General features: G+C 62.5%; 53 protein-coding genes and 1 pseudogene (1 of these 54 running past the window's edge). 17 read left to right on the forward strand and 37 right to left on the reverse strand.

Annotated features, from left to right (window positions below):
- A pseudogene (locus tag AC1DLO_RS20975) lies at nucleotides 1–152 on the forward strand (lipoyl synthase); the annotation flags it as partial.
- An 89-nt stretch (nucleotides 153–241) separates the two neighbouring features.
- Nucleotides 242–1,006 carry a DUF4191 domain-containing protein gene (locus AC1DLO_RS20980; protein ID WP_184739037.1) on the forward strand — a complete coding sequence of 255 codons (765 nt, stop codon included), beginning with the start codon at nucleotides 242–244 and terminating at the stop codon, nucleotides 1,004–1,006.
- 84 nt (nucleotides 1,007–1,090) lie between these two features.
- Here AC1DLO_RS20980 and AC1DLO_RS20985 read toward each other — a convergent pair whose 3' ends face one another.
- Complete coding sequence (locus AC1DLO_RS20985; protein WP_461836253.1) at nucleotides 1,091–1,528, reverse strand: RDD family protein; 438 nt, start codon at nucleotides 1,526–1,528, stop codon at nucleotides 1,091–1,093.
- A gap of 319 nt (nucleotides 1,529–1,847) precedes the next feature.
- On the opposite strand from AC1DLO_RS20985, the gene glnA (AC1DLO_RS20990) reads away from it, so the two are divergent.
- Nucleotides 1,848–3,272 (forward strand): type I glutamate--ammonia ligase, encoded by a 1,425-nt coding sequence (gene glnA, locus AC1DLO_RS20990; RefSeq protein WP_476891039.1) that lies wholly within the window; start codon nucleotides 1,848–1,850, stop codon nucleotides 3,270–3,272.
- A 169-nt stretch (nucleotides 3,273–3,441) separates the two neighbouring features.
- On the opposite strand, the gene AC1DLO_RS20995 is transcribed toward glnA (AC1DLO_RS20990), so the two are convergent.
- The gene (locus AC1DLO_RS20995; protein WP_184739034.1) at nucleotides 3,442–3,606 is read right to left on the reverse strand and encodes a hypothetical protein; all 165 of its coding nucleotides are present in this window, start codon (nucleotides 3,604–3,606) and stop codon (nucleotides 3,442–3,444) included.
- 221 nt (nucleotides 3,607–3,827) lie between these two features.
- Here AC1DLO_RS20995 and AC1DLO_RS21000 point away from each other — a divergent pair, with 221 nt between their 5' ends.
- Complete coding sequence (locus AC1DLO_RS21000) at nucleotides 3,828–4,088, forward strand: hypothetical protein (protein WP_184739033.1); 261 nt, start codon at nucleotides 3,828–3,830, stop codon at nucleotides 4,086–4,088.
- A gap of 7 nt (nucleotides 4,089–4,095) precedes the next feature.
- Here AC1DLO_RS21000 and AC1DLO_RS21005 read toward each other — a convergent pair whose 3' ends face one another.
- The 3 genes from AC1DLO_RS21005 to glnA (AC1DLO_RS21015) are packed head-to-tail and all read right to left on the reverse strand — an operon-like array spanning nucleotide 4,096 to nucleotide 9,029.
- Complete coding sequence (locus AC1DLO_RS21005) at nucleotides 4,096–4,617, reverse strand: GNAT family N-acetyltransferase (RefSeq protein ID WP_476891040.1); 522 nt, start codon at nucleotides 4,615–4,617, stop codon at nucleotides 4,096–4,098.
- A 50-nt stretch (nucleotides 4,618–4,667) separates the two neighbouring features.
- A complete protein-coding gene (locus tag AC1DLO_RS21010; RefSeq protein ID WP_476891041.1) occupies nucleotides 4,668–7,679 on the reverse strand; it encodes a bifunctional [glutamine synthetase] adenylyltransferase/[glutamine synthetase]-adenylyl-L-tyrosine phosphorylase in 3,012 nt (1,003 codons plus the stop codon).
- 9 nt (nucleotides 7,680–7,688) lie between these two features.
- Nucleotides 7,689–9,029 (reverse strand): type I glutamate--ammonia ligase, encoded by a 1,341-nt coding sequence (glnA, locus tag AC1DLO_RS21015; protein WP_184739029.1) that lies wholly within the window; start codon nucleotides 9,027–9,029, stop codon nucleotides 7,689–7,691.
- A 190-nt stretch (nucleotides 9,030–9,219) separates the two neighbouring features.
- Between glnA (AC1DLO_RS21015) and panB the strand changes: the two genes are divergently transcribed.
- Complete coding sequence (gene panB, locus AC1DLO_RS21020) at nucleotides 9,220–10,131, forward strand: 3-methyl-2-oxobutanoate hydroxymethyltransferase (protein WP_476891042.1); 912 nt, start codon at nucleotides 9,220–9,222, stop codon at nucleotides 10,129–10,131.
- 24 nt (nucleotides 10,132–10,155) lie between these two features.
- Here panB and AC1DLO_RS21025 read toward each other — a convergent pair whose 3' ends face one another.
- Entirely contained in the window at nucleotides 10,156–10,320 is a 165-nt protein-coding gene (locus AC1DLO_RS21025; RefSeq protein WP_184739025.1) for an SPOR domain-containing protein, read from the reverse strand.
- Between the two features lie 115 nt (nucleotides 10,321–10,435).
- On the opposite strand from AC1DLO_RS21025, the gene map reads away from it, so the two are divergent.
- The 3 genes from map to AC1DLO_RS21040 all read left to right on the forward strand — a co-directional run bounded on the left by map (nucleotide 10,436) and on the right by AC1DLO_RS21040 (nucleotide 12,965).
- A complete protein-coding gene (gene map / locus AC1DLO_RS21030; RefSeq protein ID WP_184739023.1) occupies nucleotides 10,436–11,314 on the forward strand; it encodes a type I methionyl aminopeptidase in 879 nt (292 codons plus the stop codon).
- A gap of 72 nt (nucleotides 11,315–11,386) precedes the next feature.
- The gene (gene ppgK, locus AC1DLO_RS21035; RefSeq protein WP_184739398.1) at nucleotides 11,387–12,190 is read left to right on the forward strand and encodes a polyphosphate--glucose phosphotransferase; all 804 of its coding nucleotides are present in this window, start codon (nucleotides 11,387–11,389) and stop codon (nucleotides 12,188–12,190) included.
- 16 nt (nucleotides 12,191–12,206) lie between these two features.
- Nucleotides 12,207–12,965 (forward strand): SDR family oxidoreductase, encoded by a 759-nt coding sequence (locus AC1DLO_RS21040; protein WP_476891105.1) that lies wholly within the window; start codon nucleotides 12,207–12,209, stop codon nucleotides 12,963–12,965.
- 48 nt (nucleotides 12,966–13,013) lie between these two features.
- Here the strand turns inward: AC1DLO_RS21040 and nrdR are convergent, their stop codons facing one another.
- The 3 genes from nrdR to AC1DLO_RS21055 form a co-directional block, all read right to left on the reverse strand.
- On the reverse strand, nucleotides 13,014–13,526 hold the full coding sequence (nrdR, locus tag AC1DLO_RS21045) for a transcriptional regulator NrdR (protein WP_476891043.1): 513 nt from the start codon (nucleotides 13,524–13,526) through the stop codon (nucleotides 13,014–13,016).
- 168 nt (nucleotides 13,527–13,694) lie between these two features.
- The gene (gene hisD / locus AC1DLO_RS21050) at nucleotides 13,695–15,068 is read right to left on the reverse strand and encodes a histidinol dehydrogenase (RefSeq protein ID WP_476891044.1); all 1,374 of its coding nucleotides are present in this window, start codon (nucleotides 15,066–15,068) and stop codon (nucleotides 13,695–13,697) included.
- A 9-nt stretch (nucleotides 15,069–15,077) separates the two neighbouring features.
- Nucleotides 15,078–15,623 (reverse strand): hypothetical protein, encoded by a 546-nt coding sequence (locus tag AC1DLO_RS21055; protein WP_476891045.1) that lies wholly within the window; start codon nucleotides 15,621–15,623, stop codon nucleotides 15,078–15,080.
- Nucleotides 15,624–15,740: 117 nt separating this feature from the next.
- Here AC1DLO_RS21055 and AC1DLO_RS21060 point away from each other — a divergent pair, with 117 nt between their 5' ends.
- A complete protein-coding gene (locus AC1DLO_RS21060; RefSeq protein WP_184739017.1) occupies nucleotides 15,741–16,241 on the forward strand; it encodes a flavin reductase family protein in 501 nt (166 codons plus the stop codon).
- Between the two features lie 70 nt (nucleotides 16,242–16,311).
- Here AC1DLO_RS21060 and dnaE read toward each other — a convergent pair whose 3' ends face one another.
- The 23 genes from dnaE to dinB form a co-directional block, all read right to left on the reverse strand.
- On the reverse strand, nucleotides 16,312–19,869 hold the full coding sequence (gene dnaE / locus AC1DLO_RS21065) for a DNA polymerase III subunit alpha (protein ID WP_476891046.1): 3,558 nt from the start codon (nucleotides 19,867–19,869) through the stop codon (nucleotides 16,312–16,314).
- Between the two features lie 47 nt (nucleotides 19,870–19,916).
- Nucleotides 19,917–20,861 carry an RluA family pseudouridine synthase gene (locus AC1DLO_RS21070; protein ID WP_476891047.1) on the reverse strand — a complete coding sequence of 315 codons (945 nt, stop codon included), beginning with the start codon at nucleotides 20,859–20,861 and terminating at the stop codon, nucleotides 19,917–19,919.
- The gene (gene lspA / locus AC1DLO_RS21075) at nucleotides 20,854–21,465 is read right to left on the reverse strand and encodes a signal peptidase II (protein WP_476891048.1); all 612 of its coding nucleotides are present in this window, start codon (nucleotides 21,463–21,465) and stop codon (nucleotides 20,854–20,856) included. Before lspA ends, AC1DLO_RS21070 begins: the two co-directional genes overlap by 8 nt.
- Before the next feature lie 93 nt (nucleotides 21,466–21,558).
- Nucleotides 21,559–22,251 (reverse strand): DivIVA domain-containing protein, encoded by a 693-nt coding sequence (locus AC1DLO_RS21080; protein WP_184739008.1) that lies wholly within the window; start codon nucleotides 22,249–22,251, stop codon nucleotides 21,559–21,561.
- A 163-nt stretch (nucleotides 22,252–22,414) separates the two neighbouring features.
- Complete coding sequence (locus tag AC1DLO_RS21085; protein ID WP_184739006.1) at nucleotides 22,415–22,702, reverse strand: YggT family protein; 288 nt, start codon at nucleotides 22,700–22,702, stop codon at nucleotides 22,415–22,417.
- A 103-nt stretch (nucleotides 22,703–22,805) separates the two neighbouring features.
- Nucleotides 22,806–23,336 carry a cell division protein SepF gene (locus AC1DLO_RS21090; RefSeq protein ID WP_184739004.1) on the reverse strand — a complete coding sequence of 177 codons (531 nt, stop codon included), beginning with the start codon at nucleotides 23,334–23,336 and terminating at the stop codon, nucleotides 22,806–22,808.
- An 88-nt stretch (nucleotides 23,337–23,424) separates the two neighbouring features.
- Nucleotides 23,425–24,174 (reverse strand): YggS family pyridoxal phosphate-dependent enzyme, encoded by a 750-nt coding sequence (locus tag AC1DLO_RS21095; RefSeq protein ID WP_476914597.1) that lies wholly within the window; start codon nucleotides 24,172–24,174, stop codon nucleotides 23,425–23,427.
- Complete coding sequence (locus tag AC1DLO_RS21100) at nucleotides 24,171–24,881, reverse strand: purine nucleoside phosphorylase YfiH/LACC1 family protein (protein ID WP_476891050.1); 711 nt, start codon at nucleotides 24,879–24,881, stop codon at nucleotides 24,171–24,173. The genes AC1DLO_RS21095 and AC1DLO_RS21100 overlap by 4 nt, the downstream gene beginning before the upstream one ends.
- Before the next feature lie 38 nt (nucleotides 24,882–24,919).
- Nucleotides 24,920–26,152, reverse strand: coding sequence for a cell division protein FtsZ (ftsZ, locus tag AC1DLO_RS21105; RefSeq protein WP_476891051.1), 1,233 nt, complete (start codon nucleotides 26,150–26,152; stop codon nucleotides 24,920–24,922).
- A gap of 216 nt (nucleotides 26,153–26,368) precedes the next feature.
- Nucleotides 26,369–27,208, reverse strand: a complete 840-nt coding sequence (locus AC1DLO_RS21110; protein ID WP_476891052.1) for a cell division protein FtsQ/DivIB — start codon at nucleotides 27,206–27,208, stop codon at nucleotides 26,369–26,371.
- A complete protein-coding gene (gene murC / locus AC1DLO_RS21115) occupies nucleotides 27,201–28,574 on the reverse strand; it encodes a UDP-N-acetylmuramate--L-alanine ligase (RefSeq protein ID WP_476891053.1) in 1,374 nt (457 codons plus the stop codon). The genes AC1DLO_RS21110 and murC overlap by 8 nt, the downstream gene beginning before the upstream one ends.
- Nucleotides 28,571–29,677, reverse strand: a complete 1,107-nt coding sequence (gene murG / locus AC1DLO_RS21120) for an undecaprenyldiphospho-muramoylpentapeptide beta-N-acetylglucosaminyltransferase (RefSeq protein ID WP_476891054.1) — start codon at nucleotides 29,675–29,677, stop codon at nucleotides 28,571–28,573. The genes murC and murG overlap by 4 nt, the downstream gene beginning before the upstream one ends.
- A gap of 6 nt (nucleotides 29,678–29,683) precedes the next feature.
- On the reverse strand, nucleotides 29,684–30,991 hold the full coding sequence (gene ftsW, locus AC1DLO_RS21125) for a putative lipid II flippase FtsW (protein ID WP_476891055.1): 1,308 nt from the start codon (nucleotides 30,989–30,991) through the stop codon (nucleotides 29,684–29,686).
- 2 nt (nucleotides 30,992–30,993) lie between these two features.
- Nucleotides 30,994–32,595, reverse strand: coding sequence for a UDP-N-acetylmuramoyl-L-alanine--D-glutamate ligase (gene murD / locus AC1DLO_RS21130; protein WP_476891056.1), 1,602 nt, complete (start codon nucleotides 32,593–32,595; stop codon nucleotides 30,994–30,996).
- Nucleotides 32,577–33,686, reverse strand: coding sequence for a phospho-N-acetylmuramoyl-pentapeptide-transferase (mraY, locus tag AC1DLO_RS21135; protein ID WP_476891057.1), 1,110 nt, complete (start codon nucleotides 33,684–33,686; stop codon nucleotides 32,577–32,579). Before mraY ends, murD begins: the two co-directional genes overlap by 19 nt.
- Nucleotides 33,683–35,173 carry a UDP-N-acetylmuramoyl-tripeptide--D-alanyl-D-alanine ligase gene (locus AC1DLO_RS21140; RefSeq protein ID WP_476891058.1) on the reverse strand — a complete coding sequence of 497 codons (1,491 nt, stop codon included), beginning with the start codon at nucleotides 35,171–35,173 and terminating at the stop codon, nucleotides 33,683–33,685. The genes mraY and AC1DLO_RS21140 overlap by 4 nt, the downstream gene beginning before the upstream one ends.
- A gap of 6 nt (nucleotides 35,174–35,179) precedes the next feature.
- Nucleotides 35,180–36,820, reverse strand: a complete 1,641-nt coding sequence (locus AC1DLO_RS21145) for a UDP-N-acetylmuramoyl-L-alanyl-D-glutamate--2,6-diaminopimelate ligase (protein ID WP_476891059.1) — start codon at nucleotides 36,818–36,820, stop codon at nucleotides 35,180–35,182.
- A gap of 122 nt (nucleotides 36,821–36,942) precedes the next feature.
- Complete coding sequence (locus AC1DLO_RS21150; protein ID WP_476891060.1) at nucleotides 36,943–38,739, reverse strand: peptidoglycan D,D-transpeptidase FtsI family protein; 1,797 nt, start codon at nucleotides 38,737–38,739, stop codon at nucleotides 36,943–36,945.
- 54 nt (nucleotides 38,740–38,793) lie between these two features.
- Nucleotides 38,794–39,456 (reverse strand): cell division protein FtsL, encoded by a 663-nt coding sequence (gene ftsL, locus AC1DLO_RS21155; protein ID WP_184738978.1) that lies wholly within the window; start codon nucleotides 39,454–39,456, stop codon nucleotides 38,794–38,796.
- A complete protein-coding gene (gene rsmH / locus AC1DLO_RS21160) occupies nucleotides 39,453–40,451 on the reverse strand; it encodes a 16S rRNA (cytosine(1402)-N(4))-methyltransferase RsmH (RefSeq protein ID WP_476891061.1) in 999 nt (332 codons plus the stop codon). The genes ftsL and rsmH overlap by 4 nt, the downstream gene beginning before the upstream one ends.
- A gap of 183 nt (nucleotides 40,452–40,634) precedes the next feature.
- A complete protein-coding gene (mraZ, locus tag AC1DLO_RS21165; protein ID WP_184738974.1) occupies nucleotides 40,635–41,066 on the reverse strand; it encodes a division/cell wall cluster transcriptional repressor MraZ in 432 nt (143 codons plus the stop codon).
- Nucleotides 41,067–41,448: 382 nt separating this feature from the next.
- Nucleotides 41,449–41,811 carry a DUF3040 domain-containing protein gene (locus AC1DLO_RS21170; protein WP_184738972.1) on the reverse strand — a complete coding sequence of 121 codons (363 nt, stop codon included), beginning with the start codon at nucleotides 41,809–41,811 and terminating at the stop codon, nucleotides 41,449–41,451.
- Nucleotides 41,812–42,046: 235 nt separating this feature from the next.
- Nucleotides 42,047–43,303, reverse strand: coding sequence for a DNA polymerase IV (dinB, locus tag AC1DLO_RS21175; protein ID WP_476891062.1), 1,257 nt, complete (start codon nucleotides 43,301–43,303; stop codon nucleotides 42,047–42,049).
- A gap of 344 nt (nucleotides 43,304–43,647) precedes the next feature.
- On the opposite strand from dinB, the gene AC1DLO_RS21180 reads away from it, so the two are divergent.
- A complete protein-coding gene (locus AC1DLO_RS21180) occupies nucleotides 43,648–43,935 on the forward strand; it encodes a hypothetical protein (RefSeq protein ID WP_476891063.1) in 288 nt (95 codons plus the stop codon).
- Nucleotides 43,932–45,023, forward strand: a complete 1,092-nt coding sequence (locus tag AC1DLO_RS21185; protein WP_476891064.1) for a polyprenyl synthetase family protein — start codon at nucleotides 43,932–43,934, stop codon at nucleotides 45,021–45,023. The genes AC1DLO_RS21180 and AC1DLO_RS21185 overlap by 4 nt, the downstream gene beginning before the upstream one ends.
- Nucleotides 45,024–45,066: 43 nt before the next feature.
- Here AC1DLO_RS21185 and AC1DLO_RS21190 read toward each other — a convergent pair whose 3' ends face one another.
- The gene (locus AC1DLO_RS21190) at nucleotides 45,067–45,435 is read right to left on the reverse strand and encodes an Rv2175c family DNA-binding protein (protein ID WP_476914598.1); all 369 of its coding nucleotides are present in this window, start codon (nucleotides 45,433–45,435) and stop codon (nucleotides 45,067–45,069) included.
- A gap of 235 nt (nucleotides 45,436–45,670) precedes the next feature.
- On the opposite strand from AC1DLO_RS21190, the gene AC1DLO_RS21195 reads away from it, so the two are divergent.
- A complete protein-coding gene (locus tag AC1DLO_RS21195; protein WP_476891066.1) occupies nucleotides 45,671–47,023 on the forward strand; it encodes a lytic transglycosylase in 1,353 nt (450 codons plus the stop codon).
- A gap of 72 nt (nucleotides 47,024–47,095) precedes the next feature.
- Complete coding sequence (gene pknB / locus AC1DLO_RS21200; protein WP_476891067.1) at nucleotides 47,096–49,168, forward strand: Stk1 family PASTA domain-containing Ser/Thr kinase; 2,073 nt, start codon at nucleotides 47,096–47,098, stop codon at nucleotides 49,166–49,168.
- A gap of 86 nt (nucleotides 49,169–49,254) precedes the next feature.
- Here pknB and AC1DLO_RS21205 read toward each other — a convergent pair whose 3' ends face one another.
- Nucleotides 49,255–50,670 (reverse strand): class II 3-deoxy-7-phosphoheptulonate synthase, encoded by a 1,416-nt coding sequence (locus AC1DLO_RS21205; RefSeq protein ID WP_476891068.1) that lies wholly within the window; start codon nucleotides 50,668–50,670, stop codon nucleotides 49,255–49,257.
- A 66-nt stretch (nucleotides 50,671–50,736) separates the two neighbouring features.
- Complete coding sequence (locus tag AC1DLO_RS21210) at nucleotides 50,737–51,462, reverse strand: lysophospholipid acyltransferase family protein (protein ID WP_476891069.1); 726 nt, start codon at nucleotides 51,460–51,462, stop codon at nucleotides 50,737–50,739.
- Between the two features lie 111 nt (nucleotides 51,463–51,573).
- Here AC1DLO_RS21210 and AC1DLO_RS21215 point away from each other — a divergent pair, with 111 nt between their 5' ends.
- The 3 genes from AC1DLO_RS21215 to AC1DLO_RS21225 are packed head-to-tail and all read left to right on the forward strand — an operon-like array spanning nucleotide 51,574 to nucleotide 53,718.
- A complete protein-coding gene (locus AC1DLO_RS21215) occupies nucleotides 51,574–52,362 on the forward strand; it encodes an alpha/beta hydrolase (RefSeq protein WP_476891070.1) in 789 nt (262 codons plus the stop codon).
- Complete coding sequence (locus AC1DLO_RS21220; RefSeq protein ID WP_476891071.1) at nucleotides 52,359–53,174, forward strand: alpha/beta hydrolase; 816 nt, start codon at nucleotides 52,359–52,361, stop codon at nucleotides 53,172–53,174. Before AC1DLO_RS21215 ends, AC1DLO_RS21220 begins: the two co-directional genes overlap by 4 nt.
- The gene (locus AC1DLO_RS21225; protein WP_476891072.1) at nucleotides 53,167–53,718 is read left to right on the forward strand and encodes a hypothetical protein; all 552 of its coding nucleotides are present in this window, start codon (nucleotides 53,167–53,169) and stop codon (nucleotides 53,716–53,718) included. Before AC1DLO_RS21220 ends, AC1DLO_RS21225 begins: the two co-directional genes overlap by 8 nt.
- A 41-nt stretch (nucleotides 53,719–53,759) precedes the next feature.
- On the opposite strand, the gene AC1DLO_RS21230 is transcribed toward AC1DLO_RS21225, so the two are convergent.
- Nucleotides 53,760–54,875 (reverse strand): ROK family glucokinase, encoded by a 1,116-nt coding sequence (locus AC1DLO_RS21230; RefSeq protein WP_476891073.1) that lies wholly within the window; start codon nucleotides 54,873–54,875, stop codon nucleotides 53,760–53,762.
- 207 nt (nucleotides 54,876–55,082) lie between these two features.
- Between AC1DLO_RS21230 and AC1DLO_RS21235 the strand changes: the two genes are divergently transcribed.
- Complete coding sequence (locus AC1DLO_RS21235; protein ID WP_476891074.1) at nucleotides 55,083–56,894, forward strand: AMP-dependent synthetase/ligase; 1,812 nt, start codon at nucleotides 55,083–55,085, stop codon at nucleotides 56,892–56,894.
- 98 nt (nucleotides 56,895–56,992) lie between these two features.
- Here AC1DLO_RS21235 and AC1DLO_RS21240 read toward each other — a convergent pair whose 3' ends face one another.
- Nucleotides 56,993–57,671: the end of a pyruvate carboxylase gene (locus AC1DLO_RS21240; protein WP_476891075.1), read on the reverse strand. The gene runs 2,717 nt beyond the window's last position; 679 of the gene's 3,396 nt are visible here — the last part of the coding sequence; the start codon falls outside the window, past its right edge; its stop codon occupies nucleotides 56,993–56,995.

The following is a 57,671-nucleotide window of genomic DNA, read 5'->3' on the forward strand; positions in this document are numbered from 1 at the left end:
GCTCCTCCTACCGCGCCGGACGCCTCTGGGCCACCGCGATGCGCAAGAAAGGCCGCGACATCCCCGCCCACCTGGCCCACATCGCCGAGGGCATCCAGGACTCCGGCACCACCCGCCAGGAAGCCAGCACCCTCCTCGCACACCACGCTTAGCACTCCAGCAAAAGCACGGTCAAAGGACCGGACCCCGGACAAATCCGGCGTCCGGTCCTTTGGTATAAATCACGTAGAATTAAGGCACTATGGCGAAATCCCCTGATTCCAGCAACTCGACAACATCGGCTGCCGACGCTCCCAAGCGCGGCTTGTTTTCCCGCAAGCCCAAGGAAGCCAAGGCCAAGAAGCCGAGCCAGCTGAAGCAGATCGGCGAGGTCTTCAAGATGACTCGCCGCAATGACCCCATCGTTGTGTGGCTCATGCTTCTGGCGTTCCTCGGTGTCGTTGCTGTCAGCCTCATCGTGGGTCTCCTCCTGAACAACTGGGTCACGGGCCTGATCATCGGCATCCCACTGGGCCTGCTGGCAGCTGTCTTCATCCTCTCGCGCCGCGCGGAACGGGCGGCCTTTGCGCAGATCGAGAACCAGCCTGGAGCCTCAGGTGCGGCTCTGGGAACCCTGCGCCGCGGCTGGATCACGGAGGACCAGCCGGTCGCGGTCAACCCCCGCACCCAGGACGCGGTCTTCCGTGCCATCGGCCGTCCCGGCGTCGTGCTGGTGACCGAAGGACCTTCGCACCGCGTCAAGCCGCTGGCTGACGCCGAGCGCAAGAAGCTCTCACGCATTCTCCCGAACGTGACGATCCACGTGATCGAAAGCGGCCGTGGCGAGGGCCAGGTGCCCATCAGCCAGATCGCAAAGACCATGAACAAGTACAAGAACGAGCTCACCAAGGTCGAGGTCAACGCCGTCAGCAAGCGGATCTCCTCGCTCGGCAACCGTCTGCCGATCCCGAAGGGCATCGACCCGTACAAGGCTCGCCCGGACCGCAAGGCAGCCCGCGGACGCTAAGACTACATACAAGAGACCCGCCCGGTTCATGGATGGATAATCCAGGAACCGGGCGGTTCTTTTGTCTGCTTATCTGCGGAAAAGTTACATCCGGATGAGAATCGTGTTCATGGCTTTGTCGTGGAGTCCGCGCTGGTCGGGATCAAAGACAACCGCGGGAATCACGAGGCACAACAGAAGGGTCCTTACCAACGCGGCCAGCGGGCCTGCCGGCGCGCCACCAAGGCGCACCACGTGGATGCCCGCAACACGGTGTCCAATGCTGTAGCCGAGCGTGCCGATGAGAAGGATCTGTTCCACCGCAAAGACTGCAAGCGTTGCCCACTGGTTGCCACCGAAGGCGAAGTTGCTGATCGCCAAGGCAATGACCCAGTCGATGCAGATCGCCAGGATGCGACGGCCGGCCCGGGCGATGGAGCCGGGACCGGACTCTGGCAATCCGAGCCGTTCTCCCGGGTACTTGGAGATTCCGGACGTATCCGGCCCTGTGAGCCATGAACCAATGTCTTTTCGATCAACCACACGTCAAGCTTACGGCTTCACCATCGGATGCCCGACGACGGGCGGTGGGGCCCGGTGGAGTGTTCACTGTGTTCACAAGGAAACAGACACACGGAGGAAAGACATAGACTGGCACTGCAGTAGACCAGTAGCGTTTACACGGCAGGCAGTTCTGTAACCTGCACGAAACAATACTGACACCGCGGGGAAATCCCCTTTCCCTAGGGTTGGAGAAGTTGCTAGCCGCCGATGCAGGGACACTTTTTTGTTTCCCTGCCTTCGGTTTGCGCTGGATCAGACGGCCTGAAGGCCTGTTACCTGTTATGCGATAGGAGCATAGATGTTCAAGACTGCGGACGAAGTCCTCAAGTTCATCAAAGACGAAGACGTAAAGTTCGTCGATATCCGCTTCACCGATCTTCCGGGCGTCCAGCAGCACTTCAATGTGCCGGCGAAGAGCGTCGACGCTGACTTCTTTGTCAACGGTCAGCTCTTTGACGGATCTTCCATCCGCGGTTTCCAGGGCATCGCCGAGTCCGACATGCAGCTCATCCCGGACGTCACCACGGCCTTCATCGACGCCTTCCGCGTCGAGAAGACCCTCGCGCTGAACTTCTCCATCGTGAACCCCCGCACGGGAGACCCGTACCACCGCGACCCGCGCGGCGTTGCCGAAAAGGCAGAAGCCTACCTTGCCTCCACTGGCATTGCGGACACGGCATTCTTTGCTCCCGAAGCTGAGTTCTACGTCTTCGACAACGTTCAGTTCGAATCCTCCCCGCAGGGTTCCTTCTACAAGGTCGACTCGATTGAAGCCCCTTGGAACACGAGCCGCGAAGAAGAAGGCGGAAACCTCGGTTACAAGACCCCCTTCAAGGGCGGCTACTTCCCGGTATCCCCGGTTGACCACCAGGCTGACCTCCGCGACGCCATGTGCCTCGCCCTGGACGAGGCAGGCCTCGAAGTCGAGCGCTCGCACCACGAAGTCGGCGCCGCAGGTCAGGCTGAGATCAACTACAAGTTCACCACGCTGGTGCACGCTGCCGACGACCTGCAGAAGTTCAAGTACGTCATCAAGAACACCGCGTGGGAGTACGGCAAGTCCGTAACCTTCATGCCGAAGCCGATTTTCGGTGACAATGGCTCGGGTATGCACTGCCACCAGTCCCTCTGGAGCAACGGTGACCCGCTGTTCTACGACGAGAAGGGCTACGCCGGCCTCTCCGACACCGCACGCTGGTACATCGGCGGCCTGCTGAAGCACTCCTCTGCTGTGCTCGCCTTCACCAACCCGACGGTCAACTCCTACCGCCGACTGGTCAAGGGCTTCGAAGCTCCGGTCAACATGGTCTACTCGCAGGGCAACCGCTCCGCCGGCATCCGCATCCCGATCACGGGCTCCAACCCGAAGGCCAAGCGCATCGAGTTCCGCGCTCCGGACGCCGCCTCCAACCCGTACCTGGCGTTCGCTGCACAGCTCATGGCTGGCATCGACGGCATCCGCAACCGCATCGAGCCCCCGGCTCCGATCGACAAGGACCTGTACGAACTGCCTGCCGAGGAAGCCAAGGACATCCCCAAGGCTCCGGGCTCCCTTGAGGAAGCACTCGAGGCCCTGCGCGAGGACAACGAGTTCCTGCAGGCCGGCGGCGTGTTCACCCAGGACCTGATCGACACCTGGATCGAGTACAAGTACGAGAACGAGATCCGTCCGCTGTCGCTGCGCCCGAACCCGTACGAGTTCGAGCTCTACTACGGCGTCTAAGTAACACCGCAGGAAGCATAAGAAGGGGTCATGGGCAAGCGCCCATGACCCCTTCTCCGTTTAACTCCTGGGGGCGAAAATCGCACAAAAAAGAACGGCTGTGTCTTCGAAGACACAGCCGTCCTTTTGTAAAGGCCTCGAATTCCCGGGGTCGGACCCCCAATTTTCCCTACACCCGCCGACGCCCGCTAATCAACCGGAAGAGGAAGACGACGATCGCCAAGACGATCAGTATCGGGGCGATCCAGAGAAGGAACCCCAGGGCCTTTACCGTGCCGCCAATGATAAAGAAAACGATCGCGATGACCGCGACGATTCCGAGGATGACATTCATGATGTACCTTCCGTTTCAGTCGTAAACATTCTGATGATTGCCTTTATCGCTGTGCAAACCTCAGCAACCTTACTGTAAGCATGCTTATTATTCTAATCCGCACCCGCGGAAGCCTGTCGCCGCAGTGGACGCCGTGGTACGTTCAGCGTGATCAGGATGCTTAGAAGCGAGTCCTCATCCCTTCCGGCTCCTGACGCAACTTCTGAAAGCGGAGGCATACGATGACAACCTTGATGATCTTCCATGAGGTCGACGACGTTGAGCACTGGCTCAGCTCACCAAAACGTGAAGAAATCTTCGGACCCATGGGCATTACGGTTCGAACGTTCGCAGACCCCGCAAAGACCAACCGTGTCGGACTGATCGTCGAAGTCCCGGACATGGAAACATTCCAGCGAATGATGGAGTCCGAAGTTGCGGCCGAGGCCATGAAATTCGACGGCGTGCGCCCGGAGACAATCCTGACGCTCGTCGAGTCCTAGATACCGCCTAACGGCTGAACTCCCGGTACATCGTCCATTGCGGACCGGAGGAACCACCCAGGTACCTGCCGCTCTCGATAAAGCCCGCTTTCTCATAGGCCGCGCGGGCTGCCGGATTGCGCTCATTGACGGAGAGTACGACGCCGGCCTGGCCGCCACCCAGCCTCGCCGTCAGCTTCAGCCCTTCCCGGGCAGCGGCGGCGGCGGCCTGGGAACCCAAGCCTTTCCCTTGGTGCCGCCGGTCGATCAGGAATCCTCGCAAGAGCCAGGCGGAATCGTCGTCAGGCCATCCTGCCAGGGTCGCGGCACCGGCTTGCAACGTGAAAACTCCGACGGCGGCACCGGCCTCTTCGATCACATACGGCAGGCGGGTTTCGTCCTCCAAGCCCCTGAGCATCATCGTGAAAGGGTCCCCGACAAAGTCCTCCTGCCCGGCTGCCAGTTCCATATCCGCGACGTCGCCGAGCTTGATGGCGCGGGCATCCTCGTCGAGGTTCTTCAAGGGAATGATCCACACCGTTTCAAGCATCCTTCGAGCTTAGCGGTCCACGCGCTGCGTCCTGTGGCTCGAACGGCAAATCACTGGCCGTAGAAATCCTTTTCAAACACCGCGCGGGTCCGCCGGCTCAGGCGCAGGTAGTCCTCTTCGAACACTGCAGCTTGGCCGGGGGCATAGCCGCACCAGCGGGCAACTGCCTCCAGGTCCCGCCGGGAGGCAGGCAAGAGGTCAGAGGCGCGCCCGGTGCAGATCACATTTGCCGATCGGATACGGCTCGCGAGCCTCCACGCTTCGCGCAGCAACACGACGTCGCTCTTGTCGATCAAGCCCAACGGCTCAATGGCGTCAAGCGCCTGCAGCGTGGAGGTGGTCCGGAGCTGCGGATGTTCGCCCGCGTGTTGGAGCTGCAACAACTGCACAAGCCACTCGACGTCGCTAAGTCCGCCCCTGCCGAGTTTCACGTGCCTCGCCGGATCTGCCCCCCTGGGGAGCCGCTCGGACTCGACGCGGGCCTTGACCCGTCGGATCTCCCGCAGATCCGTTTCAGCGAGTGTCTTAGGGTAGCGGATGGGGTTGATGAGCCGGAGGAATTCTGCCGCCAATTCGTCGTTGCCAGCCATGGGTTGGGCCCGCAGAAGCGCCTGCGCCTCCCAGATAAGGGACCACCGGCGGTAGTACTCCGCGTAAGACTCCAGTGAACGGACCATGGCACCGCTCTTCCCCTCGGGGCGAAGATCGGCGTCAACGGCTAGGACACGCTCGGCGAGGATGGCCGGTTTGAGGGGTTGGGTCAGGAGGGTGGAAATATGCCCCACAATGGCGAGGGCCTGCTGCTGCGCTTCCGATTCACCTGCCCCAGGAAGGGCGCGATGAACGTACATGACGTCTGCATCCGAGCCGTACCCGATCTCGCGTCCGCCTTGCCTGCCCATGGCAACCACCAGGACCTGCGTTTTGAGGGGGCCCTCGGAGGCCACGATAGCTTCAGCGACGTGCAGGGCGCCTAGAACTGCTGCCCGGTCGGCGTCGGCCAATGCCGTGCCCACTGCATCCTGCTCGAGGAGGCCGGAGCTGTCCGCGATGGCAATACGGAGGATCTCCCGGCGTCGGATGAGCCTGATGAGCCGCATGGCATTTTCGGGATCGGCATGGCGTGACATCTTGGATTGGATTTCCTGCCACTGGGCTTCGAAGCTCAGGGGCATGAGTTCCTTGTCGGCACCGAGCCAGGCAACGGATTCCGGGGAAACTTCCAGGAGGTCCGCGATCAGCCGTGAGTTGGAGAGCACGTGGCAAAGCCGCTCGGCCGCCGCCTGCGAGTCCCGGAGCATTCCGAGATACCAGTGGGTGGTTCCGAGGGCTTCGCTGACACGACGGAAGGCGAGCAGTCCGGCGTCGGGGTCTACTCCTTCGGCGAGCCAGCCGAGAAGGATGGGAAGCAGCTGCCGCTGAAGAGCGGCGCGTCGGCTGACCCCGGCTGTGAGGGCCTCAATATGGCGCATGGCCCCTTGCGGGTCGCGGTAGCCGAGTGCTGCTAGCCGACCCTGCGCAGCTTCCGGAGTGAGCCGGGCGTCTTCGCTGCTCAGCTTTGCGGCAGTATTGAGCAGGGGCCGATAGAAGATCCGATCGTGCAGTTCCCGGACGGATCGCTTGGTCTTCTGCCAGGTTTCAATCAGGGCGTCAGGATGTGGCCTGCCAGTGGCAAACGGCCCCAGGACGGCCTTGGCGAGGAATCGCAGGGAGTCCTGGCTGGTGGGCATGAGGTGGGTGCGGCGCATCTGGAACAGCTGGATCCGGTGCTCAAGGACCCGCAGATAGCGGTAGGCGGCGTCAAAAGCGGCGGCGTCGACGCGGCCAATGTAGCCGCCTGCGGACAGAGCGGAGATTGCCGACGTCGTATCCCGGCAACGGAGCGTTTCATCAGACTTTCCGTGGACGAGTTGCAGGAGCTGCACCGTGAACTCGACGTCGCGGAGGCCGCCTGGACCCAGCTTGATCTGGCGTTGTTCTTCCGCGGGAGCAATGTTGTTGGTGACCCTGCGGCGCATCGCCTGCACGGATTCCACGAAGCCTTCCCTGCCGGCCGAGGCCCACACGAGCGGCTGGACGGCTTGCTCGTAACGCTCGCCCAGTTCCTTGTCCCCAGCGATGGTCCGGGCTTTAAGGAGCGCTTGGAACTCCCAGCTTTCAGCCCACTTCGCGTAGTAGCTCAAGTGCGAGGGCAACGTCCTGACCAGTGGACCCGATTTCCCCTCAGGCCGCAGGTTCGCATCAACCTCCCACAATCCGGGTTCGGACCCTGTGGAAGAAATGGCACGCGAGATCCCTGCGGCCAGGGCCGTACCGATGGTCGCGGCCTTGGCATCCTCAAGATCGGGTGCCTCGATCACGTAGATTACGTCGACGTCGGAAATGTAGTTGAGCTCGCGGGCACCGCATTTGCCCATACCGATAACAGCCAGCCCGACGCCGGCAATATCGGTAGCATCGAACGTCGCCGCTGCTTCCGCCCGGGCCACCGCCAGGGCGGCCTCTATCGCGGCACCGGCGAGGTCGGCCAGTTCGGCGCCGACGGCGGGCATGAAGTCCTGGGGGCTGGCGGCGCAGAGGTCCTTGATGGCCAGTTCGGTCAGCCCCCGCCGATAGGCCGTCCTAAGAGCGGCGTATGCGCTTGGTCCCGACATTCCGGCAACGGGCCTCGGAGAGTTGGGGTCCGCTTTGACCGAACGGAGGAGTTTCATCCGCAGTTCGCCGGCGTCGGCAGACAACGGCTCAGGGCTGACCCGGACATCGAAGACGTCCAGATGCTCCGGGTGCCTGATGAGGAACTCCCCCAGGGCCTCGGAAGCCCCCAGCAGGCGATATAGCGGCTCGCTGCGATCCGGGTGCTCACCCGCGAGCTGTTTGAGCGAGGGGTGCTTTTCAATCAGGCGGACGAGCGACTGGAGCGCGGTGTCCGGGTTGGCGCTCAGGTGCAGCCCGGCAAAGATCGTGTCTTGGTCGATGCCGTCGAGTTCACGGGCGGCAAGGAACCGTTCACCCTTCTCAAGGTCGCTGAAGCCGGCTGAGATGAGCCGGCGGGCCAGGCTCACACCCACAGCCTAGAGAATGCCGAGGTTGCGCTTGAGCTCGTAGGGCGTGACCTGGAGCCGGTAGTCCTGCCATTCCGCACGCTTGTTACGCAGGAAGTGGTCAAAGACCTGTTCGCCGAGGATGTCCGCTACGAGCTCCGAATCCTCCATGGCGCGGATGGCATCGTGGAGGCTGGCCGGCAGTGGTGTGTGGCCCATCGCTTTGCGCTCGGCCGAGGTCAGCGACCAGACGTCGTCTTCCGCTGCAGCCGGAAGCTCGTAGCCTTCCTCGATCCCCTTGAGCCCGGCGCCCAGCAACACGGCGTAGGCGAGGTAGGGGTTGGTGGCGGAGTCAATCCCGCGGTATTCGATCCGTGCGGACTGGCCCTTGCCCGGCTTGTAGAGGGGCACGCGAACCAGGGCCGAACGGTTGTTGTGGCCCCAGCTCAGGTAGCTCGGCGCTTCGCCTCCGCCCCAGAGACGCTTGTACGAATTCACGAACTGGTTGGTGACGGCGGTGAATTCCGGAGCGTGCCGCAGGATGCCTGCAATGAACTGGCGTGCGGTCTTGGACAACTGGAATTCGGCGCCGGCTTCGTAGAAGGCGTTGGTGTCGCCCTCGAACAGCGAGAAGTGTGTGTGCATGCCGGACCCGGGGTGGTCCGTGAACGGCTTGGGCATGAACGTGGCGTAGGTTCCCTGCTGCAAGGCCACCTCCTTGATGACCGTGCGGAAGGTCATGATGTTGTCCGCGGTCTGGAGGGCGTCCGCGTAGCGAAGATCGATTTCGTTCTGCCCGGGACCGCCCTCGTGGTGGCTGAATTCCACGGAGATACCTACGGATTCGAGCATAGTCACGGCCGTACGGCGGAAGTCCTGTGCCACGCCACCGGGTACGTGGTCGAAGTAGCCGCCCTCGTCAACGGGAACAGGAACGCCGTTGGGGTCAAGGTCCTGGGACTTCAGGAGGTAGAACTCGATCTCGGGATGCGTGTAGCAGGTGAATCCCATGTCCGCGGCCTTGGCGAGGGTGCGCTTGAGCACGTTACGGGGATCGGCTGAGGAGGGCTCGCCGTCGGGAGTCAGGATGTCGCAGAACATCCTGGAGGTCTGTTCGGTCTCACCGCGCCACGGAAGGATCTGGAACGTGGAGGGGTCGGGCTGGGCCAGCATGTCGGATTCGAACACCCGGGCGAGTCCTTCGATGGCCGAGCCATCAAAACCCAGGCCTTCTTCGAAGGCGCCTTCTACTTCTGCCGGAGCCAGCGCCACCGATTTCAGGGAACCGACGACGTCGGTAAACCACAAGCGTACGAAGCGCACATCACGCTCTTCGATAGTTCGCAGAACGAACTCTTGCTGGCGGTCCATGGGGCCTCATTTCCGGGTCAACGTCCATGCCGCAGACTCGAAGTTCGAAGCCGACGACAACTCAGCATTCACTCTACTAAGCATTGGCCCGGAATGGCTGCACCCCCGGTTCGCGTAACACAGCGTTTACAAATGTGAGGCTCCTCATGCGCCGGTGGCTAGGACGGCTGGCACCGCATACGCTCTATTCATGGCCCCAAGCAACAGTTCCGATTCCAGCATGCCCGCCGAAGTTCCTGCCCCCTATGGGACGGGACCCGCTGGTGCAGGTTCAGCCGCTTCAACGGACCTTTCAGCATCGAAGGCTCCTGCCAGGATCCGGACGCATCACCTTCAACAGGCCAAAGCCAAGGGTGAACGCTTTGCCATGCTGACCGCCTACGAGCAATACACGGCCGAAATCTTCGACCAGGCGGGCATCGAGGTCCTGCTGATCGGCGATTCGGCCTCGAACAATGTTTTCGGAAACGAAACCAGCCTGCCTGTAACCGTCGACGAACTGCTGCCTTTGTGCCGAGCGGTGGCTCGGTCAGCCAAGCGTGCCTTGGTAGTAGCCGACCTTCCTTTCGGCAGCTATGAAGTGTCGCCGGAGCAGGCAGTGGCCACGGGCGTCCGCTTCCTGAAGGAAGGCTTGGCACATGGCGTCAAAATCGAAGGCGGCGCGTTCTATGCGCCAACCGTGCGGGCCATGGTCCAAGCAGGCATTCCCGTCATGGCGCACATCGGCTTCACGCCCCAGAGCGAACACTCGTTGGGCGGCTACCGCGTCCAGGGCCGGGGCGATGACGCCACCCGCCTGATCGAGGATGCAGTTGCCCTGGCCAATGCCGGAGCATTTTGCGTGCTCATGGAGATGGTTCCAGCCGAAACGGCGGCTGCCGTCGACGCCGCCATTGAGGTACCCACCATCGGAATCGGCGCGGGCAACGCAACCACAGGCCAAGTTCTGGTGTGGCAGGACATGGCCGGACTGCGCGGTGGCAAGATGGCCAAGTTCGTCAAGCAGTATGCGGACCTGCGCACCACACTGAGCGAGGCGGCGAAGGCGTACGCCGACGACGTCAGGTCCGGCCAGTTCCCTGGCCCGGAACACTCTTTCTAGGACCGGAACCGGCCATCGTCGCCGCTAGTCCTCGTCGTCTTTGTCCCAGGCTTCGTTGCGGGCTTTGACCTTCTCGAGGGCGTGCTCCGCTTCCTCACGGGTCTTGTAAGGTCCGATCAGCTGTGTCCAGTCGGACAACGCGTCCTCTTCGATCTGGTGTGTCTGAACGTTGTACCAGAACTCCGCCACGGTTCCTCCTCTGCGAATCCCGCCGAAGCGTTGGCGGGGGTTGTAGCCCTGCTACGGCGCTGTTATGTAGCTACTTAGTTACTTGCGTCTCGTGCGTCCCTTATATGATCAATCTATGCCTTCTCCCGCCCTGACCGCACCCATCGGCACGCTCACCCGAGGAACCGTCAGCCCACAGCTGCCTGTACCGGCGTCCATCCCGCGCCCGGAGTATGTCGGCAAACCGGCACCGGCGAAGTTCACCGGTTCAGAGGTCAAATCGGCGGAAACCATCGAGAAGATCCGAGTCGCCAGCAAGATTGCTGCCCAGGCGATTGTCGAGGTCGGAAAGCACATCGAGCCCGGCGTCACCACGGATCAGCTGGACCGGATAGGCCACGAGTTCATTCTGGACCACCACGCCTATCCGTCAACGCTTGGCTACCGCGGCTTCCCCAAGTCCCTCTGCTCATCCCTCAACGAGGTCATCTGCCACGGCATTCCGGACAGCACCGTGGTCCAAGACGGCGACATCCTGAACATCGACATCACGGCCTACATCAACGGCGTTCACGGCGACACCAACTACACCTTTTTGGTGGGAGACGTGGACGAAGAGTCCCGCCTGTTGGTTGAACGCACCCAGGAGTCGCTCAATCGTGCCATCAAAGCCGTGGCACCCGGCCGCGAAATCAACGTGATCGGCCGGGCCATCCAGTCCTACGCGAAACGCTTTGGGTATGGCGTGGTCCGCGACTTCACCGGCCACGGCGTCGGTGAGGCCTTCCACACGGGCCTCATCATCCCCCACTACGACGCCGCGCCGGCCTACAACACCGTGATCGAAGCCGGCATGGTCTTCACGATTGAACCCATGCTCACCCTCGGAACGATCGAGTGGGACATGTGGCCCGATGATTGGACCGTAGTCACCCGCGACCACAAGCGGACCGCACAATTCGAACACACCCTGCTGGTTACCGAGACCGGCGCCGAAATCCTGACTCTTCCTTAAGCTCTCCGGAAGGTCACCTGCAGCCGTTCGCGCTGCGACATGCCCACCCCTCCTGCCATGAACGGAAACGCATTGACCAAGAAGGATGAGAAGATCCACAAGAACGGCCCGCTGATCGGCATCGACGTCGGTGGCACCGGCATCAAGGGCGGCATCGTTGATCTCAAGAAGGGCAAGCTGCTCGGGGACCGCCTTCGTATTCCCACCCCGCAGCCCGCCACTCCCGAAGCTGTCGCCGAAGTGATCGCACAGATCGTGGACGAGTTGTCGGCGCGTTCGGACTCCCCTGCTCAGGGTTCGCCTGTCGGCGTCACTTTCCCCGGAATCATCCAGCACGGCGTGGTCCGCTCTGCAGCCAACGTCGACAAGTCCTGGCTCGACACCGACATTGATTCGCTGCTCACCAAGCGACTGGATCGTCCTGTCGAGGTGATCAACGACGCCGACGCGGCCGGCCTCGCCGAAGCCCGCTACGGTGCGGGCGAAGGCGTCGATGGTACCGTCCTCGTCATTACCCTCGGCACGGGTATAGGCTCAGCCTTCATCTTCAACGGACATCTGGTACCCAATGCCGAGCTCGGCCACCTCGAGGTGGACGGCCACGACGCCGAAACGAAGGCCTCCGCCGTCGCGCGTGAACGCGACGGCTTGAGCTGGGAGGAGTACAGCGTGCTGCTGCAGCGCTATCTCTCGCACGTCGAGTTCCTGTTCTCCCCCGAGCTCTTCATCATCGGTGGCGGAATTTCGAAGCGCTCGGACGAGTACTTCCCGCACTTGGATTTGCGTACTCGCATCGTCACGGCGGAACTGAAGAACGACGCTGGAATCGTGGGAGCTGCCCTGGACGTCGCCCTCCACCACAAGCTTGCCAAGTAACACGGCTGCATTCCAGATGGACGACGGCGTGCCCGACGTCGCGGTTGTCACCGGCGCCAGCCGGGGCATTGGCGCTGCCATAGCCCTCAGAGCTGCCGCCGCAGGGTACGCCGTCGTCGTCAACTACTCCACGGACGCCGATGGTGCACGGAACGTCGTCGCGGAAATCCAGGCCAAGGGCGGAACGGCCTGCAGCGTGCAGGCGGATGTCAGCGACCCCTCGCAGGTTGCCGAGCTCTTTGATGCCGCGGCTCCCGTAGGTCCGGTGACGGCGGTGGTGAACAATGCCGGCATCACGGGCAACCTCATCGGCAATCTCGCAGACGTACCGAGCGAAACGATTCGCCGTGTTGTGGACGTCAACGTGAGCGGATTGATCTTTGTCTGCCAGGAGGCAGTCAGACGTCTTTCCACCGGCAGCGGCGGGCGTGGCGGCTCGATCGTCAACGTTTCCTCCACTGCGACGAAAGCCGGTTCTCCAGGCACGTGGGCGCACTATGCTGCGAGCAAAGGCGCGGTTGATGTGCTGACGGTGGGCCTCGCGTCCGAGGTAGCAAAACAGGGCATCAGGGTGAATTGCGTCGCTCCCGGGAGCACCAACACGGGATTGCACGCGGCGGCGGGCATGCCTGACCGCGTGGAACGGCTCAACCCGGGGATACCGATGGGCAGGGGTGCGGACCCCGATGAAGTGGCCGCTGCCGTCATGTGGTTGATGTCCGATGACGCGGGTTACATCACAGGAGCCGTGCTCCCGGTTTCCGGCGGACGATAGGTGGTGCCGGTGGTGGCTGCGGCTTCCCCTCCGCTGCCACCACCGGAGCTAGAGGGTGCTCTTCTCCGAGCTCTTGCCTTTGGCGCCCTTCGCCGCGTTTTCCGTAGCTGCAGTTTCAGCCTCATGGCGGAGGAGCGCGATGGCGGATTCGAAATCCTCCAAGGATTCAAAGGCTTGATAAACACTGGCAAATCGCAGGTAGGCCACCTCGTCCAGTTTCTGGAGCGGTCCGAGGATGGCCAAACCGACCTCGTGGGCGTCAATTTCGGCCGCACCAGAGGAACGGATGTTTTCTTCGACTTCCTGGGCCAGCATGGCGAGGTCGTCTTCGGTCACGGGCCGGCCTTGGCAGGCCTTGCGCACGCCGTTGATGATCTTTATCCGGCTGAACGGTTCTCCCACCCCGGAGCGCTTGATGACAGACAGGCTGGTGGTCTCCACCGTGGTGAAACGGCGGCCGCATTCAGGACACTGCCGCCGACGGCGGATGGCGGAGCCGTCGTCGGCCATTCGACTGTCCACGACGCGCGAGTCAGGGTTTCGGCAGAACGGACAATACACGCCGTGCCTCCCTTGCTCGGTTCCGGCCCGAACGTCATCGCGGCAGCATCGGCCGGGACGCAAAAGGTGCCGGAAGTTTGACTTCCGGCACCAGTCTACGGCTACATAAGGGCTAATGACAATACTGTAATTACTATATGTAGTGGTGGACGCCCATACATGTAGTGGTTACGCATCTGCAAAGCGGATCTTGACCGCGTCGCCGTGGCCAGGAAGGTCCTCGGCATCAGCAAGACTCACAATGTGCCTGCTGACCTCCTCCAAGGCAGCCTTGTTGTAATTGATGACTTGGACGGCGCGAAGGAACGTTGTGACGTTCAGGCCCGAGGAGAAGGCTGCGGTACCGCTCGTCGGCAACACATGGTTGGAGCCTGCACAGTAATCGCCAAGGCTGACCGGGCTGTAGTCTCCTACAAAAATCGCACCCGCGTTGCGGATCCTTGCGGCGACCGCGGCTGCGTCCGCCGTCATGATTTCCAAGTGTTCTGCGGCGTACGCATCGCAGACCGCGATGCCCTGTTCGAGATCGTCAACCAACACCACGCCTGATTGCGGTCCGGACAGTGCGGTGCGGACCCGTTCGCCGTGCTTGGTGATTCCCGACTGCACTGCGAGTTCCCGCCGCACGTCCGAGGCGAGTTCCTCGGAATCGGTGATCAGGACCGAGGCCGCCTTGGGGTCGTGCTCAGCCTGGCTGATAAGGTCCGCGGCCACGAGCGCCGGGCGGGCCGAAGCGTCGGCCAGGATGGCGATCTCCGTGGTGCCCGCCTCTGAGTCGATCCCCACGACGCCTCTCACAAGCCGCTTGGCGGTGGCCACGAAGATGTTGCCGGGGCCGGTCACCACGTCCACGGGCTCGATGGGCTGCTCGTCGCCAGCTCCCGGGATTCCGTAGGCAAAGGAAACGATCGCCTGGGCACCTCCGATGGCATAGACCTCGTCAATTCCCAGCAATGCGGCAGCGGCCAGGATGGTGGGGTGGGGCAAGCCGCCGAAGTCCTTCTGGGGCGGGGAAGCCAAAGCGATCGACGTGACTCCGGCAGCCAGCGCTGGTACGACGTTCATGATGACCGAGGACGGGTACACGGCCAGCCCGCCGGGGACGTAAAGGCCCACGCGCCCCACCGGTACCCAGTTCTGGCTGACGACGGCGCCGTCCCCCAGTTCCACGTCGACGTTCGCGGGCCGCTGGCCATCGGCGAAGCGTCGGGCACGGCTGATGGATTCCTCCAGGGCAGCTCGGACGGCCGGATCCAGCTTTTCCAGGGCCCCGGCGAGGGCCTCTGCCGGCACGCGGGGGTGGGACTGTTCCACGCCGTCGAACGCCATGGCGAACTCACCAAGCGCTTCAAAACCGCGGGAGCGGACGGCAGCAATGATATTCAGGACCTTTTGCTCGGCGTCCGCCATGGTCTGATGCTTCGCCCGGGGCACCGCGGCGCGCAGTTCCGCCAAGGTCAGGGATCGTCCGCGCAAGTCAATGCGGCGGAAGTCCAGGGTCTGGGCGGCGGTGTCGGCAGAGTTCTCCGGAGAAATGGTCACCAGATCATTTTACGGGGCATGGGGCGATGCCTCCGGCTGCTTTCCCATCAGCCCGAAAAGAGTCAGCAGAAAAGTCACAAGGGCAGTCGCTCCCGGCCACAGCAAAAGGGCCGCCATTGCCCGTAAGGAGAAGCCTTCACTTCCATTCGCTGCGGCGCTGGGGGCAGGACCCCACCACTGCGCCCCCAGCAAGCCAACCTGCCACGCCACCAGGGCACCAACCAGACCGCCGACGACAGCGAGGAGAGTTCTCATGCCCTGACCCGGCTTCCGGACCTTGCTGTCGAGCAGGACGGCCGTGAAGCAGCCTGCGAGAAGCAAAAGCCCGGCCAGGACCAAGTCCCGCGGAAGCCGACCCGCAGCAGCGGAGGGGTCGGCGAGGGCGGAATTTCCGGAAATCACGTTGAGGCCGCCCGGCGCCAGGAGCCACCATGCCAAGCCCAGTCCGATGCCCGAAGCCGCTGGCACCGCGAGCCATAACCACCATCTGCGGTCTCGCGGATCCGTGTCCGCCGCGGCAACGGACACGAGGAGGTTCGATATTGGCTTGGTCATGACACAAACATTAACAAACGTTTCTGGACGCTCAACAAGGGAGCGCCCGGGCGGGTGGCGGAATACGCTGAAGCCACCAGCGTTATTACCAATAGGTCATGCAGGAGATCGAGCAAAGTGGCTTCGGAAAAATCGGCTTTTGAGGGAACATTCAAGCAAATGTTCCGCCGGCATGCCGCCGGGGTCGCCATAATCACCGCCGACCTCAACGGCAAGCCTTTCGGCTTCACCGCCACGTCGGTGGCTTCCCTGTCGGCAGAGCCGCCCCGCTTCACGTTCAACATGTCCCGCAGTTCCAGTTCCTGGCCCGCAGTGGCGAATTCAACGTATATCGGCCTGCACATGCTGGGCCTCGAGAACCAAGCACTTGCCGACCGATTCGCCCGCACCCAGGAACGGTTCGAAGGCGATCACTGGGAACCCGGACCCTTCGATGTCCCCATACTGAAAAACGTGGCCGGCTGGTTGATCGGCAAGATCCAGATGCGCCTGTCCTTCGAAAACAACGCGATCGTCGTGGTCGAAGTCGTTGATGGACTTGTTGGCGAAGATGACACTCCCCTGCTGTACCACTCGGGATCCTACGGCCAACCGGTTCCGCTCGACTACGAAATCTAGCGCAGGAAATCTAGCGTCACCGGCTGCGCCGGACGGTCACCGGCCGGCTGGCTCAGGTAGCCGCGCCCGATCAACTGTCCAAGCAGGTCGGGCCAAGAAGAACCTTGAGATCACCGAAAAGGGATGGGGTGGGATTGACCCGCAGGTGCACGGGCAAGCCCATCACTTCGACCTTGGAATCACTCTGCAAGTGGAGCCTGACCTCGGAGTTTCCCCGGTGGGTGTTCAGGACATCGCGAAGATCAGTGACTACGGCCTCGGTTGCCTTGTAGGTGGGCATCGTGATGACCAGCGGCCCGTTGGTGCTTTCGCTCAGATCCGGTACTGAGAGCTCCATGCAGTTCAGGGTGACCGCACCGTCGTCGCGCCGCTGCAGGCGGCCCTTGACCACGACGATCAGGTCCTCTGCGAGGACCGAAGCGATAGGGCCGTAGACCTGGCCGAAGAACATCACCTCGATGGAAGCGCCCAGGTCTTCGATCTCCGCCCTCGCGTAGGCGTTGCCGCTTGCCTTGGCGATCCTGCGGCTAAGCGAAGTGATCATGCCCGCAATGGTGACGATGGCGCCGTCGTGCGGTCCGTCTTCTCCCAGAATCGACGTGATCGACTGCTCGGCATGCTGGCTCAAGACACCCTCGAGTCCTTGCAATGGATGGTCGGAGACATAAAGCCCAAGCATGTCCCGCTCAAAGGCGAGCTTGTCCTTTTTCTCCCATTCCGGCAGGTCCGGGATCTCCGTGCTCAGGGAGGCCTCCGGCTCCTGGTCCTCGAATCCAGCAAAGAGATCGAACTGGCCGATCGCTTCATTGCGCTTGAGCGTGATGACGGAGTCGATCGCTTCTTCGTGCACCATCGCCAGCGCGCGGCGGTGATGGCCAAGGGAGTCGAACGCGCCTGCCTTGATGAGGGATTCAATGGTGCGCTTGTTGCAGACTACCGCGGGCACCTTCATGAGGAAATCCTTGAAGGAGGTGTAGGCGCCCTCGCTCGCCCGGGCCGCAACCATGGCCTCCACGACGTTGACGCCAACGTTGCGGATGGCCCCCATCCCGAAGCGGATATCAGTTCCGACAGGGGTGAAGTTGAGGCTTGACTCGTTGACGTCCGGCGGCAGGACGGTAATGCCCATGCGCCGGCATTCGTTGAGATAGATCGCCGATTTGTCCTTGTCGTCGCCCACGGAGGTGAGCAGGGCGGCCATGTATTCGGGGGCGTAGTGGGCCTTCAGGTACGCAGTCCAGTAGGAGATGACCCCGTACGCGGCCGAGTGCGCCTTGTTGAAGGCGTAGTCCGAGAACGGCAGCAGGATGTCCCAGAGGGTCTTCACGGCCGCCATGGAATAGCCGTTGTCCTGCATTCCTTGGGAGAATCCAGCGAACTGCTTGTCCAGCTCGGATTTCTTCTTCTTGCCCATTGCACGGCGCAGGATATCGGCTTGGCCAAGGGAATAGCCTGCCAGCTTCTGGGCCACGGCCATGACCTGCTCCTGATACACGATCAGACCGAAGGTACCGCCCAAGATGTCCTCCAGCGGCTCCGCGAGCTCCGGGTGGATGGGAATGACTTCTTGGATCTTGTTCTTTCGGAGGGCGTAATCGGTGTGCGCATTGGCGCCCATGGGACCCGGCCGGTACAGAGCCAACACGGCGGAGATGTCTTCGAAGTTGTCAGGCTTCATGAGCTTGAGCAGGGACCGCATGGGTCCGCCGTCGAGCTGGAACACCCCCAAAGTGTCACCGCGCGCGAGCAGCTCATACGACGCGGCGTCGTCCAACGCCAGGTTCTCCAGGTCAAGATCAACTCCACGGTTCATCTTGATGTTTTCCAGGGCGTCGGAAATGATTGTCAGGTTCCTCAGGCCGAGGAAGTCCATCTTGATCAGCCCAAGGCCCTCGGACGTCGGGTAATCGAACTGCGTGATGACCTGGCCGTCCTGGATACGGCGCATGACAGGAATGACGTCGATGATGGGGTCCGAAGACATAATGACGCCGGCGGCGTGCACGCCCCACTGGCGTTTCAGTCCTTCGATGCCCAGTGCGGTCTCGAAGACCTTGGCAGCCTCGGGGTCCGTGCTGATGAGCTGGCGGAAGTCCCCGGCCTCGCCATAGCGCTTGGCCTCCGGGTTCTGGATGTCCGCGAGCGGGATGTCCTTGGCCATCACGGCCGGCGGCAAGGCCTTGGTGAGCTGTTCACCCATGCTGAACGGGTACCCGAGCACGCGGGAGGAGTCCTTGAGCGCCTGCTTGGTCTTGATGGTGCCGTAGGTGACAATCATCGCGACGCGTTCGTCGCCGTACTTCCGGGTGACATAGTCGATGACCTCGGAGCGGCGGCGATCATCGAAGTCGACGTCGAAGTCAGGCATGGACACACGGTCCGGGTTGAGGAAGCGCTCGAAAATCAAGCCGTGCTCAAGGGGATCGAGGTCGGTGATCCGCATGGCATACGCCACCATGGAGCCAGCACCGGAACCACGGCCCGGGCCCACCCGGATGCCGTTGTTCTTGGCCCAGTTGATGAAGTCGGCCACCACCAGGAAGTACCCCGGGAACCCCATGGACGTGATGACGTCAAGCTCATAGTCGGCCTGCTTGCGTACCTTGTCCGGGACGCCCTTGGGATAGCGGTAATCGAGCCCGGTTGCCACTTCCTTGACCAGCCACGACGTCTCGTCCTCGCCCGGCGGGCAAGGGAAACGAGGCATGTAGTTGGCCCCTGTGTTGAAGGACACCTCACAGCGCTCCGCGATCAGCAGGGTGTTGTCGCACGCTTCGGGATGATCGCGGAACAACTCACGCATCTCTTGCGGTGACTTCAAGTAGTAACCGCTGCCGGAGAAGGCAAATCGGGAGCCGCCGTTGTCATAGGTCGGCTCCAACAGGGTGGAACCCGATTGGATGGCCAACAGGGCCTCATGCGCCTTGGCGTCATGCTCATGCGTGTAGTGGAGATCGTTGGTGGCCACCAATGGGAGCTTCAGTTCCTTGGCCAACCGCAACAGGTCGCCCGTGACCCGCCGCTCAATGTCCAGGCCGTGGTCCATTAGCTCGCAGAAGTAGTTTTCCGCACCGAAGATGTCACGGAACTCAGAAGCCGCCGCGAGGGCCTCGCGGTATTGCCCCAACCGAAGCCGGGTCTGGACTTCACCGGAAGGGCACCCGGTGGTGGCGATCAGGCCCTCGGAATAGGTGTTCAGCAGCTCGCGGTCCAACCGGGGCCATTTACCGAACACCGAGTCGAGGGAAGCAATCGAGGATGCCCGAAACAGATTGCGCATGCCGACGTTGTTGTAGCTCAACAGCGTCATATGGGTGTAGGAGCCACCACCGGAGACGTCATCCTTGCGCTGGCTCTCTTCGCCCCAGCGGACGCGCTCTTTGTCCCCGCGCGCCGTCCCCGGGGTGACATAGGCCTCGACGCCGATGATCGGCTTGATGCCCTTGTCGGTGGCCTTCTTCCAGAAATCGAAGGCACCGAACAGGTAACCGTGGTCCGTGGTGGCAAGCGCAGGCATCCCCAGCCGCTCGGTCTCATCGAACAACTCGGTGAGACGGGCCGCACCATCCAGCATGGAGTATTCGGTATGGGTGTGCAGATGGACGAACGAGTCATTGCTGGAAGTCACCACGACAGTCTACCGGCAGGGGTCACTCGAATGGAGCAGAATTCTCCCTATGCGTTGCCGCTCTCAAGAAGCTCCAGCGCGTACTGGAGGTCTTCCGGGTACTGGCTGGTGACTTCCACCCATTCGCCAGTACGGGGGTGGTTGAAGCCAAGCTGGCGCGCATGCAGCCACTGCCGGGTAAGTCCTAGATTTGCGGCCAGGCGCGGATCCGCTCCGTAGGTCAGATCGCCCGCACAGGGATGCCGGAGGGCCGAGAAATGAACCCGGATCTGGTGTGTCCTGCCGGTCTCAAGGTGAATTTCCACGAGGGTCGCCTTGCCATAAGCCTCGAGGACTTCGTAGTGGGTTACGGAGGGACGGCCATCTTCGATCACCGCAAAGCGCCAGTCATGCCCCGGGTGACGCCCGATGGGCGCGTCGATAGTGCCCTCAAGGGGGTCCGGCAGGCCCTGGACGACCGCATGGTAGACCTTGTCCACCGTGCGTTCCTTGAAGGCCCTCTTGAGCACCGTGTAAGCATGTTCGGTCTTCGCCACCACCATCACGCCTGAAGTCCCCACATCGAGACGGTGGACTATCCCGGCCCGTTCAGGCGCACCGGAGGTGGATATCCGGTATCCGGCACCAGCGAGGCCACCTACCACGGTAGGGCCGACCCACCCCGGCGACGGATGCGCAGCCACGCCAACAGGTTTGTCGATGACAACGAAGTCCTCATCGTCCAACAGGATCTCCAGGCCTTCCACGACTTCCTCCACGACTTCCAAGGGATCCCGGCGTTCGGGAACGGTGACTTCCAGCATGGACCCCGCAAGGAGCTTCGCCGACTTACCCACTGCGGCCGATTTGCCCGCCGCACTCGCGGAGACGGTCACGTTGCCCTCGGCGATCAGCAAAGCAGCCGCAGAGCGGGAGATATCCATGAGTTTCGCCAGTCCGGCGTCTGCCCTGGCCCCACCCAGCTCTTCGGGCACCACGAATTGCTCAGACATCGCCCGACTCCTCATGATCCGGTGTGGCAGCTTTATCCGGCGTGACAGAGCGGGATCCAGAGGAGTGCTGGCGGGAGCCATCCAGGCCAATCCCCCGCAGGGTCAGCAAGCAGATAATCACGACGCCGGAAACCACCGCTGAGTCGGCGATGTTGAAAATAGCGAAGTTGGGCAGTTGGATGAAGTCCACCACATGGCCCATGGCAAAAGAGGGCTCGCGGAAGAGCCGGTCCGTGAGGTTTCCAAGCGCCCCACCCAAGAGCAATCCGAGGGCAAGGGCCCACCAGGCGGATCCCAAGCGACGCAACTGGAACAAGATCGCTACGGACACAGCAGCCATGACGATCGTGAAGACCCACGTGACATTTTCGCCGATCGAGAAGGCTGCCCCGGAGTTGCGGATGTAGTACCAATGCAGCAACGGAGGCAGCACGGGGGTCCGTTCGCCTTCAACCATGGTGCTGGTCACCCAGAGCTTGGTCAGCTGATCGAAGGCGTACGCGAAGACGGCGAAGCCTGCGAAAACCCAGAGCAATGCGGGGCGCCACGTGTGGACTTTGGTGCGGAGCGGCTCCGTGGTGCCGTCATTTTGTTCGTCGCTCATAGTACTTTCATTCGGTAACCGTGGCTTCTGGTGCCTTAACACGCGAAAGCCGGCGGCCGAGGAATCCCCAGCCACCGGCTTTCAGAATACTTGCTAGACCTCTGCGGCGGCTTCGCCAACCTCGGGAGCCGCAACGGAGCCGCGGGCGTCCAAGTCACGCAGTTGGCCTTCGATGTAGGCCTTCAGGCGGGAGCGGTAGTCGCGCTCGAAGCCCCGAAGCTGCTCCACCTTGCGTTCGAGAACAGAGCGCTGCTGCTCAAGGGCGCCGAGGATCTTGCGGGACTTGTCCTGCGCGTCGTTGACAAGGCTGGAAGCTTCGATCTGCGCCTCGGCAATGATCTTTTCCTTCTGCTGCTCACCGTCGGCCACGTGCTTGTCGTGCATCTGCTGCGCCATGGCCAGCAAGCCGGCTGCGGACTCGGCGGAGGGGGAGCCGACAGCAGCGATCCCTGCAGGGGCCGGAGCGGCAGGAACGGCCGCGACCGGTTCCTTCTTCTTGTCAGCCTCGGCTGCCTTCGCTTCGGCTTCTGCCTTGGCCTGAGCGTCCTTGTCGGCCTTAACCGGCGCAGGCACTTTCTCGACCACGGGTGCCGATACTGCGCTGGCGGGAACCGGGTTTCCGCCTTCGGCGAGCTTCTTGCGCAGCTCGTCGTTTTCTTGGTTCAAACGCCTCAGCTCGACGACGATTTCGTCGAGAAAGTCATCGACCTCGTCCTGGTCGTAGCCTTCGCGGAACTTGGTCGGCTGAAAGCGCTTGTTGACAACGTCTTCTGGCGTCAAAGCCATCTGGTCACCTCGTTGGTCTAGTTAGTCAGTAGGCCTTCCGGCCGTTCAAAACTACGGTACCTAAATATCATCTGATTCCCCCAATTCAACACCATCGTGTTGGATCGGAGGATTGCAGCACACCGCCGAGCAAAAAGATCGCCGGCAATGGCCTGCGGAAAAGCTACGCCAGCGTGTAGACGAATCCCATCGCGATGCTGACGACAATAAACACGATCAGAAATGCCAGGTCAAGGGAAACCCCACCGAGCTGCAGGGGTGGGATAAGCCGGCGAATCCGCTTCAGAGGCGGATCAGTCACGGAGTAGACCACGTGCGCGGCCACCAGGGCAGCGCCACGCGGGCGCCACTGGCGCGCGAACATCTGCACCAGATCAAAGACGAGCCTGACAATGAGGGTGACCAGGAACAGCATCAGTGCAATGTACAAAAGGCCGAAAACTATGCCCACGGGTTAGCTCAGATCTCCTAGTTCGCCACTTTTCTCGGTCAGTCCCTCTATTGCAACACAGATGCCAGGCAGATCACTCTGCCTGGCATCGATTGGTGTTGGGCTAGCTCTGGTTGAAGAACGTCGCCTGGGCTTCGCTGACCTTCTTGTCGTCGCCGAGGACTTCGACGTACGACGGCGACAGCAGGAAGACCTTGTTGGTGACGCGCTCAATGCTGCCGTGGAGCCCGAAGACGAGGCCGGCAGAGAAATCGACAAGGCGCTTGGCATCTGCCTCACCCATGTCGGTGACGTTCATGATCACCGGGATACCGTCCCGGAAACTTTCGCCGATGATCTTGGCGTCGTTGTAGGAGCGAGGATGGACGGTGGTGATCTGCCTCAATCCGGAGGCGTCTTCGCGGCTCGATGCCGCACGCTTGATAGGTGTCACGGGTGCGCGGTATTCCTCTTCGGCGACAGGGGGGACTTCACGAACTACTTCACGTACAGGTGCAGGGGCGCGGCGCTCTTCGCGATGATGGTCAACAGACCGGTCCTCGTCCGTGTGCTGCACGTGCTGCTCAGACTCGTAGTGTTCATCGCCATCGGCGAGCCCAAGATAAACCATTGTCTTGCGCAGTGCGCCAGCCATGCTGGACTCCTATCGTGTCTGCAGTGGGCGGGCCGCCCATGACTTGACATAGCTGAAATCCCGGCCCGTCGCTTCCAATACTTTGACGCTACCCCACCCGCGGACGCGAACCGAGAATATCCGAACCAATTCGCAGGTGTGTCGCACCGAATTGGACGGCAGCTTCGAGGTCCTGGCTCATCCCGGCTGAGATCCCCACAGCCTCCGGATGTACTCCCCGCAGATCCCTTGAAATCGCGGCGAGCTTCTCAAAAGCCTCCTCGGGAGGCGCTCCGAGGGGAGCAACGGCCATCACACCGGCCAGACGCAACCCGGAGGCGATGGCGATCGATTCGGCAAGGCGCTCGATGTCGGCAGGAKCGGCGCCGCCGCGATGGGCACCGGCATCGTCCTCAAGACTCACCTGAATGTAGCAATGAAGGTCCGGCCTGCCGGACTCGTCCTGCTGCCGTGCAACAGCCTTGGCCAGGGCCTCAGCGAGCTGCGGACGGTCAATCGACTGGACAGAAAACGCGTACTTCGCCACGGACTTGGCTTTGTTGCTTTGCAATTGACCGATGAAGTGCCAGCGCAAGGCGAGTCCAGCAAGTTCCGCGGCCTTCGCGGCCGCCTCTTGGTCGCGGTTTTCACCGACGTCGGTCACTCCGAGGGCAACGAGCCGGGCGACGTCCGCTGCTGGATGGAACTTGCTGACGACGATCAGCTGTGGCTCCTCCATGCGCCCAGCCGCACGGGTTGCCGCGGAAATCCTTTGCCGGACGGCGCCAAGCCGTTCTCGCAGTTCGGCAGTCCGCGCATCGGTGCCGGCGGTTTCCGCTGCCGGGAAGTCCTCACTCATGCGACCACGCCTCGCTCATGAGTCCACACCAATCCCGCAAAGCGGCCGGTTTGCTGATTGCGCCGGTACGAGTAGAGCTGCGCGGTCTCCAGCGTGCACTCTCCCGAATACTCGACCGTGACGTCGAGTGCTTTCAGCTGGGCGCGCACACCGGCGGGCAGATCCAATGCGGGCGTGCCCCATGAGGTTGTGGACCAGGTTTCCGGGGCAGCGGCAGCAACGTCCGCACGCAATTGACCGGGAACTTCGTAGCATTCGCCGCAGATGGAAGGACCGAGCCAGGCACTGATGGCCGTTGCGCCGTGGCTCCGCATTTCAGTGACCGTGGCCGAAACGATGTCCGCAACAACGCCGGCGCGGCCGGCGTGAGCTACCGCCAAAACGGGCGTCGTACTGCCCAGCCCCTCGCCCAACAACACGACGGGCACACAGTCTGCCACCATAACCGCAAGTGGTTGCCCCCTGGACACCATGGCGTCCGCCGTTGGACCGTCACCGTCCCCGGTGATGAATTCGACGGCTATGCCGTGGACCTGGTTCATGTATTGGAAATGCCGTTCGCCGAGCCCCGCCGCTGTTTCCAACCGGGCTCGGCGCACCATGACATCCTCAGGATTGTCCGCGACGTGCAGTGCGAGGTTGCCCGCATTGCTATCGGAGAAGGCGACCGAAACTCCTGGTCGCACTTCTTTTCGCCACCAAAACACTACTGACTAACTCCCCTGAATGGCTTGGTATGGACCGGCTACTTCAGGAAGTCCGGAACATCGAGGTCGTCGGTACGGCTTCCCGAAAGGTCCGGTTCGACGACGGCCGGAAGGTCAACGTCGAAGCCCGAGTCAGCCGGCAAAGCCGAGGGGCGCTGCTGGCCCCAGTTACTCAAGCCGGAAGCGCCGACGCCGGCAGAAACGTGTTGCGGCGCGGAGTAGGCCGGAGCCGCCGAAGGTGCTGCGGGACGGTCCTGAGCCGGAGGGGCCAGGTGCTGGCCCGGCTGCTGGGCTGCCGGCTGGTTCATGGACGGCGAGGTGGCCTTGACGTCGTCGAAGCCCGCGGCGATAACCGTAACGCGCGCTTCGTCACCCAGGGCGTCGTCAATGACGGCACCGAAGATGATATTGGCCTCTGGGTGGGCAACTTCCTGCACAAGCCGCGCTGCCTCGTTGATTTCGAACAGACCTAGGTCCGAGCCGCCCTGAATGGAGAGCAGCACGCCGTGGGCGCCGTCGATCGACGCTTCCAGCAGGGGTGAGGCAATAGCGAGCTCAGCGGCCTTGACAGCGCGGTCTTCACCGCGTGCCGAGCCGATGCCCATGAGGGCGGAGCCGGCGCCCTGCATGACGGACTTGACGTCGGCGAAGTCGAGGTTGATCAGGCCGGGGGTGGTAATGAGGTCCGTGATGCCCTGGACACCGGACAGGAGCACTTGGTCAGCGGAACGGAAAGCGTCCAGGACGGAGACGTTGCGGTCGCTGATGGAGAGGAGACGATCGTTGGGGATCACGATGAGGGTATCGACCTCGTCGCGCAACGCGTCGATGCCAGCCTCGGCCGAACCGGCGCGCCGGCGGCCTTCGAAGGTGAACGGTCGCGTGACGACACCGATAGTCAGGGCGCCGAGCGAGCGTGCGATCCGGGCCACGACGGGGGCGCCGCCGGTTCCGGTGCCGCCGCCTTCGCCTGCGGTGACGAAGACCATGTCGGCTCCGCGGATAACCTCTTCGATCTCATCGGCGTGGTCCTCGGCGGCCTGGCGTCCGACGTCGGGGTTGGCACCGGCTCCCAGACCGCGGGTAAGCTCGCGTCCGACGTCAAGCTTGACGTCCGCGTCGCTCATGAGGAGAGCCTGGGCATCGGTGTTGATGGCGATGAACTCGACGCCGCGAAGGCCGACTTCGATCATTCGGTTAACTGCATTCACGCCACCGCCGCCGATGCCGACGACCTTGATGACGGCCAAGTAATTCTGCGGTGCTGCCACGTTTCGTGCCCCTTGCTTGTGTCCTATAGCGAAACAGATCGAGTCCAACTTGAATTCTTGGACCTTAACCCTCTAGTTGAAGGTTATAGTTATGTCAAGTAACTCTTAAGTGACGGTATGGGCTATGAATCCGACATTCAATGACCGCCTCCGCGTGTCGTGTGAAAGTCCCCAAAATAGCCCCCGAACGCCAGTGAAGTTACCTCATGAAATGGCCTACTTGGTAAATGGATGCCTCGGTGCACTGACATCGTAGACATTCACCGGAACTTTCGGATTGACCGGCGCCTTCAGCAACGCCTCCAGGACGCGTGCCTTCAGCTCCTTCTCGTCCGCGTTTCCCCAGACCACGATCTTGCCGTCACTGAGCTTGAGCTCGACAGCGTCGGGCGACTTCGCCGAGGCGCTTGCCATTTTTGCCAGGACATCGGCCGGCAGCGTCGCCAGAACACCAGTGATCGCCTTGAAGAGGTCCTGGTTGGATCCTTGTCCATCGATGAGGGGCAGTGGTACCGATGCCGCATCAGGTGTTGAACCAAGCTTGACACCGTCGACGTCTACCAGCAGATAGCTGTCGCCGTTCTTGACCAGTGCCACAGGCACCCGCTCCACAATGTGCACCAACAATTCCGACGGCGGGCGGGCCTCCGTGCTGACGGATCGTACCTGGACCAGCGGTTTGAGCAGCGCGGCGATCTCGGCGTCGTTGATTTGCGGAAGCGGTTTTCCCTTCACCGGCTCCAGTGCCTTCTGGACGGCCGCGGGCTGGAGCAGCTTGGCCCCGTCAACCGTCACTGTGCGCACGGCGAACACCGGTGAATAGATGGCCGCAACGATGATGCCGGCAACCAGGGCGACAACGATGGCCAGCACCGTTAGCACCGTCCGCCGGCGCTTACGCCCTTTCGGTTCCGGAAAGGCAAGCACATTGCTGTCTTTTCCGTTCGCGCCACCGGAAGGGACCTCAACAGGATCGTCGAGGCTGCGTTCAGCACTGACGACTCCGGGCAGGGTTCCCGCCCGCGGCTTGAAAGTAGGCTTCCGGGTATCAGCCACCCAACAACTCCACGATCCGGGGCCCGTAAGCCGTCACGTCACCGGCTCCGACGGTCAGGATGATGTCGCCCTCGCCTGCCGCGGAGAGAACCGCGTCCAGGGCGTCCTGCCCCGCCGCCACCAGCCTGCCGCTTCTAAGGCGCTCTGTGATCAGGGTGCTCGTGACCCCGGGAATGGGGTCCTCGCGCGCCGGGTAAATGTCCAGCACGAGGGCGGTATCCGCCTCTCCAAGTGCCTCTGCAAACTGCCCCGCGAATTCCCGGGTCCGCGAAAACAGGTGCGGTTGGAAGAGCACGTGCACCTTGTTACCGCCTGCCACCGAGCGGGCAGCTGACAAGGCAGCCCGGACCTCCGTGGGGTGGTGGGCGTAGTCGTCGTAGACCCGAATGCCCCTCCCCTGCCCCTTGAATTCAAATCGCCGCGACGCTCCCGTGAAATAGCCCAGTGCGGCCGCTGCATCCTCAGGTGCCACGCCGAGTTCGACGGCCACGCCGAACGCGGCAGCCGCATTCAGGGCGTTGTGCCGGCCGGGGACTTGAAGATCGAGGCGGTGCCGCCGTCCATCGGCATAGACCCAGACATCTCCCGGACCGCCGTCGTGCAGGCGGATGTCGGCGTCGGCCACCGTCCCGTAGCTCAGGACACGGGTATTGCCCGCTGAGCGGGTCCGCTCCGCGAGGGCACGGGCGCCGTCGTCGTCAGCGCAGGTGAACAGGACTCCAGCGGCTGGCAGCAGGGCCGCGAAACTGTCGAAGGAGGCATAGACAGCCTGAGGCGTGCCGTAGTAGTCGAGGTGATCGGCCTCGACGTTGGTGACAACCGCAATGAGCGGCCGGTAATTGAGGAAGGATCCGTCCGATTCATCGGCCTCGGCAACGAAGATGTCCGAGGTGCCGTGCGCCGCGTTGACGCCGAGGGCGGGCACATTGGCACCGATGGCGAAGGATGGATCGAGGCCCGCTTCCTTGAGCAACACAGCCACCATGGAAGTGGTGGTGGACTTGCCATGAGTGCCGGCCACGGTCACGACGCGATCGGCGCCCATCGTTGCCGCGAGAGCCTCGGAGCGGTGCAAAACCGGGAGGCCGGCCGCGCGGGCAGCCTCGAGTTCCGGGTTGTCGGCCTTGATGGCCGAACCTGCAACCACGGTTTGGGCGTCACCAAGATTTCCCGCGGCATAGCCGACGGCGATCCGGGCGCCGGCGGCCTGAAGGTCCCGCATGACGGGAAGGTCCTTGGCGTCCGAACCACTTACCACAACGCCGCGGGCCACCATGATGCGGGCGACGGCGGACATGCCGACGCCGCCGATGCCGATGAAGTGGACCCGGCCGAGGGAATAGAGGTCTGCGAGGGGCTGGGTCATTCGGATACCGCTTCCAGTACGAGATCAGCCATCCGCTGATCAGCATTTCTGATGCCGAGTTCCTTTGCCTTGCCGGCCATGTCTTCAAGGCGGGATTGATCCGTGAGCAAGGGAATCAACTCGGCTTTGAGCCAATCCGCGGTCAGCGCCGCGTCATCGATCAAAAGGGCTGCCCCGGCCTTGACCAAGGCAGAGGCGTTCATAGCTTGCTCGCCATTTCCCACGGGCAGCGGAACGAATACCGCGGGGAGTCCGACGGCGGCTACCTCACTGACCGTTGCGGCTCCGGAACGCGCAAGGAGGACATCTGCTGCAGCGTAGACGTTTTCCATGCCGTCCACATATTCCACCTGGTGGTAACCATCAGCCGCGAGGGGGGCGCCGTCGTCGTTCTTGACTGCCTTGCCGCGGCCGGTGATGTGGAGTGTTTGGATGCCCGCCTCCGCCAAAGCATCAACCGCACCGGCAATGGTGCAGTTGATGCTCTGGGCTCCGGAGGAACCGCCGGTCACGATGAGCGCTGGTTGTCCGGCGTCCAGCCCCAGGGATTGCCTCGCATCCGCGCGACCAGCGGCCCGGTCCAAGCCGGCGATGGCCTTCCGCATGGGCATTCCAACATGGCGGGCATGCCTCAGCCGGGTCTCCGGAAAGGCCACGCCAACGCGTTTGGTGAACAGGGCTCCTACCCGGTTGGCAAGCCCTGGGCGGGTGTTGGCCTCGTGGATGACGATGGGGATCTTCCTACGCCATGCCGCAAGGTACATCGGCGTGCAAACGTAGCCGCCCACGCCCAGCAGGACGTCGGCCTGCGCGTTGTCGAGAATGCGGCCTGCTTGTTTGACGGCGGCAGCGAGTTTTCCGGGCAGTCTGAGCAACTCCGCGGAAGGCCTCCGGGGAAACGGAACCCGGTCAATGGTGGCCAACTCGTAGCCCGCAGCCGGAACGAGGCGTGTTTCCATGCCATTGGCCGTGCCGACGGCAAGGATGGTGGCATCCGGGCGCAGCGATTTGAGGGCGTCGGCGATGGCGAGCAGCGGGCTGATGTGTCCGGCGGTCCCGCCACCGGCGAGGACCACGGACAAGGGCTTAGGCTGGGAATTCATGGAGTGCTATGTACGCTTTCGTGCAGTTTTCGCAGGCCGCCCACGCGGTTTGGAAGGTCTGGCAGAAGCCATTTGGGCGCGGGCCAAAGACAACACTACGCCCACGCCGCAGAGGGACATCACCAACGCTGAGCCGCCATATGAGATGAAAGGCAGTGGAACGCCGATCACGGGCAGCAGGCCGGCCACCATAGCCATGTTGATTGCGGCTTGCCCGAGCATCCACGCCATGATCGAGCCGCCCAACACCCGGGCGAACAGGTCTTCCTGGTGGCTGACCACGCGATAGATGGCAACAGCGAGCAGCGCAAAAAGCACGAGGACCACCAGGGTTCCCACCAGGCCGAGTTCCTCACCGATGACGGCAAAGATGAAGTCATTATGGGCCTCCGGAATCCACTGGTACTTCTGGCGGCTCTGGCCAAGCCCCACACCAAGCCAGCCGCCGGAAGCAAGGGCGTTGAGTCCTTGTTCACTCTGGAAGCCGATGTCTGTTGCCGCCGCACAGCCCTGCCCCATCCAGGAGGTAATCCGGCACATCCTGTTGCCGCTGGTCAACGCCAAAATCAGTGCCGCGGCGCCAGCAACACCGCCGGCCGCAGCGAAGAGCTTCAGATTGACGCCGCCGAAAAACAAGCCCGCGGCCATGATGAGCATGACCACCAGCGAGGTTCCGAGGTCGTGTCCCAGGACGATCAAGGTAATGATGATGCCGGAGACCGGGACGATCGGAATGAGGGCGTGCGTCCACTTGTCGAGGAGCTTTGCCTTGACGGAAAGGACCGTGGCCATCCAGAGCACCAGGGCGAATTTGGCATATTCCGAAGGCTGGAAAGTGAAGCCGCCAATCTCGATCCAGTTCTGGTTACCCAGGACCCGCTTGCCGATCACGAGAACCAACACCAGCAAGGCGACCGCAAGTACGATGGCGGGCCACGCGAATCGCTTAAGCCAAAGGACATTGACCCGCGAAAGCACCAGCATCAAGACGATGCCGATACCCGCGAAAATGCCTTGCTTGGTGGCGATCGAGTAGGGAGATTCGCCGGCCGCAATCGATTCGACACTGGAAGCGGACAAGACCATGATGATCCCGATGGCCGTCAGCGCAAGTGATGCGCCGAGGATGAGGTAGTACGTGGATCCGCTTCTCGATTTACCGCTTCCCTCAAGCGTTGACCAGAAACCGGCCATCCCGGAACGAATGCGCGACGGCAGCGAGGGTCGAGCATCGCCGGCCGCACGTCCAGCGGGGGCTCCTGCCTTGCCGGCCCGGGCCCGCCCGGGCCCGGTGCGCGTGGGCGTGCTGACCATTGTTACTCCTCGGTGGTCTGTGCCTGGCCTTCCACTAGCTCGCGAACTGCCCTGATGAAAGCATCGCCACGGTGAGCGTAGGAAGAGAACTGGTCCATGGAGGCAGCCGCCGGGGCCATCAGCACGGTGTCGCCGGGCTCGGCGATACTTGCTGCCGACTCGACAGCATGGGCCATGACGGTGTCGCCGAAGATCGGCGACGGTTCCGCGGCGGCACCAGCTGAATCGGCGGACTGCACCATTTCAGTCTCGCCCTTGGGCTGCCCGATTACGGGCACATCCGCTGCGTGTCGCTTGAGGGAGGCCTCCAGGTCCGCGGTGTCGGTTCCGATCAACACCACGGCCTTGAGCCTGCCCGCGTTGCTCTTAACCAGTTCGTCATAGTTGACGCCCTTGGACAAGCCGCCAGCGATCCAGACGACGTTCCCGAACGCCGACAACGCCGCCGACGCGGCATGCGGATTGGTGGCCTTGGAATCGTTGACCCAGAGCACGCCGTTCCGCTTGGCCACGGGCTGGATGCGGTGATCGCCCGGGAGGTAGTTCCTGAGTCCCTCGCGCACTGCTGCGGAATCGACGCCGTAGGCTCGCACCAATGCCGCAGCAGCCAAGGCGTTGGCGACCATGTGTCGGGGAGCAGCCGGGCCGAGATCCGCCAGGGACGCAAGCTCTTCGGCTGAGCTCCTGCGTTCTTCAATGAACGCACGGTCCACGAGCAACCCCTCGACGACGCCAAGCATGCTGACAGCAGGGGTCAAGGTGGTGAACCCGATCGCCCTGCAGCCCTCCACGACGTCGGCGTTCTCCACCATGCGTTCGGTCTCGATCTGCTCCGCGTTGTAGATACACGCCTTCTGCGTGTGCTCGAAGATCTTTGCCTTGTCCGCGAGGTAAGACTCGTACGAGCCGTGCCAGTCAACGTGGTCTTCGGCCACGTTCAGGCAGACACTCGCCACCGGGGAGAGCGACTCACTCCAATGCAGCTGGAAGCTCGAGAGTTCAACCGCGAAAGCATCATATTCCACCGGGTCCCGGAGGGCGTCGAGGATCGGAGTCCCCACGTTCCCGACCGCAATCGCTTTGAGGCCCGCCGCCTGCAGCATGGCCTCTGTCATGCCCACAGTGGTGGTCTTGCCGTTAGTACCGGTGATTGTGAGCCAGTCCGCAGTCTTGCGGCCCTCGCGTTCGCGCACCCGCCAAGCGAGTTCGACGTCGCCCCACACCGGTACATGGGTGCGTTTGGCAGCTGCCAGGAGGGACTGGTCCGGGCGCCAGCCCGGGGACGTCACCACTAGTTCGGCCTTCTCCCCGTCCACCAAAGGCAGAGTCTTGACGGCGTCCTGGCCAAGGAGGACGTCGGCAGCGCCGACGATCTTCAAGGTGTCCGCCTGGGCGAGGGCTTTGGCGCTCGTGGCGGCGTCAACCACCACCACCCGCGCGCCGAGTTCGATCAAGGTGTCGGCGGCAGCGAAACCGGACACGCCAATCCCGGTCACAACGACGCGAAGGCCCTTCCAGTCGGAATCCCAACTGACCAGATTCCGGAGCCGGTCAATGGCCGAAGGCTTGGTTTGAGGACTTGAGCTCACAGCAGCACCACCCATTCAGCATAGAAAATACCAAGGCCCGCGGCGACGAACAGACCGCAGAGAATCCAGAATCGGACAACCACCGTGATCTCGGCCCAGCCCTTGAGTTCAAAATGATGCTGCAAGGGTGCCATCTTGAAGACCCTCTTGCCCTTGGTGGCCTTGAAATAGCCCACCTGGATGATGACCGACAGCGTGATGAGGACGAAGAGCCCGCCGATGATGCCCAACAGCAGTTCGGTGCGGGAGAGGATCGCAAAGCCGGCCACTGCACCGCCGATCGCCAGCGAACCCGTATCCCCCATGAAGATCTTCGCCGGAGACGTGTTCCACCAAAGGAAGCCCACCAGCGCAGCACTGCAAATGGCCGCCAAGAGCGCAAGATCGAGCGGGTCACGGACCGAATAGCAGCCGCTGCCGGCCTCACGCGGCGAACCGCAGGCCTGGTTGTTCTGCCAGATTCCCATCAGGGTGTACGCGCCGAAGACCATGATGGAAGCGCCCGCGGCCAAGCCGTCCAGGCCATCCGTCAGGTTGACGCCGTTGGTTGCCGCAGTGACGATCAGGTTCGACCAGATGACGAACAAGATGGCTCCGAGGACGGTGCCCCCGAAGGCCAGGTTCAGCCAGGGAATGTCCCGGACAAGGGAAATATGCGTCGATGCCGGAGTGATGCCATCCGCGTCAGGGAAGTTCAGCACCAGCACGGCGAAAACAATACCTACGAAAGCTTGAAGGATCAGCTTGGCTTTGGCGTTGAGCCCTAGGCTGCGTTGCTTGGAAATCTTGATGAAATCGTCGAGGAAGCCAACGAATCCCATACCGACCATGAGGAACAACAAAAGCAGGCCCGAGGCGGACGGGCCAGGTGAACGCGGATTCATCATCCACATGATCAGGTGGGTCAGCCCATAGCTGATGAGCACGGCGGCCACCACCACAGTGCCACCCATGGTGGGAGTACCGCGCTTGGTGTGGTGGGACGTGGGTCCGTCGTCCCGGATGAACTGGCCATAGCCCTTGGTCACGAGGAAGCGGATGAAGAGTGGCGTCCCGATCAAAGCCACCAGGAGGGCGACGCCAGCGCCGATCAACAGTGCAATCACAGGAGCTCGTTCCCTTCATCGGCGGCGGTTACAGCCGCGGTGTTCGCACTCGTTCCGGCCTGTGGGGGTAATGCTATCCGATCCCCCAAATGCCGGAGGCCCACCCCGTTCGAGGATTTGAACAGCACCAGATCGCCTGGCTCAAGCTCGGCCTGCAGGAGTTCATAGGCCTCGTCGGCTGTCTCGGCGAAACTGCACTCATCGCCCCAGGAACCTTCCTGGATCGCGGAAATGTAGAGCGCCCGCGCTTCGCGGCCAACCACCACCAGACGGGAAATGTTCAAGCGGACCACTTGGGTCCCCACGGCGGTGTGTTCACGGATGGAATCTTCGCCAAGTTCCAGCATCGCGCCCAGGACAGCCCAGGTGCGACGTCCCTGGCCGAGGTCGGCAAGGGTACGCAAGGCGGCACGCATCGATTCAGGATTCGCGTTGTACGCGTCGTTGATGATGGTGACGCCATCTGCCCGCTCTGTGCGTTCCATCCGCCACCGGCTGGCCGGCGACTGCGCGCTCAGGGAGGCGGCAATGTCGGCCGCAGGAACGCCTGCCGCAAATGCGGCGGCCGCGGCGGCAAGCAGGTTGGTGATGTGGTGTGCACCGATGAGCTTGCTGTGGACCGCGTGGGAGGCCCCGCCGTCGGGCAGGGTGAGTTCGAATTCCGGGTGGCCGCCGTCGTCGATTTCGGCGTTCCGGGCTTCGACGGCCGAGCCGGAAGCGCCGGTCGCCGTTGTTCCGAGCACCTTGGCCTGGGTGCGGGAAACCATCGCCGCGACCCGGGCGTCATCGAGGTTGATGACTGCTGTTCCGTCCTGCCCCAGCGCCTCGACGAGTTCACCCTTGGCCTTGGCAATGTTCTCCACGCCACCGAACTCTCCGGCGTGCGCGGTGCCGACGACAAGAACGACGCCGATGTCCGGTTGGACCATCTCCGCGAGGTACTTGATGTGGCCCACTCCGGTGGCGCCCATTTCGATCACGAGATAGCGGGTGCCGGCATCGGCCCCGAAGACAGTGAGCGGTACACCGACTTCACCGTTGTAGGAACCCTGCGGAGCTATGGTGGCCCCGGCCCGGGAAAGAATCCCGGCCAGCAGGTCCTTGGTAGTGGTCTTGCCCGCCGAGCCTGTGATGCCAATAACGGTAAAAGGCTCTCCCTGCGCCGCGCGGGCAGCGCGGATGCGCCGCACCGACTCGGCCGCCAGCGCACCCATGGCGAGCACGGCGTCATCGACGACGACGGCGGGGTAAGCCCGGCCGTCGTCGTCGGAAACGTCGCGCTCGGTCAAGGCCAGAACTGCGCCGCGCTCAAATGCCGCGCCCACAAAAGCATGGCCGTCCGCTTTCTCTCCGGGCTTGGCCACGTACATCGATCCGTCAGCCACCTCACGGGAATCGGTAACAATGGACGACGGGACAATGCCCGGGTCCGCCGCCAATCGGCCGTTGGTGATATCGGCGATTTCCGCCGCAGTAAGTGCAATCATCTCGGTCTAGGACTCTATCCGTTCGTCCGTGGAAAGTCTGAATCCCCTAGATGTCAAGGCAGCCCGCAGTTCTACCCGGTCATCGAGCGCAAGGTTTACACCGTTCACTTCCTGCCAAACTTCATGGCCGCGGCCGGCAATCAGGATGGTGTCCCTTTCAGTGGCCAATTCCACGGCCTGACGAATGGCAACATCCCGGGGATAGGCCTCCAGAATCTCGCAGTCGAGCTGCTCGGACTCGCGGGCTTCGCGGGCACCGGCGATGACTTCCGAGCGGATGGTCGCGGCGTCTTCGTCGTGGGGGTCGTCGTCGCTGACAATCACGACGTCGGCGAGCCGGGCCGCGATGGCGCCCATGGTCGGCCTCTTGCCCTGGTCACGCTGGCCTGTGGCACCGAAAACGACGATCACCCGGGATCCGGGTTCCTGCGAGCGTACAGCCGTCAGGGCCCTCGCCAGCGCGTCCGGGTTGTGCGCAAAATCAACCACGGAGGCCGGGGCATCCGAGATCAGCTGCATCCGGCCCGGTACGGAGACAGTAAAGGGATCGTGCCTGTCCAGCGCGGCCTGCAATGCCTGCGGATCGATGCCGGAAGCCAGCACCATAACGGCCGCGAGGGCCGCGTTGGCGACGTTGAAGTCACCGGGCAATCCTGTGTGGATGCGCAGGACTGTTCCGTGACGGTGGTGCAGCTCGAAGTCGGTTCCAAGCCCGCGTTGGGTGGTGGAGGCCACGGCCCAGTCAGCGTCCGTGCCCGGTACCGCGGACAAGGTTGTCACGGGAATCCCGGCCTCTTCGGCCAACAACCGGCCCCACTCATCGTCCACGGTCACCACTCCCCGGCGCGCGCGGGCCGTGGTGAAGAGTTCCGCCTTGGTCCGGAAGTACTCATCCATGCTTCCGTGGAGATCCAGGTGGTCCTGGGTCAGGTTGGTGAAGCCGGCTACGTCGAACATGACCGAGTCGACCCGGTGGAAGGAAAGGGCGTGGGAGGAGACCTCCATGGAAGCCGCGTCCAGCCCGCGTTCACGCATGAGGGCAAGCAGGGCATGTACATCCGTCGACTCCGGCGTCGTCAGCAGGCTCGGGATGGCTTCGCCTCCGGCAAGGATTTCGATCGTCCCAATCAGGCCAGGATTCTTGCCCAGCGCCCGGAGAAGGGAGTTGATGAAGTAGGTGGTGGTGGTCTTGCCGTTGGTACCGGTGACGCCGAAAAGTGTCGGCGAATCCTCATCGTGGGGTTGGCTGCGATAAATGAGTGCAGCGAGGGGCCCGACGGCGGTGCGGGGACTGCCGACGATCAGCACAGGAACAGCGAGATCGTCGCCGAGCGCCAATTGGCGCGCGCCGTCTTCATCGCTCACGACGGCTACTGCGCCAGCGGCCACGGCCTGGGGGACAAATTCGGCCCCGTGGCGTGTCGCCCCTGGCAGGGCCAAGTAAAGGTCTCCTGGCTCAATGGTGCGCGAGTTGAGGGACACACCAGTCACAGACGTCGCGCCGGCTTCCGGAGGAAGCACGATTCCCAGGGACGCGGCAATCGTCTCAAGAGGGACCGCGGTCACGACGGCGGGACGGAAGCCGGGTTTGTCCGTAGCCGGCGGATTCCCTGTGGGTATCGATACGGCGTCATTCTGCTCTGACAAATGGGTCTCCGTTGGTACTCGTAAAACTGGCCGCGCGCGAACCATGGGGCTCCCGGAATCGGCATGGGTGGATCGTAATATGGCCGGACAGATGCCCAACAAGCTTACTTGGCGAAAATGACTTACTTGGCGTACTGCGGGAACTGCGCCGGAGTGCCGGTGGACGGGGGGACGTTGTAGGTGCGCAGGACCTGCCCCATGACCGAGCGGAAAATCGGTCCTTGGGTGATGCCGTAGATGTTCCCTTTCGGGCGCTGGACAACCACCTCAACGATGAACCGTGGATTTTCCATGGGCGCCATTCCAATAATGGAAGCGGTGAACCCATCGAAACCAGGCAGCCCGTCTTCACGGGGTGCCTCGGAGGTTCCTGTCTTGGCACCCACCCGGTATCCGTCGATACCGGCGTCTTTCACTTCGCCCATGGTGACGTTGCTCTCAAGGATGTCGCGGACCTGTTGGGCCGTCTCTTTGGAAACGACTTGCCTGGGATCCTTGGCCGGAACCTTCGCCTCGACTCCATCAGCGCCCACGTACCCGTCGATGAGTCGTGGCTGCAGCATCACGCCGCCGTTGGCCACGCTTTGGTACGCTCGGACCGTCTGGAGGGTGGACTGGGAAACACCTTGGCCGAACAGCACGGTGTACTGCTGCCGGTCGTCCCATTGCTCAGGCTTTGCGAGGATGCCCGTGGCTTCGGCGGGAAGGCCAATGTCCGGAGCTTCGCCAATGCCGAACCGCTTGAGGTAGTCGTAACGCTGTTGCTTAGTCAGGCGGCTGCCGACCATCACGGTACCGGTGTTCATCGAATATCCGAGGATGCCGGCGAGGGTTCTCTGCTCGGTACCGTGCGTGAAAGCATCCGTGAACGTCTGACCGTCAATGGTTACGGCTGGCGGAATGGTGAAGGTGTCCAGCGGGTTGGACTTTCCTTCATTGATCGCGGCCGATGCGGTGATCATTTTCTCCACCGACCCGGGCTCGTAGGCGGCGGTCACTGACCGCACGCCGCGGTCCGCGGCCGCAACCTTGCCTGGGTCGTTGGGGTCCGGGGCATTGGTGTCCGCCATCGCGATGATGTTCCCGGTCTTAATGTCCTCAACAACGATCGATCCCCACTGGGCGTTGAGCTGATTGACCTGTGTCTGAATGGCCTGCTGCGCAAAGTATTGGATGTCCGTGTTCAGCGTCAGCTTGACGTCTTTGCCGTTGACGGCCGGGGTCAGGAGATCGGTTGCCACGGGGATGCGAAGACCGTCGGCCCCGATCTCGAAGACCCTCTTTCCGTCTTTCCCACGGAGGAGTTCGTCTTGAGTCTGTTCAAGTCCCGCCTGGCCCGTTGTGCCGTCCTTGAGGAATCCGATGACGCCGCCGGCAACACTCCCGTTGGGGTAGACGCGTTTGCTGATGCCTTCTGATCCGACACCCGGAATGTGCAACTGGGAGACCTGGTCTTCAACCTCGGGCTTCACTTCCTTGGCCACGATGTTGTACTTTTTCTCACCGGTCACTGCTTGCGTGACCTGGTTGACATCCATCCCCAGGGCACCGGCAAGCTCAGCTATGCCCTGGTTCCGGGAGATCTTGTCGACGCCCTGGGTCTTGGTGTTGTAGCGCGAAAACTCATTGCTGGCGGTGTTGACCGTTTGGTCCACCACAATGTTGTAGCGAATCACGCTGCTGGCGAGCACCGTGCCGTTGGCATCAAGGATCTTGCCGCGTTCAGCAGGAAGAATCGTGGATTTCAGCCGGTTGTTATACGCGGCCTCGGCCATGCCCCCGACATCCAGTCCCTGGACGAGGAACAATTTGCCCCCAACCACAAGCAGCAGCGTCAGCATGATTCCGAGGCCGATGCGCAGGCGCTTCTTCGCCGCCGGCGTTCTCTTGTTCTTCGATTTGCCGGTTTTCTGCACCACGTCGATTCCTTGCTGCTTGCCTTGCTGTTTACCTGAAATCAGGTCGGCTGGACGCTACTGCCCGGGTACCTTCTGCTGTGGAGCGGGGACCGAACCACCGTGGAGATCCACAACCGGCGGCTTGGGTGCCACGGGAGCCGCGGGCGCCTCCGGCTTGGCCGGGGTGGAGTCTGCAGTTCCTGTCGGTTTGCGGTTTTCCAATGGATCCTTGGTGGTTGCTGGAGGCACTATGCTGAGCTGGCCCGCAACCGCAGGAGCAGCGATGACAGCACCGGGATTCTGTCCCTTGACTGCTGGCGTCGCCTTACCTGTGACCGTCAGATTGTCCAGATCGATTTGGCCCGTGGCGGTGGAAGCTACCATCCCCAATTCTGCAGCCTTGGCGGCCAGATTCTGCGGAGCTTCGAAGTTCTGGACCTGCTGTGTCAGATCCTGGTTCTGCTTGTTCAGGGATGCGGCATCGTTCCTGAGCTTCACGAGGTCGTATTGAGCCGTGGACACCGAAATGTTGAGCACGAGGACAGTCAGCAGTGCTGCCGCGAGCACCCCAAAGCAAAAGACGACGAACGGAGTGCGTCGTCTTCCAGGAACGCTCTGAACGAGCGAGAGCGGCGTCCGCGCCCTGCGGGGGGCGTCGCGCTCCGGGCCGCGGACGGGCAGGGCGCGCGCGGTGTTGCCCACCGTGGTGGGCAGGATCTTCGCGGCGGCGGTGCTCATGCTGTTCTCCTCGCTTTGATGCGTTCCACTGCCCGCAGTCGGGCGGATGCCGCACGCGGGTTTTCGGCGATTTCTTCGGGCGTCGGCACTTCCGTGCCCTTGGTCAAGGTCTTGAATTCCGGTTTGTGTTCCTCGAGCTCCACGGGGAAACCGAGCGGAGCTGATGACTTGGACCGTGATTGGAACACTGATTTGACGATCTTGTCTTCGAGCGAGTGGTAGGACATCACCACAACGCGTCCGCCCATGGCTGAGACCGAGAGAGCAGCCGGAACCGCCCTTTCCAGGACGTCGAGTTCCTCGTTGACTTCAATCCGCAAAGCCTGGAAAGTCCGCTTTGCAGGATGCCCTCCGGACTTTGCTGCCGATGCAGGAACCACCCCGCGAATCTGCTCCACCAGTTCTCCCGTGGTGGCAAAGGGCTTGCTGGCCCTTGCCGCAACGATGCGATTGGCGATCCTGCCGGCGAACTTCTCTTCGCCCCACTTGCGGATGATCCGTACCAGGTCTTCTTCGGAGTAGTTATTGACAACGTCAGCAGCGGTCTGGCCTCGGCTCGTGTCCATGCGCATGTCAAGGGGTGCATCGTAGGAGTACGCAAAGCCGCGTTCCCGCTCGTCCAGCTGAAGGGAAGACACACCGAGGTCCATGAGGATGCCATGGACCTCGGGGATGCCTAGCTCCGCAAGGACATCCTCAATCTCGTCATAGACAGCATGTACCAGATCGGTGCGGGCCTCGAATGGTTGCAGGCGCGCTCCGGCCAGGGCCAAGGCCTCTTCGTCCCGGTCTATGCCAACCAAGTGCAAATCGGGGAACCGTTGCAGCATCGCTTCGGAGTGGCCGCCCATTCCCAACGTGGCGTCGATGGCCACGGGCGTTTCTCCACGGCTGCGGGCCGCCTCAAAACCAGGGGCCAACAAATTGATGCACCGGTCCTTCAGGACCGGCACATGGCGCTCCGAGGTCGGTTTTGGCGCGTCTTGCTCCTCCATGCGGCCTCCTCAGTGCTGAATTGTTCGGTGCATCTGCCGGTCAGTTGGTTGTTTCTTGGGTCGGATCCCCATCCGCGCCTATCGCAGTGTCCGCCTGACTCCGGGGAAGGTGAGTCAGGAAAACAATGTGATGGGCGGCTGGAGATCCCATCCAAGAAGCCTTGGTGCTTCCTGGCCCGGTCTCTAAATGAACCCGGGGAGGTTGTCGTCGTCGGTTTCCGAGAAGGCGGCTTCCTTCTCGGCCAGGTATTCATCCCAAGCTTGGGCATCCCAGATCTCCGCTCGGGTTCCGGCGCCGATGACCGCCAATTCCCGATCGAGTCCTGCGTAGCTCCGGAGCGCCTGCGGAATCGTGACGCGCCCCTGCTTGTCAGGTACCTCGTCAGAGGCTCCGGACAGGAAAACCCGGATGTAGTCACGTGACTGCTTGGAGGAGATGGGGGCCTCCCGCATGGACTCGTGAATACGTTCGAATTCCCGCTGGCTGAAGACGTAGATGCAACGTTCCTGGCCTCTTGTGAGCACCAAGCCGTCAGCAAGTTCCTCGCGGAACTTGGCGGGAAGGATGATCCGGCCCTTTTCGTCCAGACGCGGCGAATGCGTGCCAAGAAACACTGGCCCACCGCCCCATCTGTCAAAGGTGCCCGTACCTGCCCCACGCCGCCACTACCCTCTTACTTGCTCCACTTTACTCCACAAGCCCCCACAGTCAACGCAATCCGGCGTGTTTCTGCCCCACTTTCGGCTGAGGGTGCCTGAAAACACAGGGATTTCGTGCGTGGTGGAAAGTGGAGCGGATTCTGCGGAAGCCGTCTCGGGAGGCGCGCGACGGCGGAGCCAAAGTCACGCTCACGCCCTCCTGGGATGCGGCGAACCCCGCGTTAAATGCGAAAAGACCCGAAATTCGGGTCTTTTCGCATTCAGGCCGGCGCCTGGTGGTGCAATGTGGAGGACTTGGCCTCATGCGGAAGACAAGCCCTAAAAGGGGGGCGCCCAGCTACTCTTCGCCGCGGCGACGCTCGTCCCAGCGCTCCTCCAGGTTGCTCATGAATGAGTTCCTGGCCTTACCCGGTTTGGCACTCTTCGCCTTGCCGCCGATAGCCCTTCGCAGGGTCGCAAAGTAAACGCCGGCGCCCATGACAATGAAGCCCAACACACCAAGGAAGATGTTCTGCAACGACACACCTACCAACAATAAGAGGATCCCGGCAATAGTGCCTAGAACGCCAATAACGATGTGCCTGGTCGACCATGAACGAATGGGGTCAGAGCCCATTGAATTGGCAAACTTTGGATCGTCCTCATGCAGTTGCTTCTCGAGTTGCTCGAGGAGCTTCTGTTCGTGCTCCGAGAGGGGCATCGCGACCTCCTTTAGTCGGCCAGCGTCTGAATATTCCGCGGCCGTTGCCTCTTTTCCCTTGAACGGACGAACCCAAAAAAGGGTTCCCGAAGACCGGGTCTTGTGAACACGGTCTCACGGAACAGACACAACAGAGCAATTTATCCAGACGGTCTAAATCTGTGTATCTCTAGGATAGTTTGTTGGCCGCTGTTCTGAAAGACACTCCGAAGGCACACGAGCGGCTCTTCGGCACTTAAAGAGAGTCCTGCTCATCGACCCCAGCATGCGGTTCCAGAAGCCTGGCCGGAAGGACCGTCTTGCTGCCGAATCGCTCGGTCACACGGTCGAGCGCTTGCTCAGCTGCCCGCCAGTTGTCGTCCCTACGATCCAGGCTCAACTGAAGCGAGGCGTGCTCGGCCGGTTCGAGCTGCTCGGCCCGTACACCCACAAGACGCACGCTCATGGGCCGCTCCCCCAAGGATGCCAGCAATTGGCTCGCCACCTGATAGATCAGCTGCGCGCTATCTACCGGCGTATGCATCGTCTTGCTGCGACTGATCGTCGAAAAATCGGCATAGCGCAGTTTCAGCGCGATTGTCCGCGCCAGCATGCCGGCAGTCCGTAGCCGCGAAGCGGTGCGATGGGAGAGCCTCAGCAGCTCGCGGTGCAGGAGTGCATCGTCCGGCGTGTCGACCGCGAAAGTCTCCTCGGAGCCAATGCTCTTTTCCAGGCGTGTAGGCGTGACCGGCCGGGGATCCAAACCCATGGACAATCGGTGGACGTGCTCCCCCGAAGCTCCGAGGACCTTCTTCAAGGAAGAAGGCGGTGTCGCCGCAACATCGGCCACGGTGCGGATGCCCAGCCTGGCAAGGACATCGGCAGTCTTGGACCCGACTCCCCACAAGGCGTTCACCGGAAGACTGTGCAGGTAAGCTACGGTCTGGTCCGCCTGAATGAGCAGAAGGCCGTCGGGCTTGCAGCGAGTGGAAGCGATTTTTGCGACGAACTTGTTGGCTGCGATCCCCACCGACGCAGTGATTCCGAGTTCGGAAGCGACACGGCTCCGGATCAAATGGCCGATCTGAAGAGGCGGACCTAATCTCCTGATTGCTCCACCAACATCGAGGAAAGCTTCGTCGACGCTCAGGGGCTCGACGAGATCAGTTATTGATTCAAAGATTCCCATCAACTGCCGCGAGACCTCGTAGTAGAGGCTGTGGCGGGGTTCGATGATGACCGCTTTGGGACACATGCGCATGGCGTTGGCCATGGGCATCGCCGACCTTACTCCCAAGGCGCGCGCTTCGTAGGAGGCCGACAGTACAACCGAGCGATCCACCGGGAAGCCCACAATGACGGGTTTTCCTCGGAGTTCAGGGCGGGTGCGCAGTTCCACCGAGACAAAGAAGGCATCCATGTCGACGTGGAGGATGCTGGTGCGCCTCAACTCCCGCAAAGCAGCGGGATCCGGGGTGAATCCTTGCCCGGGGTCCTCTGCATGTGGTCTCACAAGGAAATCCTATGCCGCGCTACTGGTTAAACTGGAGGCAGCATCCGGCACCCTAAGCTGGAAGCACCATCCGGCGTCGTCCCCAGGAGGAAATCCCTGTGAAGCTCTTTGGAAAGCCTCAACCCGTCAGTCTGGCCCTGTTGGCCACGGGTGTCGCGTTGACCATTTCGGCTTGCGGGTCGTCTCCTGCAAGCACGGCATCCCAAGGGCCGGCGCAAACATCGTCCGGGCAGGCGGCAGTTTCGGCAAGCCCGGCGCCGAGCACCTCATCCACGGCTATGCCCGGAGCGTCTGCGACCGTTGGCGCCCTCGTTCCAGGGTTCCCGCAGCAACTTATTCCACTAATGCCCCACGCAGCCGTGGAGTCCAGCAGTTTCGACAAAAACACCTCCCCGGCTTCGGTAGCCTTGGTCGGCACCATTGCGTCGCCGGCCGACACCGTGGTGGCTTTCTACGCGTCTGCGCTGACGGCACAGGGTTTCAAGGAAGTTCCCGGGAACACTGTGGGAAGTATCAAATCAAAAGACTTCCTGCGCGGGGACAATGAAACAGTAAACATCTCGGTAGTGGAAAACGCGGGCAAATCCACGTTCACCATCGGCGCCAACGTGGCCGCCGGGTCCATCAAGTGACCCCGGAAAGCCTCGGCGCGGAACAGGGCCGTTTTATTGCCGACGTCGCCGCCAAGCTCAATGGCTTCCTTGGCGCGCAGCAAGAGACCATGGCGACCATATCCTCCGATGTCACTCCCCTCATGGGCTCCATCACAAACCTTGTGACGGGCGGGAAGCGTCTCCGGGCCTTGATGTGCTACTGGGGGTGGCGAGGCGCAGGAGGTGAGTCCGCGCATCCAGACATCATCACGGCCGGCTGCGCTTTGGAACTCTTTCAAGCGGCGGCCCTGATCCACGACGACATCATCGACCGCTCTGATACCAGGCGAGGAGGTCCCAGTGTGCACAAGCGGTTCAGCCAACTCCATGAGAGCGAGGGCTGGGCACTCGACAGCGAACGTTTCGGGCATGCGGCCGCTATTCTCACTGGCGACCTGTGCCTGTCCTTCAGTGAAGAGGCGTTCACGCAGATCGGCCCGAGGGCTGCTTCCGGGACTTCTGCGCGGCGGATCTTCAACCTGATGCGCGCCGAGGTCATGGCGGGGCAGTACCTGGACATCCTGGAGGAAGTAGCAGGTCCGGTACGGGACCGCGCGGACGCCGTCAAGCGCGCCCAGTCCATCATCCGTTTCAAGTCGGCAAAGTATTCAACAGAACACCCCCTGGCGCTTGGGGGCGCCTTGGCCGGCGCCAGCAAAGAGCTCCTGCAAGGTTATTCCGCCTTCGCGCTGCCGCTCGGTGAAGCATTCCAACTGCGCGACGACGTCTTGGGCGTGTTCGGAGACCCCGGGACCACTGGAAAGCCGGCCGGCGATGACCTGCGCGAGGGCAAACGAACCGTGCTGGTCGGCATCGCCATCAACCAAGCCGGGGCGGCCGATTCCGCCTACATCGACACCATGCTCGGCAGGCAGGACCTCGGGGAAGCGGAAGTTGCCGAGATCAGGCGGATCATCGTGGACTGCGGAGCGCTCGAAGCTACGGAGTCCATGATCGAAGAACTCAGTAACGAGGCTTTCGACGCGTTGGAACGTCTCCCCTTAGCTGAACTCCCCATCACCGCACTCCGGCAGCTGGCCGAAGCCGCTGTCAGCCGGGCAGCGTGAACTCTTGCTTAAATCCAAGCGAAAAGCGGGCTGAATATACGGCCTAATGCAGTGGTGGTGGCAGTTTCCTGCCACCACCACGGCGGCGAATTTCAGTCTTGCGTCCTTCGCGCAGCGCGTCGACAGGGCGGCCACGCAGGGACTCGTCCGGAGTGAAGAGCCAGGCGATGAGCTCCTCATCCGTGTACCCGGCATCGCCAAGCACTGCAATGGTGCCCTTCAGGCTGTCCACCACATGACCGTCCTGGATGAAGAGGGCGGGAATCGAACGGATGTTCCGTTCGCCCACTCTCACAGCCACAACTGCGCGCTCATCCAGAAGACCGTGGACTTTGGTGATTGAAACGTTCAGCAGCTCTGCGACATCGGGCAGCGGCAGCCAATCGGAAACGAGGTTTTCTACATTACTCACGGATCAAGATTGCCACGCCCGTGCACTTTGCGCCTAGCCAGCCCGGCGGCACGGACAGGATTTGTGGTCCTGAATTGCCCAAGAATCGAATAGCCTGCGATTTCTTGTGCGGAATCGAAAAATGTGAGAGATTCACATTGATCACATTTGCATCACTACTCACTTTAGTAACACTGGTATCACTGGCAGCAGCGGGATTCGCAAAATCTCCGCTGCTGAGATGAGGATTGCTCCCATGACGACGCCCCGCTCGCCCAAGAAGACAACGAGCACGCCCATATTTGCGGCCACCACAGCGGCCCTGCCCGCCGTCATGCTCTCTTCGCTCGCCCTCGCCCAACCGGCAACTGCGATACCGGCGGTGCAGACTCAGAGGATCCCGGCCACTCTGGCCGCGGCCATGCAGGCCCAGGCTTCGGTTGTGGCGGCGAATGTCATTCCGGCATCCGCGGTTGCCGCCACCATCCCGGCTGCCATGCAGCCCATGGCACCGGCGGTCCCGGCCACGTACACAATCGTCCGCGGCGATACCATCAGCGGCATCGCGGCCCGCTACGGGCTGAACACCAACACGGTGCTGCAGCTCAACAAGCTCTCGGCCAACACCATCATCTACCCGGGGCAGCAGATCAAGCTGTCCGGTTCCGGGACTGCTGCACCAGCTCCGGCACCAGCCGCACCAAGCCCCGCACCCAGTCCGTCGTCGTCTTCGTCGGCGACCTACACCGTCAAGCCCGGCGATACCTTGGGCGGCATTGCCGCCCGCAACGGCGTGGCCCTGTCAGACGTCTTCAGCTGGAACGGTCTTAACGGCCGGTCCATCATCTACCCGGGACAGAAACTCAAGGTCGGTCCCGGCACGAATGCACCAGTTCCTGCGGCGCCGGCACCTGCCCCCGCACCAGCTGCGCCGGCAGTTGCCAACACTGGCTCTTACACGATCAAGTCCGGTGACACTTTGGGCGGCATCGCGTCCCGACTCGGAGTCTCCCTTTCCTCGCTGCTCTCGGCCAACAAGCTGTCCATGAGCACCATCATTTACCCGGGCCAGAAGCTTGCCATTCCCGGCGCTCCTGCCGCGCCGGCTCCCGTCACCACCCCTCTGGTTCCGAGCACTTTCCTGGGCTACACCTATCCGCCGGCCGTCGTCAGTTCAGCCAACGCGAACAAGGCGCTGCTCAATGCTTCTCCGGTTCCCAGCACCACCCAGATGAAGGGGATCGTAGCCGACACGGCACGCCGCATGGGCGTGGACCCCTCCCTGGCTTTGGCCTTCGCGTTCCAGGAATCCGGCTTCAACCAGCGTGCGGTTTCACCCGCCAACGCCATCGGCACCATGCAGGTTATTCCCTCCTCCGGCGAATGGGCTTCCCAGCTGGTAGGACGCAAGCTCAACCTTCTTGACCCGTACGACAACGTCACCGCCGGCGTCGCGATCATTCGGGCGCTGGTGAACACGAGCAAGGACGTCAACACGGCCATCGCAGGCTACTACCAGGGCCAGTACTCAGTGAGCAAGTACGGCATGTACGACGACACCAAGTCCTACGTCGCCGCAATCCTGGCTCACAAGAAGAACTTCAGCTGAACCACACCGCAAACACGGGCCCGGATCGCATGCCGATTCGGGCCCGTGTTTTTGCTCAACTAGGATCGTAGGGTGCAGGAACAAGTTTCGGACCATCTCCTTGGATCCCTGGTGGACGGGCGCTACTTCGTCCGATCGCGCCTCGCAGGCGGCGGCATGTCCACCGTCTACCTTGCCACGGACGAGCGACTCGACCGCGACGTGGCGCTCAAAGTGCTGCACCCGCATCTGGCCAACGACCAAAACTTCCTTGACCGCCTTCAGCGCGAGGCACGGGCGGCCGCCAGCCTGTCCCACCCGCATGTCGTCGGAGTTCTCGACCAGGGACAGGACGGCCACATTGCCTACATCGTCATGGAGTACATCAAGGGGCACACACTCCGCGATGTCCTCAACGAAAAGACTGCGCTTCCGCCCCGATTGGCCTTTGCACTGATAGACCCCGTCATCGAAGGACTCGCTGCCGCCCACGCAGCGGGGCTGATACACCGCGACGTCAAGCCGGAGAACGTGCTGATCGCCGACGACGGCCGCATCAAGGTAGGCGATTTCGGCTTGGCCCGGGCGGTGACGGCGACCACGAGCACTGGCGCCCTGATCGGCACGGTTGCCTATTTGGCTCCCGAACTGGTCCTAGGCAAGCCCGCCGACGCGCGGAGCGACATCTATTCTGTCGGCATCATGCTTTACGAGATGCTTACCGGCGAGCAACCCTATTCCGGCGACGTCCCCATCCAGGTTGCTTACCAGCACGTCAACGCGAGCGTCGTGCCGCCGTCGCTCGCTGTTCCCGGACTTTCCGCGGACGTCGACGAACTCGTCCAATGGTGCACGGCAAAGGAACCTGAAGAGCGTCCTGTGGACGGTTCTGCGCTCTTGTCGGAACTGCGGCATATCCGGACAACCCTGAGCGACGCGCAACTGGACATCAGCCCACCGGCCGCGAAGGCGCGTGCCGCAGCGGCGGAAAGCGGGCAAGAGGCCGGGGCAACCGCAGTGGTCGCCCCTTTCCACGCCGAGCGCACCGAAACGTTGGAAAGGATCGGCCGCCCGACGGAGATCATCTCAAGCCAACGCAATCCGACCACTGTGCTGCCGCCGTCGGGCTCCTCCCCCGGCGCGACGGGTCAAGCCATATTGCCCCCGGAGAGGACTGTTCCGGCGAGTAAGCGCGACATCAAAAGAATGGCGCGCCAGGAAGAAAAGGACCGCGCCCGTGCGGCGGCCACGCCGTCGCGCTCTTTGCGGGAAGGTAATCCGCGCCGCCGGGCGGTGATCTGGACAGTTGTCGTGATTGTCCTGGCAATCCTCGCCACGGCCGCCGGCTGGTTCTTCGGCATGGGGCCCGGCTCGCCCGGAACCATTCCGGACACCAGGAACAAGACGGTTGCTGAGGCCCAGCAACTGCTGAGAACCGCTGGCTTCCAATCTGAGCCGAAAGACGTGTTCGACGACGAAGTCTCGGCAGGGTTGGCGGTTGGAACGGAACCCGCGTCTGGCCAGGTGGTCCGGAAGTTCCAAGCCGTGTCGCTCTTCGTTTCCAAGGGTCCACAGTTGTTTCCGCTCCCCGCGATGGCTGGCCTGACACTGGACCAGGCCAAGAATGCCCTCGGCACGGCCGGGATGGCGCTCGGCAAGGTGACCGAGCAGTACGACGACAAAGTACCTACAGGCTCGGTGATCTCGCAGTCCCCGGCCAAGGACACTGCAGTCCGCCACGGCACCCCGGTGGCATTGGTGGTTTCCAAGGGACCGCAGCCCCTGCCCGTACCCGATGTGCGCGGCATGACCCAGCAAGCTGCGGTCAAAGCGATCAGCGACGCCGGATTGGTGGCGAAAATCGCGCCTGAACCTGTCAATGACAAGAAAGTTCCTGCTGGGGCCGTTGTCAGCCAGACCCCTGCGAGTGGCACCTTGATCCGCGGCGACTCCGTCACGTTGACCCTGTCCAAGGGGCCGAAAATGGTGCACGTTCCCAACTTCATCGGCAAGCAGGCGGACGCTGCCCGCAAAGCCTTGGAGCAGCTCGGATTCGACGTCAAGATCAACAACATCCTGGGTGGCTTCTTCGGCACTGTCCGTGACCAGAACCCCGTGGACAGCGATTCCCCGGAGGGCTCCGTCATCACCTTGACCGTGGTGTAGGCCGCACAAAACAAGAGGGGCGGTCCGGAATGTTCCGGATCGCCCCTCTTGTGTCTTACTCGCCGTCCGTTCGCTGGAGGGCTGATCTACCGCTTTGTGAGCGCCCCGGCTACGAGGAATGCCATCTCAAGGGACTGCATGTGGTTCAGGCGGGGATCGCACACGGACTCATAGCGGTCCAGGAAAGCGTCCTGGTCAATGGGATCGGCACCGCCAAGGCACTCCGCGACATCGTCGCCGGTCATTTCCATGTGCAAACCACCCGGTACCGTGCCCAGGGCATGGTGAACCTCGAAGAACCCGCGGACTTCGTCCACGACGTCGTCGAAGTTACGGGTCTTGTACCCGTTGGGCGAGGTGACCGTGTTCCCGTGCATGGGGTCCGTGACCCAGAGAACCTGGGCGCCGGAGGCTGTGACCTTCTCGACGACGGCGGGCAGCTTCTCGCGGATGTTCTTGGAACCCATCCGGGTGATGAAGGTGAGGCGGCCCGGCTCCCGGTTTGGATCCAGCTTGTCGATAAGCCGCAGCGCGTCGTCCCCAGTGGTTCCGGGACCTAGCTTGACGCCGATGGGATTGCGGACGCGGGACAAGAAGTCCACGTGCGCATGATCGAGCTCACGCGTACGCTCGCCGATCCAGAGGAAGTGCCCGGAGGTACCATACGGAAGCCCGGTGCGGGAATCGATGCGCGTGAGGGCGCGCTCGTAGTCCAAGAGCAAAGCCTCGTGGCTCGCGAAGAACTCCACGCGCTTGAGGGCTTCGAAGTCGGCGCCACAGGAATCCATGAACTTGATGGCGCGATCGATATCCCTGGCCAAGGACTCGTAGCGGGCGTGGGCAGGGTTCTCAGTGAAGCCCTTGTTCCAGAGGTGCACCAGGCGAAGATCCGCAAAGCCGCCTTGCGTGAAGGCGCGGATGAGGTTCAGCGTGGAAGCCGAGGTGTGGTAGGCCTTCAGCATGCGGCTGGCGTCGTGGGCGCGGGACTCCGGGGTGAAGTCGTAGCCATTGACGATGTCGCCACGGTACGCCGGCAACGTCACGCCGTCGCGGGTTTCCTCGTTCGACGATCGCGGCTTGGCGAACTGGCCAGCCATGCGACCCATTTTGATGACGGGCATAGCCGCACCATAGGTGAGGACAACGGCCATCTGCAGGATGGTGCGGACGCGGGCGCTGATCTTGTCAGCTGTGGCGTCCTCGAAAGTCTCGGCGCAGTCGCCGCCTTGAAGCAGGAAAGCCTTGCCCTGGGCTGCAGCGGCCAAGCGCTCACGCAGCACGTCCACTTCGCCGGCGAAAACCAGCGGTGGAAGCACGGAGAGTTCTTTGACGGAAGCGTCGAAGACGCCCCTGTCGGACCAGGTGGGTTGCTGCGAGATCGGCAGCTGCCGCCAGTCGTCCAAGCCGGGATAGTTCGCCGCGCCACTTTGCGCGGTGCTGGTCAAATGGCTGCCCAGCGGGCTGGTCACGGGCGGTGCGGGTTTCGCGGATAGCTCAGTCACTCTCCAAGACTAGTTGCCTTGCCCGCTGTTCGGGGCACGGCTTCCGTAACCGTTATTCGCCGGCCGTCACACTTTTCCAGATGATTCGCTACCGCTCTCCGGCTCTGGAAGCTGCCCGGCCAGTCTCTGCTTGACGACGGCAGCGTATTCGTCCACGTATTCCTGTCCCGAGAGCCGCATGAGTTCGTACATGATTTCATCGGTCACGGCGCGTTGAACCGTGCGGTCTTCCTCTTGGCCGTAGTACTGGCTGAAGTCCAGTGGCTGGCCGAAAATGATCCCGATGCGGCGGATGTTGGGCAAACGCTTGCCGATGGGCTGGACCTTTTCGGTACCGATCATGGCAACGGGAACAACGCGGACCCGGGTTTGGAGGGCAAGTTTGGCCACTCCCACTTTGCCCCGGTACAGCTTGGCATCCGGACTACGGGTGCCTTCGGGGTAAATGCCCAGCAGGCCGCCACCAGCCAGTACGTCCTTGCCTGCCTGCAAGGACAGCTCGGATGCGGCCCCGCCCGAACGGTCCATGGGCAACTGGTTCGTGAGCCGGAAGAACATCGCCGTGAGCCTGCCCTTGAGCCCCGTGCCCGTGAAGTACTCAGACTTGGCGAGGAAGATGACAGGCCGGGGAACCATCAGCGGCATGAAGATTGAGTCGGAAAAGGACAAATGGTTGGAAGCGAGAATCGCGGCACCATCGTGGGGAACGTTATCGAGGCCCTTGACCCAGGGGCGGAACAGCAATTTGAGAACCGGACCCAAAAAGATCCGCTTCATGACCCAATAGAACACTTTGGTTCCTCTCCGGGGCGGCGTCTGCGAGTCGTCCGGAGGGTCCCGGCCGGCACTCAGAAGCCACCCTACTCCAGTGAGAAATGTCCCGAACAGTGACACGATGGACTCATGACGGAAAGCAGTGTTCCGGGCGTCATCGGCCCTTTGCACTACCCCGGCCACGGTCCAAACGCCGGCACCGGGGTAGCCATTTGCCATGGCTTCACGGGCAGCCCGCTCAGTATCCTGCCGTGGGCCGAACACTTGGCCGCCCTGGGGTTTGCCGTGACGGTGCCCCTGCTACCGGGCCACGGTACGGACTGGCGAGAACTCTCGCGGACCAGTTGGCACGATTGGTACGGCGCCTTTGAAGCCAGCTACCTTGATCTTTCTGCCCGTACAAGCTCTTGCTATGTTGCCGGATTGTCCATGGGCGGTGCAGTGGCGCTCAGGGTGGCTTCACGGCAGCCTGTAGCTGGTGTGGCCGTGGTCAACCCGGGGCTGAGCTTTTATGATCGCCGCGTCCGCTACATTGGCGCCCTCAAGCACTTCATGCGCACCACCGCTCCCATCGAGGAGCAAGACCCGACGGCGACGCCCACCGACGACGGCGACTACTCACGGACGCCGTTGTCAGCCGTGCACGAACTCAAGAAGCTCTTCCGTTCAAGCTATCGATCTTTGCCCGCTGTTTCGGCACCGGCGCTGGTGTTCGCGTCCCTGAAGGACGCCGTCGTGCCGCCAAGCTCGCTGGAGATGATCCGCCGTCGCCTCGCCTCGCGGGAGTTCCGTGTGATCCCTCTGCCACACAGCGGCCATGTGGCCACTCTCGACGTTGATGCGGCGACAATACTTGAGGAATCGACCACCTTTTTCCTGCAGCATGCCGCCAACAGAGTAGCCTCGGAGTCATCATGAACACTCTCCCCGATCCCTCGCCGTACGCCAGCGACTTCACCGGTAGTGGACCCAGCATCGGCGTCGTGATGAGCCACGGCTTCACTGGCAGTCCCCACAGCATGCGCCCCTGGGCCGAGTACCTCGCCGCGGAAGGCTACGCAGTCCGTCTCCCTCTGCTTCCAGGCCACGGGACCACGTGGCAGGACATGGCAACACGGCACTGGCAAGAGTGGCACCGCGCGGTGGATGCCGCGTATCTTGAGCTCCAGGCCGAGTGCGACTTCGTCTTCGCCGCAGGATTGTCGATGGGCGGGGCTCTAGCTCTCCGGATCGCGGCTACTCGCCCCGTAGCCGGCACCGTCGTCGTCAACCCGGGACTAGTGATCGATGACCCCCGCGCTGCAGTGGTTGGCCTCCTCAAGTACGTCCTGAGATCCACCCCGGCCATTGCCAACGACATCCTCAAACCGGGCGTGGACGAGGGGGCCTACCCGAGGACTCCAGTCGCGGCCGCCCATGAGTTGAAGAAGATGTACAAGGACACCATCAGTCTTCTACCCCGGATTTCCGCGCCCGTGCGCGTCTTCCGCTCCTCCGTGGACCACGTGGTTTCGGACGCAAGCATCAAACAGCTAAGGGAGCGCGTCACCGCTTCGATGGAGTTCAGCACCTTGGAGAACAGCTACCACGTGGCCACCCTGGACAACGATGCCCTGGAGATCTTCCGCGGCTCGGCCGAGTTCATCCGGAAAACGATGGCTGGACTGATCAACGGTTCCGCCCCTGCCCGCCCGTCCGGCGCCGAACTCCGGGACTTACCCCATGAATAGGCCGGGACCGGACTCGCCGGACCAAAGCGCCAACAAGGACGACGATGCCGTCTGGCTGGATCTGGTGGCCCGGCTTGAGTCGATGCCTTCCTCGGCGCTGGATGAACCCCGGCCGGCGGAAGAGCCCCACAAGGATCCAGGAACAGAATCGGGTTCAGGGCCGGACTCCGTTCCTGGCACGTCCACATCCCGCTCTTTCCAAGACTTCGATCCCCTTGGATTGGCCCGGAGGGATGCTCACGATGAGAGCGAGGCGCGCGAAGGCGAAGGCGCGAACGGTCCGCGCGACTACGACGTCGGGGACGAGGACGGGTTCGTGCCCGAGGACCCGCCGAGCCTGGCCGGCACCGAACCGCTGACCATGCTCGCTTGGCTCGGAGCAGTGGGCGGCCCGATTGCCCTGCTGTTTACGGCAATGTTTTGGCGCTCGGCGCCCCTCTTGGCTGTCATGGGGATCTTGACCGCGTTTCTGGCATCGGTGGTGTATCTCATCATGAAGCTGCCCCAGGAAAAAGACGAGAACGACGACGGCGCCCGCGTCTAAGGGGGTGCCGCACCGCTGATTACCGCGCGGCGGAGCTTGTGCTATCCGTGCGCCCTGCCGCTGACCCGGGACAGATCGGCGGCGCCGATCATCCCTGCCCGTGGTCCCAGTGCGGCAAGCTTGATGGCGGCTGCAGGGCGGAAACCGCGGCCCGTGAGGTTCCGGGTGAACGCGGTCCGGGCGGGGCCGACCAATAGCTCTCCGGCGTCGCACAGTCCGCCTCCGATAACAAACGTCCCCGGGTCCAGAGCGGCCGCGAGGTTCGCGAGGCCGAGTCCGAGCCAGTGCCCCACCTCTTCCAGGAGCTCCCTCGAGGCCGAGTCTCCGGCTTTTGCCCGCTCGGTCACGGTGACGCCTGTAATGTTTTCCGCGGTTCCTCCGGCGGCTTTCAGCAATTCGTAGGCAACCGGGGAATTCCGGAGGGCGAGCTCCCGGGCTTCCCTGCCGAGCGCGTTCCCGGACGCATATTGCTCCCAGCAGCCTCGGTTTCCGCATTCGCAGCGATGCCCGCCGGGCACGACGATCTGGTGGCCAAACTCCCCCGCTACCCCGAACCTCCCACGTTCCACGCGGCCGTCCATGACCATGGCACCCCCGATACCGGTGCCGAGCGTGATGCAGACGAGTCTGCTTTCCCCTTGCCCTGCGCCGAAGCGCCATTCAGCCCAAGCGGCAGCGTCGGCGTCGTTGGTGACCAGTACCGGGCGTCTCAGCAAGCTCTGCAGGTTTTCACGCAGTGGTTCGTTGCGCCAGGCGAGATGCGGGCTGAAGAGCACCGTGCCGCCGTCGAGATCCATCCAGCCAGCCGCACCGATCCCCACAGAGGCAATGCGGTGGCTTCTGCCCAGCTCCTGGACTAGCTCGACGATTACCTGCTCCACGGCCCTGGCGTCATTGCCAGGAGTTGAGCGCCGGGCTTCCTCGACCACGTTGCCCGAGGGATCCACAACGCCCGCAGCAACCTTCGTGCCGCCAATGTCGATCCCGATAGCCAGTCCCCTACGACCAAGATGGGAGCGGCGGGCAGCCCATGGAACGGACTCCCATCGCGTGCGGCCGTCTGTGGAACCCGGACGCCGGCGGGTTGCGGTTGAACCGGACCAGGAAATCTTCCGAACGAGTGCCGCGGTCTGGTCGTTGGATGAATTCAGTGGCATTCCGCCATCCTATTCCGAGTGCCGCATATGTACGGACCTGGCGCCCGTATGAACGGGCGCCAGGTCCGGCCGCGTTGGATGAATGGCACGCGTCAAGTAAAGTTACTCATCAGTAAATTGAAATTGGTGAATTGCGACACACCCATTACGTGGCCGTATAGAGTTAGAGCAGCCCCGCAATGGTCTGTTGATATCGAAGGAGCTATCGTGCGTGAATTCAGTGTTCCGCCCCTGGTGAATGTTGCCCCCGAAACCAACATCACGGACCTCGTGGTTCGTCAGGCTGCCAAGCCATCCAACCCCGCCCTCTTTGCCAAGCTCAACGGCGCTGGCCAATGGCAGGACATCCGCGCAACGGAGTTCCTCAAAGACGTCTCGGCTCTGGCGAAGGGCCTGATCGCCAGCGGTGTCGGCCCAGGCGACCGCGTGGGCATCATGTCCAGGACCCGGTACGAATGGTCCCTCGTCGACTTCGCCATCTGGTTTGCGGGAGGGATCTCGGTGCCGATCTACGAAACGTCATCGCCGTCGCAGGTGGCCTGGAACCTGGGTGACTCGGGCGCAGTTGCGGCATTCGCGGAGTCTGCACACCACGAGGACGTTATCCGCCAAGCAGTCACGGCTGAAGGCCTCAGCTCAGTCGCCCATGTCTGGCAGCTCGAAGGCGGCGGCCTTGATGTCCTCCGCAGGGCGGGTAGCGGCGTCAGCGACGAGGAACTTGAGTCCCGCCGCAGCAGTGCCGTGCTTGCCGACGTCGCCACTATCATCTACACCTCCGGCACCACGGGCCGTCCCAAGGGTTGCGAACTCACGCACGGCAACTTCGTGGAACTTTCGGAGAACGCCCTGGCTTCCCTCGGTGACGTCGTCAACGAGGACGCCAAGACCATCATGTTCCTCCCGTTGGCCCACGTCTTTGCCCGCTTTATCTCGGTCCTGGCCGTGGCAGCCGGCTCCCAAGTGGCCCACACTCCTGATATCAAGAACCTTCTCGGTGACCTGCAAAGTTTCCAGCCGTCATTCATACTCGCCGTTCCCCGCGTCTTCGAGAAGGTCTTCAACTCGGCGCTCACCAAGGCAGAGGACGGTGGCAAGGGCGCCATTTTCCACAAAGCCGTGGACACGGCGATCGCCTACTCCAAGGCGCAGCAGTCGGGCTCCGTCGGGCTGGTGCTGAGGCTCAAGCACGGCGTATTCGACCGTTTGGTGTATGGGAAGCTCCGCGCAGCCATGGGTGGCCACGTGAGCCACGCCGTCTCCGGCGGCGGCCCCCTCGGCGAACGGCTGGGCCATTTCTTCCACGGTATCGGCTTGCAGATCCTGGAAGGGTACGGCTTGACCGAGACCACGGCACCCATTTCAGTAAACACCCCGTCCCTGATCAAGATCGGCACGGTAGGGGCACCGCTCCCGGGCAATGCCGTCAAGATCGCCGACGACGGCGAAATCCTCGCCAAGGGCGTCTGCGTCATGAAGGGCTATTACAAGCGGGATGACCTCGCCGCAGACACCTTCGCGGACGGTTGGTTCCGTACAGGTGATATCGGTGAACTGGATGAACAGGGTTTCCTGAAGATCACCGGGCGCAAGAAGGAAATCATCGTCACGGCCAGCGGCAAGAACGTGGTGCCGGCCCTCCTCGAGGACCAAATCCGGGCAGACGCGCTGGTGTCCCAGGTCTTGGTGATCGGCGACAACCGGCCCTTCATCGGCGCGCTAGTCACCCTCGACGAGGAAGCACTCCCAGGTTGGTTGGAACGGCATGGTCTTCCAACATCCACCACTCCGGCAGATGCCGCGGACAACACCTTGGTCCGGGCAGCCGTCCAGGAACTGATCAGCCACGCGAACCAATCCGTCTCCCATGCGGAGGCGATCAAGTCGTTCAGGATTGTGCCGTCCGACTTTACCGAGGCATCCGGCCACCTCACACCCTCTTTGAAGGTCAAGCGCGCCCAGGTGATGAAAGACTTCGACGCCGTGATCGAGGAAATGTATTCGGCGCCCAAGGCGTCCTGACGCGGCTTCGTGACACAGCCGAAAACCGAATAAAGCGAAGGTCCCGGGCTCATTGAGCCCGGGACCTTCCTTCATGCCCTCAACGGAGGAGCGTGCGGTTATTCGACGACGATCAACAAATCGCCGCCCTGAACCTGCTCCACCTTGTTGACGGCGATGCGCGAGACGGTGCCGGCAACCGGCGTCGTGATGGACGCTTCCATCTTCATCGCCTCGATGGTGGCGATGGTGTCGCCCGCCTTCACGGCGTCGCCCGCTTTGACGGTCAGCGTCACGGCACCGGCGAACGGCGCTGCGACCTGGCCTGGCTGGGAAGCATCTGCCTTCTCCGCAGCCTTCACGTTGCTCACCACGGACTTGTCGCGAACCACCACGGGGCGGGACTGGCCGTTGAGCTTGCACATGACGGTGCGCATGCCCTTTTCGTCCGGCTCCGAGACTGCTTCCAAGGAAGCGATCAGGCGGACGCCCTTTTCGAGCTCCATGACGTGTTCAGCGCCGAGCTGAAGACCATAAAGGTAGTCGCGGGTGTCTAGGACTGACAGGTTGCCGTAGGTGTCGACGCTCTTGAGGTAGTCCTTCGTGGGACCGTCGAAGAGCAGCCGGTTCAGGGTCCTTTGGCGGGTCTTGGAATCGCCCTTGAGGGCCGCACTGTCTTCGGCGCTCAGTTCGACGTCGCGGACTTTGATGCTGCGGCCCTGGAGTGCCTTGGTGCGGAACGGCTCCGGCCATCCTCCGGGAGGATCTCCCAGTTCACCCGACAGGAATCCGATGACG

The organism is Arthrobacter sp. 01T419 (assembly GCF_056398865.1).

Coding starts and splice junctions, on each gene's coding strand:
- AC1DLO_RS20980 (WP_184739037.1), top strand. CDS start 242: ATGGCGAAATCCCCTGATTCCAGCAACTCGACAACATCGGCTGCCGAC.
- glnA (WP_476891039.1), top strand. CDS start 1,848: ATGTTCAAGACTGCGGACGAAGTCCTCAAGTTCATCAAAGACGAAGAC.
- AC1DLO_RS20995 (WP_184739034.1), bottom strand. CDS start 3,606: ATGAATGTCATCCTCGGAATCGTCGCGGTCATCGCGATCGTTTTCTTT.
- AC1DLO_RS21000 (WP_184739033.1), top strand. CDS start 3,828: ATGACAACCTTGATGATCTTCCATGAGGTCGACGACGTTGAGCACTGG.
- AC1DLO_RS21005 (WP_476891040.1), bottom strand. CDS start 4,617: ATGCTTGAAACGGTGTGGATCATTCCCTTGAAGAACCTCGACGAGGAT.
- glnA (WP_184739029.1), bottom strand. CDS start 9,029: ATGGACCGCCAGCAAGAGTTCGTTCTGCGAACTATCGAAGAGCGTGAT.
- panB (WP_476891042.1), top strand. CDS start 9,220: ATGGCCCCAAGCAACAGTTCCGATTCCAGCATGCCCGCCGAAGTTCCT.
- map (WP_184739023.1), top strand. CDS start 10,436: ATGCCTTCTCCCGCCCTGACCGCACCCATCGGCACGCTCACCCGAGGA.
- AC1DLO_RS21040 (WP_476891105.1), top strand. CDS start 12,207: ATGGACGACGGCGTGCCCGACGTCGCGGTTGTCACCGGCGCCAGCCGG.
- AC1DLO_RS21055 (WP_476891045.1), bottom strand. CDS start 15,623: ATGACCAAGCCAATATCGAACCTCCTCGTGTCCGTTGCCGCGGCGGAC.
- AC1DLO_RS21070 (WP_476891047.1), bottom strand. CDS start 20,861: ATGTCTGAGCAATTCGTGGTGCCCGAAGAGCTGGGTGGGGCCAGGGCA.
- lspA (WP_476891048.1), bottom strand. CDS start 21,465: ATGAGCGACGAACAAAATGACGGCACCACGGAGCCGCTCCGCACCAAA.
- AC1DLO_RS21080 (WP_184739008.1), bottom strand. CDS start 22,251: ATGGCTTTGACGCCAGAAGACGTTGTCAACAAGCGCTTTCAGCCGACC.
- AC1DLO_RS21090 (WP_184739004.1), bottom strand. CDS start 23,336: ATGGCTGGCGCACTGCGCAAGACAATGGTTTATCTTGGGCTCGCCGAT.
- murC (WP_476891053.1), bottom strand. CDS start 28,574: ATGACCCAGCCCCTCGCAGACCTCTATTCCCTCGGCCGGGTCCACTTC.
- murG (WP_476891054.1), bottom strand. CDS start 29,677: ATGAATTCCCAGCCTAAGCCCTTGTCCGTGGTCCTCGCCGGTGGCGGG.
- ftsW (WP_476891055.1), bottom strand. CDS start 30,991: ATGGTCAGCACGCCCACGCGCACCGGGCCCGGGCGGGCCCGGGCCGGC.
- murD (WP_476891056.1), bottom strand. CDS start 32,595: ATGGGTGGTGCTGCTGTGAGCTCAAGTCCTCAAACCAAGCCTTCGGCC.
- AC1DLO_RS21140 (WP_476891058.1), bottom strand. CDS start 35,173: ATGATTGCACTTACTGCGGCGGAAATCGCCGATATCACCAACGGCCGA.
- ftsL (WP_184738978.1), bottom strand. CDS start 39,456: ATGAGCACCGCCGCCGCGAAGATCCTGCCCACCACGGTGGGCAACACC.
- rsmH (WP_476891061.1), bottom strand. CDS start 40,451: ATGGAGGAGCAAGACGCGCCAAAACCGACCTCGGAGCGCCATGTGCCG.
- AC1DLO_RS21170 (WP_184738972.1), bottom strand. CDS start 41,811: ATGCCCCTCTCGGAGCACGAACAGAAGCTCCTCGAGCAACTCGAGAAG.
- AC1DLO_RS21180 (WP_476891063.1), top strand. CDS start 43,648: ATGCCCCACGCAGCCGTGGAGTCCAGCAGTTTCGACAAAAACACCTCC.
- AC1DLO_RS21195 (WP_476891066.1), top strand. CDS start 45,671: ATGACGACGCCCCGCTCGCCCAAGAAGACAACGAGCACGCCCATATTT.
- AC1DLO_RS21215 (WP_476891070.1), top strand. CDS start 51,574: ATGACGGAAAGCAGTGTTCCGGGCGTCATCGGCCCTTTGCACTACCCC.
- AC1DLO_RS21220 (WP_476891071.1), top strand. CDS start 52,359: ATGAACACTCTCCCCGATCCCTCGCCGTACGCCAGCGACTTCACCGGT.
- AC1DLO_RS21225 (WP_476891072.1), top strand. CDS start 53,167: ATGAATAGGCCGGGACCGGACTCGCCGGACCAAAGCGCCAACAAGGAC.
- AC1DLO_RS21230 (WP_476891073.1), bottom strand. CDS start 54,875: ATGCCACTGAATTCATCCAACGACCAGACCGCGGCACTCGTTCGGAAG.